Here is a 56,610-nt window from a genome sequence, read left to right as displayed (position 1 = left end):
ACCGCACCTCCAGTCCGTCACGCGTCGTCCCCACCCCACGGAAGCGACAGATCTCGCGGCCCGCGGACCGTCACAACAGCGAAAGCGACAGATCTCCGCGGATGTTCCGCGGAGATCTGTCGCTTTCGCGAGACGGGTGACGCTACGCGTCGGGCAGCAGGTCCGGACGGACGCGCCGCGTCCGCTCCAGCTGCTGCTCGTGCCGCCAGGCACCGACGCGGGCGTGGTGCCCGCTGAGCAGGACGTCGGGGACGTCGAGGCCGCGCCACGACGCGGGCTTGGTGTACGAGGGGTACTCGAGCAGGCCGTCCTCGTGGGACTCCTCGACCAGCGACTCGGGGTTGCCGACGACACCGGGCACGAGCCGACCGACGGCCTCGATCATCGCCATCGCGGCGACCTCGCCGCCGTTCAGCACGTAGTCGCCGAGCGAGAGCTCGACGACGGTGGCGCGCGACGACGCCCACTCGAAGACGCGGGCGTCGATGCCCTCGTACCGCCCGCAGGCGAACACGAGGTGCTCCGACGTCGACGCGAGGGACCGCGCGATCGACTGTGTGAAGGGCGTGCCGGCCGGCGTCGGGACCACCAGGGTCGACGAGCCGTCGGGGCGGAAGAGCGCCTCGAGCGCCTGCGCCCACGGCTCCGGCTTCATCACCATGCCGGCGCCACCGCCGTACGGGGTGTCGTCGACGGTGCGGTGCCGGTCGGTGGTCCACGATCGCAGGTCGTGCACGTGCAGGTCGAGCAGACCGCCGGAGCGGGCCTTGCCGAGCAGGGACACGTCCAGCACGGAGAAGAACTCCGGGAAGATCGTGACGATGTCGATCCGCACGGGGACTAGTCCGTGACCGTCTCGGGGCGCGAGGTGTCCTCGGGATCCTCGAACAGGCCCTGCGGCGGCGTGACCGTGACGGTGCCGGCCGCGATGTCGACCGCGGGCACGATGGCCGAGACGAACGGCACGAGGACCTCGCCGCGGGACGGCGTGTCGATCGCGAGCAGGTCCTGGGCGGGCATGTGGTCCACACGGGCGACGGTGCCGACCTCGACGCCGTCACGCAGGACCTTCAGCCCGACGAGCTGGTGGTCGTACCAGGCGTCGTCCTCGCCGGTCTCGGCGTCGGCGTCCTGCTCGACCCAGAGGATGATGCGGGCCAGGGACTCGGCCGCGGTGCGGTCGTCGATCCCGGCGAAGAACGCGACGGGGTGACCGTTGTACCAGCGGAGTTCGTCGAGCTCGAGGGTCTTGCCCGACCACGGTGAGTCGTCGGGGACCTGGAGCGTGAAGGTGGCGCCCGGGGTGAACCGACGATCCGGGTCGTCGGTGTAGAGCTCGAGCTTGATGCCGCCCTTGAGCCCGTGCGCCTTCGTGATTCGACCCACCCGGAGCTGGGTCGTCTCCCTAGGAATCGGTGTCCACCACGTCGACCCGCACGCGCTTGCCGTCGGCCAGGGCCGTGACGAGCGTGCGGAGCGCCTTGGCGGTGCGCCCGGCGCGACCGATCACGCGGCCGAGGTCCTCGGGGTGCACGCGCACCTCGAGGACCTCGCCGCGTGGGGAGGTGGAGCTGGCGACGCGCACGTCGTCAGGGTGATCGACGATCCCCTTGACGAGGTGCGTCAGCGCGGATTCGAGCAAGGACTACGCCTCGGTCGTCTCGTCGGCGGTCTCGGCGTCGTCGGCCTTGGCGGCGGGAGCCGTCTTCTCCGACTTCGGCTTGAGCACGGCCTTCTTCGAGGAGTCGACCTGGAAGGCCGGCTTCGGCTCGGCGACCTTGACCTTGGACTCGGTGTCCTTCTCGCCCTTGAACTTGGCCCAGTCGCCGGTCAGCTTGAGGAGGGCCGCGACCTGCTCGGTCGGCTGCGCGCCGACGCCGAGCCAGTAGAGCGCACGCTCGGACTCGATCTTGATGACCGAGGGCTCCTCGGTCGGGTGGTACTGACCGATCTCCTCGAGGACACGACCATCGCGCTTGGTGCGCGAGTCGGCGACGACGATGCGGTAGTAGGGCGCACGGATCTTACCGAGACGCTTCAGACGGATCTTGACAGCCACAATTGCTCCTGTTTGCTTTCGTTGTGGTTGAACTGGAACCGCGGGCGTGGGGGCACACACGGCGAAAGCTCGAGAGAGATCGCTCACAGCTGGATAGAGGGTCGAGCTGCGGCGATTCGACCGTTCATTCTTGCAGATTCCCGGCCGTGATGCGAGCCGACTCGCTACGGCGCGAGCCGCCGCACCGCTTCGAGGGCCTCGGACGTCGCCCGGACCGCGTCCACGCTCCGCGCGTCACGCGCGCCGCCGACGACGGCGTACGGCACGCCGGCGGCCTGGAGGCCCGTCGCGAGTCCGTCAGGCGCGTCGCCCTCGGCGTCGGTCGCGCGCTCCTGCCCGGCGCAGACCACGACGGTGTCCGCCGGGACGCCGACCTCGTCCCCGTGCTCGTCGCGGATCCAGAGCACCCCGGGTTCGATGCGCAGGTACTCCTGCACGCCGCCGACCATCCGCACCCCGGCGTCCCGCAGCCGACCGATCGCGACCCAGCGCGAGGTGATGCCGATCCCCTGGCCGAACTTGCCCGAACGCCGGAGCACCGTCACCTGGGACCCCGGTCGGGTGGTGCGCCGTGCCGCGGGGAGGCGCTGCGGCACGTCGCCGACGAGCTCCTCGGACACGTCGAGGTCCCACCGGGCCGCGAACTCGGCGGCCCGGACGACCTCGTCGGGCGACTCGGTCAGGAACGCCGCGGTGTCCACGCCGATGCCGCCGCCGCCGATGATCGCGACGGTGCCCTCGGGTACGCCGTTCCGCAGGGCCTGCTCGTAGGACAGCACGTGCGGCAGGTCGCTGCCGGGGACGTCGATGCTCCGCGGGACGACCCCGGCCGCGAGCACGACGGCGTCGCTGTCGACGAGGTCCCGAGCCGTCGCCGGGCGTCCGAGGTGGATCGTGGCGCCCCGCTCCGCGAGCTCGGCGCGGGCGGACCGCACCGTGGCGGCGTAGTCCTCCTTCCCCGGGACGAGCGCGGCGAGGCCGAACTGGCCGCCGAGGCGGTCGGAGGCCTCCCAGACGGTGACGTCGTGGCCCCGACGTGCGGCGTCCACCGCGGCGGCGAGCCCGGCCGGTCCGCCACCGACGACGTCGACGCGCTTCGGGTCGGTGGTCGGGCGGGCGGGGAAGGCCACCTCGCGGGCGGCACGGGGGTTTACCAGGCAGGACACCGGTGCGCCGATGATCGAACGGTCGAGGCACGCCTGGTTGCAGCCGATGCAGGTGTTCACCAGGGCGAACCCGCCCGCGAGCGAGCGCGACACGATGGCGGGGTCGGCGAGGAACGGCCGGGCGAGGGCGACGGCGTCGATCAGGCCGTCGCTGAGCACGGCCTCGCCGTCGCGCAGGTCCGTCATCCGGTTCGAGGCGATCACGCGGACGTCCGGGTACGGGGACGCGCGCACCACCGCGGCGATCCGTGTCGCGTACGCCAGCCAGGCCCCGTGCGGCACCGAGGCCTGCACGGTCGGGGTGCGGGACTCGTGCCAGCCGATGCCCACCGAGATGCCGTCGAGTCCGAGCGGCAGCAGATCGTGCACGAGCGCGTCGACCTCGTCCTCGGTCGACGAGCCGGGCATCAGGTCCGCGCCGGACAGCCGGATCGTCACGGCGAGCTCGGGCACCGCGGCGCGCACGGCCCGGACGACCTCGATCGCGAAGCGCCGACGCCGTTCCGCGTCACCGCCCCACTCGTCGTCGCGCAGGTTCGTCAGCGGTGACTGGAACTGGTTGATCAGGTACCCCTCGGACGCCATGATCTCGACGCCGTCGAACCCGATCGTGCGGGCGGTGCGGGCCGCGGCGGCGAAGTCCTCGATGGTCCGCTCGACCTCGGCCGACGTCAGCTCGGTCGGCACCACACCGCGGGCGGCCGCCCACGGCAGGGCCGAGGGCGCCACGACGCGCTGCGGGTCGCCGTGCCGGTCGACCATGCCCGACGCGAGCGCGTACCGCCCGGCGTGGAACAGCTGCGCCAGGATGGTCCCGCCCTCGTCGTGCACGGCGTCGACCGCCACCCGGAACCGCTCGTCGGCTCCCCCGACGCCGAACACCGCGAAGTCCGGACCTCCGCGGGCCTCGTCGTTCACCGCGATGCCGCCGGTGATGATGCACGCCGCTCCGCCGGCCGCCCGTTCACGGTAGAAGGCGGCCATGCCGGCTCCACCGTCGTCGTGTACCTCGAGCCCGGTGTGCATCGACCCCATCACCACCCGGTTCGCCAGGTGCAGGGGGCCGAGGGTCCAGGGTGACGCGACCCTCCGGAGGGACTCCGGCACGACGGGGGCGGAAGCGACGCTGCTCATGCGCCTATTCTGCGGCGTCCGCGCCCGGAGCGTCGGCCGGCAGCACCGCGTCGCGGAGGGGCGACGTCGTGTCCGACCAGTACGGCGGGGCGATGACCGTCAGCCCGCCGTCGACCGAGAGCACCTGCCCGGTGATGTACCCGGCCTTGTCCGACAGCAGGAAGTCGACGGCGTCGGCCATGTCATCGGCCGTCCCAGGGCGCTGCAGCGGGAGCTTCTCGAGGACGGTGTCCATCGGCGCCTGCCCGGGGACCTTCGTGTAGAAGTACTCGAGCGAGTCGGTGTCGATGAGGCCGCCGTTCACCGCGTTGACCGTGATCTGACGCGGACCGAACTCCACCGCCATGTACTTCATGTACGCCTCGCTCATGGCCTTGGCGGCACCGAGCGCGGCGTAGGTCGGGAATGCCCGGAGTGATCCGTACGAGGTCACGACGACGATGCGGCCACCCCGGTCCATGAGTTCCGCGGCGCGCTGGGCGCCGAGCACGAACGAGCGGGCGTTCGTGGCGTAGCTGCGGTCGAGGTGGTGCAGCTTGAGGTCGGCGACGGGCTTGAACGCGCTGGCGGCGGCGTTCGCGACGAACATGTCGAGGCGTCCGTAGGTGTCGCGCACCAGGTCGAACAGGGCGTCGATCGACTCCGGCTGCTCGATGTCGACCTGCGCCGTGATGCCGTCGCCGCCTGCCGCCTTGACGTCGGCCAGGGACTCCTCGGCCAGGTCGGCGTTGCCCTTGTACGTCACCACGACGGTGACGCCGCGCTGGCCGAGCTTCTGCGCGAGCAGGCGGCCGATGCCGCGCGAAGCGCCGGTGATCAGTGCGATGGGCGGGCTGAGCGCGATGGGTGCGTTGGTGCTGTCGGTCACTGCGGTCCTTTGCGTGCGTGGGGACGGACGGGAGGCGCGGGGCGGGCCCGCCACGGGCCTCCAGTCCGGTGGTTGGTTGCGGTCTAGAACCCGGCCTTGCCGGTCACGACTGCGCGGCCGACGACCAGCTTCTGGATCTCGTTGGTGCCCTCTTCGAAGCGCTGCGCGCGTGCGTCGCGGTAGACGCGCTCGATGGCGTTGCGCTTCCAGTAGCCCTGCCCGCCGTGCACCTGCAGGGCCTTGTCGGTGACGCGCGCGAGCATGTCGACGGCGACCATCTTCGAGGCACTGGACAGGGTGCCGGCGTCGGGACGGTCTTCCTCGTAGGCGCGAGCGGCCTCGAGCACCAGGGCGCGTGCTGCGGCGATGTCGGCGTAGTTCTCGGCCAGGTAGAACTGGATCGCCTGGCGGCTGGAGAGCTGCTTGCCGAACGTCTCACGCTTGTTCGCGTACTCGACGGCGAGCTCGTTCGCCCGCTCCGCGAGCCCGACGGCGCTCATCGCGACGGACACCCGGCTCGGCAGCAGGAAGCCGCCGAGCGCGACCTCGAGACCCTGGCCCTCGGCGCCGAGCAGTGCACTCGCCGGCACGGGCACGTCGGTGAAGCGCAGGATCGCGTGGTCGGTGCCGCGGATGCCCATGGTGTCGGAGTCGTCGATCACCTCGGCACCCGGCAGCCCGTTGTTCGGCATGAGGAACGCGACCGTGCCGTCCTGGCCGCTCGTCCCCTCGAGGCGGGCGGCGATGAGCCAGTAGTCGGCCTTGACGCCGAAGGTGATGAGGTGCTTCTCGCCGTTCATCACGTAGGTGTCGCCCTCGCGCCGGACGGTCGTGCGGATGTCCGCTCCGGTGCCCGCGGTGGCCTCGGTCAGGGTGAACGCGACGAGCGTGTCACCGGCGACGGACGGCTTGACGACCTGCTCGATCTGCTCCGGCGTCGCGTAGGGGGCCATCGCACGCCAGGTGCCGTTGATGACGTGCACGAGCATGCGGATGGAGGCGTGCGAGCGGGAGATGACCTCCATGATCTCGAGGTACCGAGAGAAGGGGATCGCCCGTCCGCCGAGCTCCGTCGGGGCGGCGAGGCTGAGCCACCCGTTCTCCTTGAGCTCCTGGAACAGCTCGGGGGCGACCCGGCCGGTGCGCTCGATCTCGTCCGCCCACTCCTCGCCGGGGCCCCGGACCCACTCGGTGACCCCGGCCTTGAGCTGCTGGAAGGCGGCTTCGTCGAAGCCCGTGCTCGTCTGCTCGACGATCGTCATCGTGTCTCGTTCTCCTTCGTCGCGACGAGCGCGGCCGCCTGCTCGCGCAGGATGTTCTTCTGGACCTTGCCGACCGCGTTGCGCGGCAGCTCGGTGGTGTACTCGAGTCGCTCCGGCCAGTAGTACTTGCTCACGCCGGCCGTGTCGAGGTACTGCTGCATCCCGGCGAAGTCGAGCGGCTCGTCCGCGCGGGCGTTCACGACCCAGGCGCAGGCACGCTCGCCGAGCCGCTCGTCCGGCATCGCCACGATCGCGACGTCCGTGACCAGCGGGTGCTGGTACAGCAGGTTCTCGATCTCGACGACGGGGATCTTCTCGCCGCCGCGGTTGATGACGTCCTTCACGCGCCCGGTGATCGACAGGAAGCCCTTCTCGTCGACCTTCGCCAGGTCGCCCGTGCGGTACCAGCCGTCCGCGGTGAACACGTCGTCGGTCAGGTCCGGGCGGTCGAGGTAGCCCGCGAACATCGTCGGCGAGTGCAGCTCGAAGTTGCCCTCGGTCCCGGCGGGCAGCTCGATCCCCGCGTCGTCGACGATGCGGATCGCGATGCCCGGCAGCGCCCGGCCGTCGTGGCCGTAGGCGTCGGCGGGGTCGTCGCTCGGGCTGGACAGGGCCCCGAGACACGTCTCGCTCGTCCCGAAGGCGCCGAGGATGGCACTGCCGAGCACCGTGCTCGCTCGCTGGGCCAGTGCGCGGGGCACCGCGGCGCCCGTCGGCACGAAGATCCGGAGCGACTCGGGCTGCGGAGCACCGGCCTCGACCAGGTCGACGAGGTCGGTCAGGAACGGTGTCGCGCACTGCACGAAGGACGCCCGTGCGACGCCGAACGCCTGCTCGAGTGCGACGCGGCCGTCCCACACCGGCTGGATGACCTGCGGGGCACCGAGCCGGAACGCCAGCAGCATGCCGTACAGGAACCCGGTCTGGTGCGCGAGCGGCGACGGGATGTAGATGCGGTCGGCGCTGGTCAGCCCGGACTGCGCCACGTGCATGGCGGTCGCGAGCCCGAGCGTGCGGTGCGGGTGCTGCACGCCCTTCGGCTCCCCCGTGGTGCCGGAAGTGAAGAGCAGCTGGCACACGTCATCCGGGCCGGGAGCGTGCGACGCGATCTCGTCGACGTCGACGTGCACAGCGGCGAGGGCGTTCTCGAAGTAGCGCCAGTGCCAGTCGCTCGCCACGACCCGTTCCAGGGCGTCGGCGGGCAGCGGCGGCTGGTTCGTCGGGGTGTCCCCCTGCCCGCGGGCCTCGGCGCGGAGCACGATGACGTGCTCGAGCGACAGGCGGCGGTCCTGCGCAGCGGCCTCGTCGATGACGTCGAGGAGTTCGAGCGCGGGACGGCGCTTCCGGAACACGTTCGGCAGGAAGACCACACGGGCCTTCGAACGCGCCAGCGTCATCGTGGTCTCGCGGGGACCGAACACCGGCATGATCGGGGTCGCGACGGCGCCGATCTGGACCGCACCGAGGGTGATCGACACGAACTCGCGCCAGTTCGGCAGCTGCATCGCGACGGATTCACCCGTGCGCACGCCGAGTTCGAGCAGCAGGGCGGAGACCCGGTCGGCTTCGTCCTGCAGCTCCTTCCACGTGGTGTTCGCGGGGGTCGCACCGCCGACCTCGATCACGGCGAGGCCGTCGGGGTCGGTCTGCGACAGGGCGCGGACCCGCTCGCTCAGGACGAGCGGGTCCGCGTCGACGCCGGCGAGCTCGGGCACGGCGACGGCGGGCTGCGAGGCGGCGGGCTGCGGGGCGGTGGCCTGCGGGGCGGTGGCCTGCGCGGCGGGCTGCGGGGCGGTGGGCTGCGCGGTGGGCTGCGCGAGCGGCTGCTCTGTTGGCTCGGGCGCCGCAGACGTCTCGAGGGGCGTGCCCAGGTGCGTGCGGACCCCGTCGGCCTCGGCGGCGTCGATCCGGTCGTCCCGCGCCACCTGGGCTGCGAGCCGGTCACCGACGGACATGTCGAGCCCGACGGAGTTCATCGCCTCGAGGAACGTCGGGTAGGAGATCCGGTAGGCACGCGGGTAGGTCAGGCCGGACACCCCGTCGGCACCCGACGCCGCGACCGCGAGCGACATCAGCACGCGGTGGTCGTTGAACGATGACATCGGCGATCCGTGCAGCCCGGCCGCGCCGACACCGGTGACCCGCAGCTCGTCCGCACCCTGCTCGGCACGGCCGCCCATCCGGTTCAGCTGGAGCATCGCCGCCACGCGGTCGGACTCCTTCAGCCGGATGTGCGCCACGTTCCACAGTCGGCTCGTGCCCTCGGCGAAGGTGGCCATCGTCGACAGCACGGGCAGCAGGTCCGGGATCGGACGGCAGTCGACGTCGAGCGGCCGGAGCGGGGACCCGTCGTGCTCGATCCGGACGAAGCCGGTCTCCTCGTCGATCCGCATCGGGACGCCCATCGCGGTCGCGAGGTCCAGGAACTCGCGCTCCGGGTGGTCGGTCTCGGCCGTCGTCGTGGCCGTCATGCCCCGCAGCAGCACGTTCGACTCGCGGGTGCCGGCCGCCGCGATGCCGAACGCTGCGGAGCCGATGTCGGGCGGGATGACGTAGTCGTGCGGGGTGGCCTGCTGGCCCGCCGGGATCCGGTACTCGAGCCAGTCGTCGGAGACCTCCACCGTCAGGCCGAACTGCCGCATCATCCGCACGGTGAGCTCGACGTAGGGCTGCTCGTTGAGCCGCCCGCCGGTGATGTGGATCCGGGTCTCGTGCTCGGCGAACGGTGCCACCAGCAGCAGCCCGGACACCCACTGCGACAGGGTGCCGGCGATCGTCACGTCGCCGCCGCGCGGACGCCTGGGCTGCACGGTGACGGGCGGGCAGTCGTTCGTCGCCTCGAGCTCCACCCCCATCTGCGTCAGCGAGGTGAGCAGCGCCTTGATCGGGCGGCGCTGGAAGTACTTCATGCCGGACAGGGTCATCGGACGGTCGGCCAGCGAGGCGAGCCCGGTCATGAAGTAGAGCGTGGTGCCCGAGGACCCCATGTTGAGCAGTCCGTCGGCACCGCGCGAGCCGTGGTCCACGACGTCCGTCGCCTGGTACCCGCCGCCCAGTCCGGTCACGTGGTACGCGTTCCCACGACGCTTGACGTCGACGCCGAGCGCGCGGAGCGTGCCCACGGTCCACTCCACCTGTCGCGTCGCGCTCAACCCGGAGACGACACTCGTCCCCTTCGCGAGCGACGCGAGCACCAGCGCGCGGTGCGCGTGGTACTTCGAGACCGGGATGTCGAGTTCTCCGACGAGCGGGGCGTTCGTCCCGCGTACCACCAACTGCATGCGTACCTCTTCCCTGTAGGAACATTTCAACGGTACGCCCACAGTGGAACTAGTTGCAGGACGATCCGCACGATCGGGACAACGCTTCGTTGTGCGTGTCCGACAAGGACCCGGGCAGGATGGACGGCATGGACATCCGCTTCACCGAGTCCCGCCCGTCGACCATCGGCGTCGAGTGGGAACTCCCCCTGGTCGACCGGTCGACCGGCGACCTCGCTCCCCGCGCCCCCGCCGTCATCGCCGCCGTGCACGAGCGGCTCGGCGACCACGACCGCGTCACCGAGGAGCTGCTGACCAACACGGTCGAGGTCGTCTCGAGCGTCCACGACCGCGTGGGGGCTGCGACGAGCGAGCTGTCCGGCATCATCGGCGAGGTCATCGACGCCGCCGAACCGCTCGACGCCCAGGTGATGTGCTCGGGCACGCACCCGTTCGCGGTGTGGGACCAGCAGGAGATCACCCCGGACAGCGAGCACTACACGACCCTGATCGACCGCACCCGCTGGTGGGGACGCCAGATGCTCATCTGGGGCGTGCACGTGCACGTCGGCATCGACGACCGCGACAAGGCCGTCCCGATCATGAACGCGATGCTCGCCTACGTCCCGCACCTGCAGGCGTTCACCGCGTCGAGCCCGTTCTGGGGCGGCACCGACACCGGGTACGCCTCGAACCGCGCCCTCATGTTCCAGCAGCTCCCGACCGGCGGGCTCCCGCCGCAGCTCGGCGCCTGGGCGAACTTCGAAGAGGTCGTCGGCGACCTCACGCACACCGGCGTCATCGACGGCGTGAAGGACCTGCGCTGGGACATCCGCCCCTCGCCGGGCTGGGGCACCCTCGAGAACCGGGTGTCCGACGGCATCTCGACCCTGCACGAGGTCGGCGCCGTCACCGCGCTCGTCCAGTGCCTGGTCACCGCCTGCTCGGACCGGCTCGACGCCGGTGAGACCCTGCCCACCATGCAGCCGTGGTTCATCCGCGAGAACAAGTGGCGTGCCGCCCGCTACGGCATGGAGGCCGAGATCATCACGAACGTCGCCGGCGACGAGCGGCTCGTGACCGACGAGGTGCACGACCTGGTGCAGCGGCTCGACCCGATCGCCGAACGGCTCGGCTGCCTCGACGAGCTGCACCACCTCGACACGATGATCGAGCGCGGCGCCTCGTACCAGCGGCAGCTGCAGGTCGCGCAGGAGAACGGCGGCGACCTGCGCGAGGTCGTCCGCCACCTCGTGACGGAGTTCCGCGAAGCGCTCTAGCCGCGACCGAACCGAATCGGGCGTACCTGGTCGAATCGGGCGTACCTGGTCGTTCCTCCCGACCAGGGACGCCCGATTCCACTTTCCATCGCGCGTGCGATGGGAAGGAACGTCGCGGCGCGACCACGAACGGACGGGAGGCCCGGTGCCAGCTGGCACCGGGCCTCCCGTCCTGGGGGCATCGGCAGTCCACGGCGAACGCTACAGTTCCCCTGTGGCGGGGGAGGCAGCACAGCGCGGACCGGCGACGGTGATCCGTGCCGGCGCGCTCGTCGACGCCGGTCGACCGGAACAGGCACTGGCCGAGGTCAGGGCGGTCGAGCACGACGAAGGCGAATCGATCGCCGGACAGCGCGTGCGTGCCCTGGCGCTGCTCGCGCTCGACCAGCCGGACGCGGCGTGCGAAGCTGCTCGACGAGCGGTCGCTCTCGCGCCGGGTGACAGCACCTCCCTCCGCGTGCTGTCGACCGCCCTGCTCCGTTCTGGCGACCAGATCGGAGCCGTCGAGGCCGCCCGTCGTTCGGTCGCCGCGGACCCGGGATCGTGGCAGGCGCACGCTGCGCGAGTCGATGCCCTCTGGCTCGGCGAGCAGAACCGCTTGGAGGCGATGCGGGCGAGCTTCGAGGCCGTTCGCTTGGCTCCCACCGAACCGTTCGTGCACCGCCAGCACGGCGACCTCCTGCTCGCCGTCGGACGGCAACGGGAAGCGCAGGACGCGTACCGCCGGGGGCTCGCGCTCGCTCCGGAGGACCGAGGGGCACGGCACAACCTGGCGGTGGCACGGCTGCGGCACGGCCACGAGAGCGAGTCCGCGCTGGCCTTCGCGGGCATCCTGTCGACGAACCCGACGGACGCCACAGCACTGCGGAACCTCATGGTCGGCGTCGTCAACCCACTCGGCCGGATCCGGGTGACCCTCGGCGGCGGCGCAGTGTTCACCGGCTTGGAGTTCCTGGCGTCGATCGACAGCGGGGATCCGGGGATGGTGCGGTGGGCCACCACCTTCCCGCCGGTGTTCGCCCTCGCCGTGATCGCCTTCATCGCCCTCCGGTTCACCTCCGAGGCACGGCCTCGCCTCGCCTTCCTCGTCTCGGTCGCTCGACGAGCGGTACCGGGTTGGGGACTCGTGGCGCTGGTCCTCGGTGTCGCGACCGCGATCTCCGTGACCGGGCTGTTCCTCCCACCGGTCGTCGCCCTCGTCGCGCAGGGTCTCGTGTTCGTCGGGGTCGTCATCGCGTCCGTCCTGATGAAGCGCATCCTGCGCGCCTTCCCGAGGACCCGCCCAGCGGTGCACGAGGACGACGATGACGACGGGTGACGAGCTCGCCCTCGCGACCGAACTGCGCCTGGCCTGACGCCGCGTCACGCGACACCACCGAACCGACCGCTCCGAGAGGACTCCCGATGAACGACGACCCGGTCCACGACGACCCGGTGATCGGCGCGCTCCGACGCGCGGTCGACAGCGCGCCCCACGACGTCGCACTGCGTGTCCACCTCGGTCGTCTGCTCCTCGAAGCCGGACGTCCGGCTGAGGCGACCGCCGAAGCGGCAGCCGCACTCGCCATCGCGCCGACCGACGCCGCGGCGGGCGCGCTCATGCTGGCGGTGCTGCGCCCGGGTGCCGCCACGGCACTCCCCGCGGACGCACCGACCGACGCTCCCGCCGCAGGTGCGCCGTCCGACTTCGACTGGCACGCCGCGGAACAGCAGGTCGAGCACATCGTCGAACCGTCCTTCGTCGAGGACTCGGCTCCCGACCCGGACCTGCCGTCGGCGTTCTCGGTCGAGCCGACGGAGGTCCGGTTTGCGGACGTGGGCGGGATGGAGGCCGTCAAGCAGCGGCTCACCGTCGCGTTCCTCGCCCCGCTCGCGAACCCCGAGCTCCGGGCGTTGTACGGCAAGAGCCTCCGCGGCGGTCTGCTGCTGTACGGCCCTCCGGGGTGCGGGAAGACGTTCATCGCCCGGGCTGTCGCCGGCGAGCTCGGCGCACGCTTCATGAGCGTCTCCATCACCGATGTCCTCGACCCCTACCTCGGCGCGAGCGAGCAGAACATCAGGGCGGTCTTCGAAGCCGCACGCGCTGCGGCCCCGTGCGTGGTGTTCTTCGACGAGGTCGACGCGCTCGGCCAGCGACGGAGCCAGACCCGCAGCTCGCACGTGCGCGGGATGGTGAACCAGCTGCTCACCGAACTCGACGGCGTCGACGGCGGGAACGAGGGCGTGTTCGTGCTGGCTGCGACGAACCAGCCGTGGGACGTCGACCCCGCGCTCCGTCGTCCGGGCCGGCTGGACCGGACGGTGCTCGTCCTGCCGCCGGACGCCCCGGCACGCGACGCGATCTTCCGCGGGCACCTCCGCGACCGACCGGTCGAGGGCATCGACCCCGCAGCGCTCGCCAAGCGGACCGAGGGCTTCTCCGGTGCGGACATCGCCTACGTGTGCGAGGTCGCCGCCGAGCACGCACTCATGGACAGCATCACGACGGGCACTGCACGGCTCATCGGGATGCCGGATCTGCTCGCCGCCCTGGGTGAGGTCCGGCCCTCCACGAGCGCCTGGCTCGAGACGGCGCGGAGCGTCGTCCTGTTCGGCGAGGACGACGGGACGTACGCCGACCTGCGGGCGTACCTCAAGAAGTCCAAGCGCTGAGTGACGGACGGGAGGCCCGGTGCCAGCTGGCACCGGGCCTCCCGTCCTGGGGTCGCGACTAGCGACCCAGGAACTTCTGCAGCGACGCGAGCTCTTCCTCGGTCGGTGCCTTGCCGCCCTTGGCGCCCCCGAGGCCGAGGCCGGACCCCTGCGGGGCCTGCTGCGGCGCAGCCGAAGCGCCGGCAGCCAAAGCCGCGCGCTTGGCGGGGTTGCCCACCTTCGACTTCTTCTTGCCGCCCTGCTGCTGCTTCTTGCCGCCGTGCATGCCCGGGATCGGACCCATGCCCGGCATCTGCGGCACGCCACCGCGGGCGACGGTCTTCATCATCTTGGCGGCCTGCTCGAAGCGGTTGACCAGCGCGTTGACCTCGGTGACCGTCGAGCCGGCACCGCGCGCGATGCGCAGACGGCGCGAACCGTTCAGGAGCTTCGGGAGCTCGCGCTCCTGGGGCGTCATCGACTGGATGATCGCCTCGGTGCGGACGATCTCGCGCTCGTCGAAGTTGTCGAGCGCCTCGCGCATGCCCTTCGCTCCCGGGAGCATCCCGAGCATGCCCTTGATCGAGCCGGCCTTGCGGAGCTGCTGCATCTGCTGCAGGAAGTCGTTCAGCGTGAAGTTGTCGGTCGCGATCTTGTCCGCGACCTTGCGCGCCTCTTCCTCGTCGAAGGCGCCCTGCGCCTGCTCGATGAGGGACAGGATGTCGCCGAGGTCGAGGATGCGGCTCGCCATGCGGTCCGGGTGGAACGGCTCGAAGTCGTCGAGCGACTCACCCGTCGACGCGAACATGATCGGGCGGCCGGTCACGCTGGCCACCGACAGGGCAGCACCACCACGGGCGTCACCGTCGAGCTTGGAGAGCACGACACCGGTGAAGTCGACGCCTTCCTGGAAGGCACGGGCCGTGTTGACGGCGTCCTGACCGATCATCGCGTCGATGACGAACAGGACCTCGTCCGGGTCGACGGCCTTGCGGATGTTCGCGGCCTGCTTCATCAGCTCGGCATCGACACCGAGTCGACCGGCGGTGTCGACGATGACGGTGTCGTACTGCTGGTCGATCGCGGCCTTGATGGCGTTCTTGGCGACCTTGACCGGGTCGCCGACACCGTTGCCGGGCTCGGGCGCGAACACGTGCACGCCGGCCTGCTCGCCGACGACCTGCAGCTGCTGCACAGCGTTCGGACGCTGGAGGTCCGCCGCGACGAGCATCGGGGTGTGGCCGTCCTTCTTGAGCCACTTGCCGAGCTTGCCCGCGAGGGTGGTCTTACCGGCACCCTGCAGACCCGCGAGCATGATGACCGTCGGCGGCTTCTTCGCGAACTCGAGACGTCGCTGCTGCCCGCCCAGGATGCCGACGAGTTCCTCGTTGACGATCTGGACGACCTGCTGCGCCGGGTTGAGCGCGCGGTTGACCTCGTCGGAGAGGGCACGCTCGCGCACCGATGCGGTAAACGCCTTGACGACCTCGAGCGCGACGTCGGCGTCGAGGAGCGCCCGCCGGATCTCGCGGACGGTGCCGTCGACGTCGGACGGAGTCAGCCGACCCTTGCTCCGCAGATTGCGGAAGGTCTCGGTCAGCCGATCGGAGAGTGAACCGAATTGCGCCATGATCCGTCGATTCTACAAGGCTCCCGCCGACGACACCGGCCCATTCACCGCAGGAGGACACCCTCGGTCAGCTCGAGCGGCGCCCGGAGCCCCACGTCGATGACCACCGGCGCGCTCGACGGGCTCCGGTCACCGGTCGGGAACCAGCGTCGGTCGGGCGACACCAGGATCACGAGACCGTCCACGTCGCCCACCGCCGCGAACGACTCCCCCGGCGGGTTGGCGTACGGCTCGAGACCGGCGCGTCGCAGGGCCTCGACGGCGCCGAGGACGTCGGGGACGGGGATGCCGACCTCGCTGACCGAGACGAGCGGGACGTCGGTGCCGGTGCCGGTGCCGGAACCGTCGCCGGCGCGCCGGGCGCCCGACTCGAGGTCCCGCCGCTCGATGAGCTCGAGGAGCTGCTGGTCGGGCCCCTCGAAGTAGACCGACCGCGAGTTCCAGTTCGGCGGCCCCTCGAACTCGTCCTGGTCATCCGTACCGAGCACCGTCGTCAGCCCGGCGATCCAGGCCTTGGCCGCGTCGAAGGCCCCCGTGGGGATCGTGATCGCCAGGTGCAGGGCTCCGGTCATCTCCGGCAGTTCGCGGAACACGAGGAGCGTCGACCCCACCACGATGCGCACCGTGGCGTCGACGATCTCGACCGAGCACCCCAGTCGTTCGTAGAACCGGGCGGTGTCGGCGAGCGATCGGGTGGCGAGCTGTACCTGTCGGATGTCCATGTCCTCATCGGACCATCTCAACCATTGTTGAGGTCAAGCACCCGGTTGTTGGACGCCGTCCAGAAACTGTCGTACGCTCGCCGCATGCCGGAACTCGAGATCGTCCGCCACCACGGCTTGCTCGACTACGCGGACGGCCTCGCCCTGCAGCGGGACCTGCACGCCGACGTCGTCGCCGGCCGCTCCCCCGGGGCCCTCGTCCTCTGCGAGCACCCGTCCGTGTACACCGCCGGACGCCGCACCGAACCGTCCGACCTGCCGACGAACGGCGCCCCGGTCGTCGACACCGACCGTGGCGGACGCATCACCTGGCACGGGCCGGGGCAACTGGTCGCCTACCCGATCGTCCGGCTCGCCGAACCCCTCGACGTCGTCGCCTGGGTGCGCGACCTGGAGCAGGTCGTCATCGACGCCGCGGCTGCCGTCGGAGTGCGCGCCGAACGGGTCGCGGGTCGCAGCGGCGCCTGGGTGCCGGGCACGGACGGGTCCCCCGCCGCCAAGGTCGGCGCGATCGGCCTGCACGTCGCCGAGGGCGTGGCGAGCCACGGCATCGCGATCAACTGCGACAACGCCCTCGACGCCTACGCCGCGATCGTCCCGTGCGGCATCGCGGACGCCGGGGTCACGACGCTGAGCGCCGCGGCGGCGCACGTAGGGCGAGGCCACGTGACCGTCGAGGACCTCTCGCCCCTCGTCGCAGAGCGCGTCCAACAGGCCGTCGACGGGATGCACAACGGCAGCCGGATCAGCACGACGGCCCCCAGCACCAGCACCAGCACCAGCACGAGCACCAGCACCGCGCCCGCCCGACAGGAGACCCTCGTATGACCCTCGCCCCCGATGGCCGCCGCATGCTCCGGGTCGAGGCCCGGAACGCCGAGACCCCGATCGAGACGAAGCCCGCGTGGATCAAGACCCGTGCCACGCAGGGTCCGGAGTTCCGCGAGCTGTCGAGCCTGGTGCGCGACAAGCAGCTGCACACCGTCTGCCAGGAGGCCGGCTGCCCGAACATCTTCGAGTGCTGGGAAGACCGCGAGGCCACCTTCCTGATCGGCGGCTCGCAGTGCACCCGTCGCTGCGACTTCTGCCAGATCGACACCGGCAAGCCGGAACCGCTCGACCGCGACGAGCCCCGCCGGGTCGCGGACTCCGTCGCGGAGATGGGCCTGCGGTACGCGACCGTGACCGGCGTCGCACGCGACGACCTGCCCGACGGCGGCTCCTGGCTCTACGCCGAGACCATCCGGGCGATCCACGAGCACTCCCCCGGCACCGGCGTCGAGATCCTGGTGCCGGACTTCAACGGGCGACCGGACCAGCTCGGCCCGGTGTTCGACGCCCGCCCCGAGGTCTTCGCCCACAACGTCGAGACCGTCCCGCGGATCTTCAAGCGGATCCGGCCGGCGTTCACGTTCGAACGGTCCCTGGACGTCATCACCCAGGGCCGCGACGCCGGACTGGTCACGAAGTCGAACCTGATCCTCGGCATGGGCGAAGAGCGCATCGAGATCGAGGACGCCCTGCAGCGCCTGTACGACGCGGGCACGGACATCATCACGCTGACGCAGTACCTCCGCCCGTCGCCCCGACACCTGCCGGTCGCCCGCTGGGTCAGCCCTGCGGAGTTCGTCGAGCTCCGTCAGGTCGCCGAGCAGATGGGCTTCGCCGGGGTGCTCGCCGGACCGCTGGTCCGGTCGTCGTACCGGGCGGGTCGGCTGTGGGCACGGGCGACGGTGGCCCGCGGCGGCTCGGTTCCCGAGCACCTGGCCCACCTGCTCGACGCGACCCCTGGTCGCCAGGCCGTCTGACGCTCCGGACGACGCCCGGACAGACGGGAGGCGCGGTGCCAGCTGGCACCGCGCCTCCCGGCCGTCAGGTGGTGACGGCTACTTCGCGTCGGCCTCGACCGACTCCTTCGGCTGGCCGGTCGGGGTGAGCCCGCGCTCCTGGCGGCGCTTCGAGACCACCAGCGACGCGGTCGTGGCGACCGCGATCGTCAGCGCGATGAAGCCCAGCGAGAACCAGATCGGGATCTCCGGCGCCCATTCGATGTGCTCGCCACCGTTGATGAAGGGCAGCTCGTTGACGTGCATGGCGTGGAAGACGAGCTTCACACCGATGAACGCCAGGATGACGGCCAGGCCCTGGCCCAGGTAGATGAGGCGCTCCAGCAGGCCGGCGATCAGGAAGTACAGCTGCCGGAGGCCGAGCAGCGAGAACGCGTTCGCCGTGAACACGATGAAGGCGTCCTGCGTCAGCCCGAAGATCGCGGGGATCGAGTCGAGCGCGAACAGCACGTCGGTCAGGCCGATGGCGACCATGACGAGCAGCATCGGGGTGAACAGCCGCTTGCCGTCGACACGGGTGGTCAGACGGTCGCCGTCGTAGTGGTCCGAGGTCGGGATGATGCGCTTGAGGATCCGGATGAGCCGGGATTCGCCCTCGCTGCCGTGGTCGTTGCCGCTGCGGGCCTGCGACCAGGCGAGCCAGAACAGCAGCGCACCGAACAGGTAGAAGACCCACGAGAAGTTCTCGATGATCGTGACGCCGAGGGCGATGAAGACGCCACGGGCGACGAGCGCGATCGCGACGCCGACCAGCAGGACCTTCTGCTGGAACTCCTTCGGCACGGCGAAGCTCGACATGATGATGAGGAAGACGAAGAGGTTGTCGACCGACAACGCCTTCTCGGTCAGCCAGCCGGCGAAGTACTCACCACCAGCCTGCCCGCCGCCGAACACCAGGATGCCGATGCCGAACAGGATCGCCAGCCCGATGTAGAAGGCCGACCAGAACGCGGATTCGCGGATGTGGGGCACGTGCGGCGTGCGGACGTGCGAGTAGAAGTCGAACACCAGCAGCGCGAGGATGCCGGCGATCGTGATGAGCCAGACGAAGAGTGGGACGTCCACGGTTTCCTTCAGGTAGGGCGTGCCGCTGCTGTGCGGGTACGCCGAGGCCTGAAGGTCTCTTCCGTCGCTCGGCACCGGAACCGGTGTCGCACGACCGGCGCCCCGGGGCCGGATCGTTCCGGACCGTACTGACGGGGTCACCGAGAGGGAATACTCCCCTTCGTGATCCCGAGCATACCGGGCACAGCGGACATGTGCCGCGCTCTAAGCTGGGAGCATGGCGAGTTCTTGGTCACTGTCCACACGGCTGCGCGGCCTCTTCCAGCGCAAGACGATCGACGAGACCACGTGGGAGGACCTCGAGACCGCCCTCATCGGCGCCGACTTCGGGCCCGACATCTCCGAGGAGATCATCGAGGACCTGCACGCCCGCGTCGACCGGTACGGCACGACCGACCCCGCCGACCTGCAGCGCATGCTCCGCGAAGTCCTCGAGGAACGGCTCTCCAAGCTCGACACCACCCTGAAGCTCAGCGCGCGGCCCGCCGTGGTGCTCGTCGTCGGGGTGAACGGCGTCGGCAAGACCACGACGATCGGCAAGTTCGCCAAGTTCCTGAAGACGTACGACCGCACGGTGCTCGTCGGGGCGGCGGACACGTTCCGCGCCGCGGCGGTCGAGCAGGTCGCCACCTGGGCCCAGCGCGCCGGCGTCGACGTCGTCCGTCCGTCGCAGCCCGGGCAGGACCCGGCGTCGGTGGCGTACCAGACCGTCGAGAAGGCGATCCGCGACCAGACCGAGATCGTCGTCATCGACACCGCCGGGCGGCTGCACACCAAGGCCGGCCTGATGGACGAGCTCACGAAGATCAAGCGCGTGGTCGAGAAGCAGACCGAGATCAGCGAGGTCCTGCTCGTCCTCGACGCGACGACCGGCCAGAACGGACTCGCCCAGGCCCAGGCCTTCATCGAGGGCGCCGGTGTGACCGGCCTCGTCATCACGAAGCTCGACGGCTCGGCCAAGGCCGGGTTCGTGCTGAGCGTGCAGGAGAAGACCGGCATCCCGATCAAGCTCATCGGGCAGGGCGAGGGCATCAACGACCTGACGGGCTTCACGCCGCACGTGTTCGTGCAGAACCTCGTCGGCTGAGCGAACGCGATCTCGTCGGCTGAGCGAACGCGTCGGCGCGCCGAGGAGTAGCGTCCCGTTCTGGTCCGGGCATCTGCTCGGTCTCGTTCCAGGGATAGGAGACCCTCATGCCCGCACTGCTGATCATCGCGATCATCGTCGGCCTCGTCCTGCTCTTCAGCGGCATCTTCGTCGGTGCGCTGAAGCTCCTGCTCTGGGTGGGCATCGTGCTCATCCTGCTCGGGATCATCGGCTGGCTGCTCCGGACGATCCGCGGTCGCGCGTAGCGACCCGAACGTCCTGTCCGGACGCACCTGACAGAACGGGAGGCGCGGTGCCAGCTGGCACCGCGCCTCCCGTCTGTCCGGGGCCGCGTGGACTGCACTGCGAAAGCGACAGATCCCGTCGCCGACCCACTGCGAACCCCGGGAAAGCGACAGATCGCCGCGAACAGTTGGCGGAGATCTGTCGCTTTCGCGGAACGGGCCTGCGACCAGACGGCTACGCGACCGCGACCGCGACCGCGTCCGCCGGCTCGCGCTTCTGCACCCGCTGGCCGACGACGGCCGAGACGCCGTCTTGCCGCATCGACACCCCGTACAGGGCGTCCGCGATCTCCATCGTCCGCTTCTGGTGCGTGATGACGATGAGCTGGGACGACTCGCGGAGCCGCTCGAACACGGTCAGCAGGCGGCCGAGGTTGGCGTCGTCGAGCGCCGCCTCGACCTCGTCCATGATGTAGAACGGCGACGGCCGCGCGGTGAAGATCGCGACGAGGAGCGCCACCGCCGCCAGGGACCGCTCGCCGCCGGACAGCAGGGTCAGGCGGTCGATCTTCTTGCCGGCGGGCTTCACCTGCACGTCGATCCCGGTGCCGAGCAGGTCGGTCGGGTCGGTCAGGTTGATCGACCCCGAGCCGCCCGGGAACAGGATCGGGAAGATGACGTCGAACGCTTCCTTCGTGTCGTTGAACGCGGACTCGAAGATCGTCTGCATCTTCGTGTCGAGCTCGTCGATGATCGTCAGCAGGTCTGTCCGGGTCTTCTGCAGGTCCTCGAGCTGCTCGGCGAGGAACGCGTGCCGCTGCTCGAGCGCCTGGAACTCCTCGAGCGCGAGCGGGTTCACCTTGCCGAGCTGCCCGAGGTCGCGCTCGGCGGCCTTGAGTCGGCGCTCCTGCTCGGCACGGACGTAGGGCACCGTCTCGACGTCGGCGGGGTCGACCTCGTCGGTGGTGTCGAACTCGGGCAGCGCGGGGCCGCCGGGCAGCGTGGACTCGGCGTCGACGAGGGCCACGTCGTCGGTTTCGGGGCCCGCGTCTGCCGCAGCTTCCTCCGGCTCGGTCACGCCCGAGGCCTCGGCGGCTGCAGCCGCCGCCGCGCGCTCCGCCTCGCGGTGCTTCCGCGCGCGCACCCGCGGGTCCACGAGCACGTCGACGGGCACCGGCACGTGCGGCCCGTACTCGGCCACCAGCACGGCCTCGGTCAGCCCGAGCTCGCTCTGCGCCCGGTCGAGGACGCCGGACACGTGCAGCTTCTTCTCGTAGATCTCCATCTCGAGCGAGTGCACGCCGTCGGTGATGGTCTGCAGGCGGTCCCGGAGTTCGCGCTCCTCGTTGCGGATGGTCTGCAGCTCGGTGTTGCGCTTCGACCGCTCGGCTTCCTCGGTCGCCAGCTGCACCCGGGCCTCGGCCAGCGAACGGTCGACCGCACCGAGCACCCCGGGCAGGTCGGCGAGCACGGCTTCCGCGGTCCGGACCTGGCCGCGTCGGATGACGGCGAGCCGGGCGGCCTCCTCGGCGGCGGCGCGCTCCGCCTCGAGCTGGCGTTCGAGCTGGTCGGCGCGGTTCCGTTCGGCGCGCACCCGCTCGCGCACGGTCTCGACCTGGATCCGCTGCTCGACCTCGGCCGCACGTGCGGCTTCGAGCGAGTCCTGCAGCGCGGGACGCTCGGAGGCGTCGACGACGGGTCGCTCCTGCTCGGTGAAGGCCCGGTGCGCCGACTCGGCCTCGGCCAGCACCGCCTCGGCGGTCTCGACGGCGCCGTCGGTCTCGGCCAGCGCGGCACGCAGCCGTTCGACCTCGGCCGCGGCGTTCTCCGCCTTCGCCCGCGTCGACGCACTCGTGCGGTCGTACTCGGCCTTCGCCCGCGTGTACGCGCGGGATGTTGCGTCGGCCTCGTCCGCACGGCGGCGTGCGTGCTCGACGGCACTGCGTGCGGCCTGGAGGCCCGTGGCCGCGTCCTCGGCGTCGGTCGCGATCGCGTCGCGGCGCGTCACGGCGTCGTCGCGCTCCGCGACGAGCTCGATGCGCGAGGTCACGCGCTCGCCGCCGCCGGTCACGCGGACCGCGCGGACGAGGTCGCCGGACCGCGTGACCACCGTGGCGTGCGGGGCGGCCGTGAGCACCACCTCCAGGTCGAGGTCGTCGGTCTCCGCGACCAGCGTGTCCCGCAGGATCGACGCGAGCGCCGGCGGTCCCTGCACCAGGTCTGTGGCACGGCGGACGCCGGCCGGCAGGGTCTCGGGCAGGGCGGTGGTGACGGACGCGGCGTCCGCGACGACGACGTCGATCCGGCCGAGGTCAGCAGCGCGGGCGTGGTCGACGGCGTCGAGCGCTGCACCGCGGTCGTCCGCGAGGACGGCGTCGGCGAGTCCCTCGAGCGCGGTGGCGATCGCGGCCTCGAACCCGGGCGAGACCGCCAGGCTGTCGGCCAGGCGACCGACGATGCCCGCGCGACCGGCGTCGATCAGGGCCTGCGAACCGTCGCGGACCTCGATCGACATGCCGAGCGCGGTGACCCGGGCGTCAAGGGCGTCCCGCTCGCGTTCGAGGGAGTGGAGGCGGTCGCGCTGCTCGTCGCGCGTGGTCTGGGCCCGTTCGAGCTCGGCGCGCGCCTGCTCCAGGGTCTGCGCGAGCGCGGACTCGTCGACGCCCTCGGACGGGTCGACACCGAGTTCGGCGAGGGCCGCCGCGGCACGCTCGGCACGTTCCCCGGCCTCGGCCAGTGCCCGCTCCCGCCGCTCGCGGTCGGCGACGGCGGAACCGCGCTTCGACCGGGCGACGTCGACGGCGCTGGCGAGCCGCTGCGCCTCGAGGTCGTGCTGCGAGACCCGGGCTGCCTGGGCGGCGATGCGTTCGTCCAGGGCGTCCAGCGCGGCGCGTGCGTCCTGCACCGCGCGGGCGGTCGTCGCCGAGCCGCCCACCATCTCGTCGGCGCGTGCGGCGAGGCGGTCGGCCTCGGCACGGACCCCGGCGACCTGCTCCTGGGTGACGGTCGGGCCCTGCTGTGGCGCGTCGGCCTGCTGCGCGAGGAACATCAGGCGCTGGTTCGCCAGGCTCGACAGGCCACGGAGACGCTCCTGCACGCTCTCGAGCCGGTGCACGACGGTGCGGGCGCGGTCGACGTCGTCGCCGACCATGCTCTGCTCGACGTGCTGCTGGCGCACCCGGGTCTGGTCGAGCCGCTCGGTCAGGACGATGCGCTCGGACTTGCGGCCCGCCTCGACCTCCTGGTGGTCGTGCAGCTCGCGGCGCAGGCGCACCACGTCGTCGGCCAGGATTCGGGCCTTGGCGTCGCGGAAGACCGCGGCCACCGACTGGGCCTTCCGTGCCACCTCGGCCTGCCGCCCGAGGGGCTTCAGCTGCCGCCGGATCTCACCGGCCAGGTCGGACAGGCGGGTCAGGTTCGTCTGCATCGCGTCGAGCTTGCGGAGGGTCTTCTCCTTGCGGCGACGGTGCTTCAGGATCCCGGCGGCCTCCTCGATGAAGCCGCGGCGGTCCTCGGGGGTGGCGTGCAGCACCTTGTCGAGCTGCCCCTGCCCGACGATGACGTGCATCTCACGGCCGAGGCCGGTGTCGCTCAGCAGCTCCTGCACGTCGAGCAGCCGGCAGTTCTCGCCGTTGATGGCGTACTCGCTGCCACCGTTGCGGAACAGCGTGCGCGCGATCGTCACCTCGGAGTACTCGATCGGCAGCAGGCCGTCGCTGTTGTCGATGGTCAGCAGCACCTGGGCGCGACCGAGCGGACCGCGGGTCGAGGTGCCGGCGAAGATGACGTCCTCCATCTTGCCGCCGCGCAGGGTCTTCGCGCCCTGCTCCCCCATCACCCAGGCCAGGGCGTCCACCACGTTCGACTTGCCGGAGCCGTTCGGGCCGACGATGCACGTCACGCCCGGCTCGAACGCGAACGTCGTCGGCTGCGCGAAGGACTTGAACCCCTTGATGGTCAGGCTCTTCAAGTACATGCGGTCTCCGGATGCTCTGGTTGGCGTCAGGCTAACGCGTGCGGGCGCGGGGACGGGGTTGGCACACGGGGCAGATGTGGCTCGAGCGGTTCATGAAGGCCTCGCGCACGATCGTCGTGCCGCAGCGTGGACACGGCTTCCCCTGCTGCCCGTAAACGTTCAGGCGCTGCGAGAAGTACCCGGACTGCCCGTTGACGTTGACGTACTGGGCGTCGAAGCTCGTGCCGCCGTCCTCGAGCGCCCGGCGCAGGATGGCACGGACCTCGTCGAGCAGCCGACGCAGGTCGGCACGGGTGAGGCGGTCGGCGGCGCGGTCGTAGTGCAGCTTCGCGGCCCAGAGCGACTCATCGGCGTAGATGTTGCCGATGCCGCTCACGACGCCCTGGTCGAGCAGCACCCGCTTGATGCCGCTCGAACGCTTCCGGGCCATCGCGGTGAACCGGTCGTCGTCGAAGGCGGGGTCGAGCGGGTCACGGGCGATGTGCGACACCTGCCCGGGCACCCACCGACGCCACACGGCATCGGGGTCGATCGCGTCGACCTGCCCGCCGAACCCGGCGGGAGCACCGTCGATCGTCGGCACCATCGCGTCGATCGCCATCGAGCCGAACGTGCGCTGGTCGACGAACTCGAGTTCCACCGGGGGCTCCGCCGCACCCGAGCGGTCGGTGCCCGCGGGTTGCACGTCGATGAGGATGCGCCGGTGCTTGGCCGCCGGTCGACCACGGCCGAGCAGGATCTGCCCGCTCATGCCGAGGTGGGCGACGAGTGCCTCGGGGCGGGCCCCGTCGTGCTCGGGCTGCAGCGGCATCCAGAGGAACTTGCCCCGGCGCACCGCAGCGGCGATCGTGCGACCGGTCAGTCGGTCGGCGAAGTCCTCGGCGGGGCCGTCGTGCCGGGTGAGGGCACGGTCGTCGACCACGTCGACGTGCAGGACCCGCGCGCCGCTGACGGCGGGTTCGAGGCCGGCGCGGACGACCTCGACCTCGGGGAGTTCGGGCACGCGGTCAGGCCGCTCGGCCGGACAGCCGGGTCCAGGCGTCGAGCGCGGCGGCCATCTCGGCGGCCTTCTTGCTCGAGCCGGTGCCGGTGGCGATGTCCTCGCCCTGCAGGACGACCGTCGCCATGAAGGTCTTGTCGTGGTCCGGGCCGGTCTCGGTGACGCGGTACGCCGGGTTGCCGAGGGAACGACTCGAGGCGAGCTCCTGCAGGCTCGTCTTCGGGTCCATCGCGGCGCCGAAGCGGTCCGGGTCGATCATGAGCGGTTCGACCAGGCGGAGCACGAGCTCGGTGGCCGGGTCGGGACCGGCCGACAGGTACGTCGCGCCGATGACGGCTTCGACGGTGTCGGCCAGGATCGACGACTTGTCGCGCCCGCCGGTCTGTTCCTCGCCCTTGCCGAGGCGCAGGTAGCGGCCGAGCCCGATCATCCGGGCGATCTCTGCCAGCGCCACGGTCGACACCAGGCTCGCTCGACGCTTGGCGAGGTCACCCTCGTCGAGGTCGGGGAACGACCGGTAGAGCTTCACGGTCACGGCCTGGCCGAGGATCGAGTCCCCGAGGAACTCGAGGCGCTCGTTGTGCTTGATGCCCCCGTGCTCGTAGGCGTAGGAGCGGTGCGTCAGGGCGAGCTGGAGCAGCTCGAGGTCGATGTCGGCCCCGAGGATGCCCTGCAGACGAACGACGTCCGGCCCCGCGGGGCGAGACCCCGCAGCGCCGGACGTTGTCGTCATGCGTTCGGTCCGATCAGACGTCGGCGACCTTGCGGCCCTTGTACTCCATGTACAGGGGCGTGCCGGCCGAGTCCTCGACGACCTTCGCGCGGTGCGGGAGGCTGTAGGTGACCTGACCGTTCTCGATCGTCTTCACGAGCTGGATCGGCGTGGCCTTCCACTGCGAACGACGGGCGTGCGTGTTCGCACGGGACTGCTTGCGCTTGGGAACGGCCATGGTGAATCTCTTTCGGTTGGTCGGTGGTCGGTACGGGGGCTGGCGGTGTCGGGACCTACTCGGTCTCGGCCCGCTCCTCGCCCTCGGTGGTCTTCGGTGCGGTGGTGTCACCGTCGGTGCTGTCGTCGAGCTCGATCGCGCTGAGCGCTGCCCAGCGGGGATCCAGCACCTGACGAGCGGGCTGCTCGCCGAGGTCGGCCAGACGCTCGCCCGTCACCGGGTCGAGTCCTGGGCAGTCCGGTCGGCAGACCGGCTGGAACGGCAGCGACAGCACCACCGCATCTCGAACGACCTGTTCGGTGTCCACGTGGTCATCGCGAACGAAGAAGTCGAAATCCTCCGAGGCATCATACGCGAACAGCTCGGCGAAATCGACCTCGATCGGTTCGCTGATGTCGATGAGGCAGCGCGAGCACTCCCCCGTGGCGTCGGCCGAAGCGTGTCCGGACACGAGGACGCCCTCGTGCAGGCCTTCGAGTTTGACGTCGATGTGCAGTTCGGCACCCTGTCGGACGCCGATCAGACCGGCCCCCATCGCGTCGGGCACCTCGATGTCGAGCGAGTGCTCGCGCATCTCACCCGGCCGGTGCGCGAGGTCGCGCACGCGCAGGGCGTAGGGGCTGTTCACGGGGGAAGACACGATCGACAAGCCTAGCGCGATCGGGGCCGAGAGTCGAGGTGGCGACAGGCGTGTCCGGACGCGGTGGGCGCGGTGCGCGTGCGGGGCGGCCTGGGCGGGCGGGCTCAGCGGGCGTGCTCAGCGGGCCGCGAGCGCGTCGGCGACCGTCTTCGGCACGTAGGGCGTGACGTCGCCCCCGAGGGACGACACCTGGCGGATCAGCGAGCTCGACACGTGCGCCCGCGACGCCTCGGGCAGCAGGAACACCGTCTCGACGTCGGCCAGGTGGCGGTTCATGATGGCCATCGGCGTCTCGTACGCGACGTCCTCGCCGGACCGCACGCCCTTCACCAAGACCTTCGCCCCGACCTGCCGGCAGTAGTCCACCAGCAGCCCGGACGTCCACTCGCCCACCGTGACCGTCTCCGGCGCGCCGACCTCGACCAGCGAGTCCTTGATGAGCCGGACCCGGTCGACCGCCTCGAACATCGCCGGCTTCTTGTCGGGGTTGTGCACCACGAGGACGTGCACCTCGTCGAAGAGCCCGGCCGCGCGGCCGATGACGTCGAGGTGCCCGAGGGTGACGGGGTCGAAGGAACCGGGGACCACCGCGATCTGCGCCATGGCAGCGACGATACCGCGCGGGCCGTCGGGCTCCGGGTCAGTTCTTGCCGAGGAACGCCGCGTCGGACTCGTCGAGACGCCGGGCGAGGGCGTCGCGGAGGGCCGGGGACCCCTCGAGCTCGGGATCGGGTTCGAGCACGCGCTCCGCTTCTTCGCGCGCGTCGACGATGAGGTCGGCGTGCTCGACCACCCGGAGCAGGTTGAGCGAGGACCGCCCACCGGACTGCCGTTCGCCCAGGACGTCGCCTTCACGTCGGAGCTCGAGGTCGACCCGGGCGAGCTCGAACCCGTCGTCCGAGGCGGCCACGGCGTCGACGCGCTCGCGCGAGGTGGTCTCGAGCTCGGCCGAGGTGACCAGCAAGCAGACGCCGGCCCACTGCCCACGACCGATGCGGCCGCGGAGCTGGTGGAGCTGCGAGACCCCGAACCGGTCGGCGTCGAGGACGGCCATCATCGCCGCGTTCGGGACGTCGACGCCGACCTCGATCACGGTCGTCGCCACGACCACGTCGAGGTCGCCGGCGGCGAAGGACGTCATCACGCGGTCCTTCTCGTCGGCGGTCATCCGGCCGTGCAGGACCGCGATCGAGCGCCCTTCGAGCACGGGCATGGTGCGCATCCGCTCGGCGGTGGCGAGCACGGTCGCCGGGGCACGCTTCGGGATGTCGTCCTCGCCGTCGGCCGGCTCCGGCTCGCCGTCGTCCTCGGTGTGGGCGTCGTCGATGGCCGGGCAGACGACGAACGCCTGGCGGCCCTTGGCGAGTTCCTCGGCCATGCGGGACCAGATCCGGGGTTCCCATCCGGGGTGCTCCGCCAGCGGGACCGTGAAGGTCTCGACGCCGGCGCGCCCCGACGGCATGCCCGTGATGGTCGAGACGTCGAGGTCGCCGAACACCGTCATCGCGACGGTGCGCGGGATCGGCGTCGCGGTGAGCACGAGCACGTGCGGCGGGGTCCTGCCCTTGGTGCGGAGGGCCTCGCGCTGCTCGACACCGAAGCGGTGCTGCTCGTCGACCACCACGAGCCCCAGCTCGGCGAAGTCCACCCGGTCGCCCAGGAGCGCGTGGGTGCCGACGACCAGCCGTGAGCTGCCCGACACCGCCGCGAGCAGGGCCCTTCGACGTTCGTCGGTGGACTGCGAACCGGTCAGGATCACCGGTCGGAGCTCGGCGGCGAGGTCCGGCCCGAGGAACTTCACGATGGAGCGCAGGTGCTGGGCCGCCAGCACCTCGGTCGGGGCGATGAGCGCGGACTGGCCACCGGACTCGGCCACCGTGAGCATCGCCCGGATCGCCACGAGCGTCTTGCCCGAACCGACCTCGCCCTGGATCAGCCGGTGCATGGGCCAGGTGCGGGCGAGATCGTGGTCGATGTCGGCCCCGACGGCGCGCTGGTCGTCCGTCAACGTGAAGGGCAGGGTGGCGTCGAAGCGCTCGAGGATGCCACCGGGGGCGGCCACGCGCGGGGTGGCCGCGGTGCGACGGGCCGCGATCCGGCGCTGCACCAGGGCGGTCTGCAGCACGAACGCCTCGCGGTAGCGCAGGGCGTCCTGCGCGCGCTTGAAGTCCGCGACCTTCTCGGGGCGGTGCAGCAGCTCGAGGGCACGGCGGAACGGCACGAGGTCGAGCCGGGACCGCGCGGACGCCGGCACCGGGTCGGGCAGGACCGGCAGGGTGTCGAGGACGATCCCGATGGACTTCGCGATCTGCCACGACGTGAGCGAGGCCGTCGCCGGGTAGATCGGGATCGGCTGGCGCGACCACCGGATCGCTTCGTCGGAACCGGGCTCGGCCGTGGCGCGGGGGTCGTCGGGGTCGAACAGCTCGTAGTCCGGGTGGGCGAGCTGCCGGGCACCCCGGTAGTCGCTGACCTTGCCGGAGAAGATGCCCCGGGCGCCGGGGACGAGGTCCTTCGTGCGCCACCCCTGGTTGAAGAACGTGAGGGTGAGCAGGCCCTTGCCGTCGCCGATCTTCGCTTCGAGGATCGAGCCGCGGCGCGCGCGCATGGTGCGTTCACGGACGTCGACCACCTCGGCCACGATGGTGACCGGTTCGCCGATCGCGAGCGAGTCGAGGGCGGTCAGTGCACCACGCTCGGCGTAGCGGCGGGGCGCGTGCTCGAGGAACTCCCCCACCGTGCGGTAGCCGAAGGCCTTCTCGATCGCGGTCGCCGTCCGACCGCCGAGCACGTTCGCGAGCCGCGCGTCGAGCGGCGCCGGACCGAGGTCGGGCGCGGCCGGCGCAGCGGGGGTTCCGGAGGTGACCATGCTCCAACGGTACCGGGCACGACCGACCCCACCCGTGCCTCCCGAGCGGCCTGTGGAGAACGCCGGACCGGACCCGCCGGGCCGATACGGTGGCTGCATGACCCGCATCATCGCCGGCGCCGCCGGCTCCCTGACGCTCCGGGTGCCGAAGTCCGGCACCCGCCCGACGAGCGACCGCGTGCGCGAGGCGCTGTTCTCGTCGCTCGAGGCACGGGGGCTCGTCGAGGCCACGTCGGTGGCCGACCTGTACGCGGGGACGGGCGCGCTCGGGCTCGAGGCGGCCTCGCGCGGTGCGGCCGAGGTCGTTCTGGTCGACCGGGCGTCCGCCGCCGCGCAGGCCTGCCGGGCGAACGCGAAGGCCGTGCAGCAGCGGGTGCCGGGCGTCCGGATCGACGTGCAGCCGCAGCCGGTGCTCGGGTACCTGCGCGGGACCGTCCGCACCTTCGACCTGGTGTTCATCGACCCGCCCTACGACGTCACCGAGCACGAGCTCGCCGAGGTGCTCGAAGCACTGTCGCCGAAGCTGACGCCGGATGCCGTCGTCGTGGTCGAGCGGAGCAAGCGCTCCCCCGAGCCCACCTGGCCGGCGGGGCTCGCGCCGTTCAGCAAGCGCAGCTACGGCGAGACCGTCGCGTGGGAGGCCGTCGCCGCCGGCTGAGGCGCTCTGCGCGTGTGCACGCGCCCTGCGACAGTGCACCTGTCGAACGACGCGTGTTCTGTCGCCACACGGTCGTGCACCGACCGGGCCGGGTCAGCCGGCGGCGCCGTCCCAGTCGGCGTAGGGGTCCCAGCCGGTCGTCGGCACCGCGGCACCGGCGCGCAGCAGGTCCGCGTCGCCGCGCTCCCGCACGACACCGATGCGCCGGAAGCCCCCGGGCAGGACCGCGTCGGCCGGGAACGTGGCGAGCAGTCCGTGGTCCTCGCCACCGTGCAGCGCGACCTCGTCCAGGTCGGTGGCGGCATCGAGTTCGAGCGTCACCCGGCTGGCACGGGCGAGCCGACCGGCGTCGATCGCCAGGCCGTCGGACAGGTCGAGCATCGCGGTGGCCCCGGCCCCGGCCGCGAGCGGCCCGTCGGCGATCGGGGGCACCGGGCGGCGCTGGCGTCCGACGTCGGGGTCGCCGTCCGCGCCGCTCGCGACCGTTGCGGCACGGTCCGGCTCGCCCCGGCCGTCGACGCCCTCGCGGAACAGCCGGGACAGCCCACGGGCGGCACGTCCGAGCTCGCCGGACACCGCGAGCACGTCGCCGACGGTCGCACCCGACCGGAGCACGGGCGCGCGGCCCAGCAGGTCGCCGAAGGCGGTGACGGCCACCGTGAACGTCGCCGAGGTGGAGAGGTCTCCCCCGACGACCCCGCATCCCGGCGCGAGTGCGTCGACGGCGAGCCGGAAGCCGTCGGCGATGCCCTCGAGGACGGCCACGGGAGTGTCCTGCGGTGCGGCGAGGGCGATCACGAGGCCGCTCGGTACGGCGCCCATCGCGGCGACGTCGGAGAGGTTCGTGGCGGCCGCCTTCCAGCCGATGTCCGTCGGCGACGACCACGCCCACCGGAAGTCCGGACCGTGCACCATCATGTCCGTCGTGACGACGAAGCGGCCGTCCGGAGCGGCGACGACGGCGCAGTCGTCACCGGGGCCGAGGATCGGCGTGCCCACGGGCAGACGGCTCGTGATCCGGTCGAGGACGACGAGTTCGCCGAGCTCCCCCACTGTCGGTCCGGCCCAGGCGTCGTCCGTCGCATCCACACGAGAACGGTAGCCTGGACGGCGATGGACACCGCGCGCCGCACCCCTCGGACCCTCGCGATCGTGGGGGCCGTGATCACCCTCGCCGCCGGGCTGACCGGGTGCACGAACGCCGTGTCGATGTCCGCCGCCCCGTCGGCGAACGCAGCGGCGTGCGCGGCCGTGCAGGTCCGACTGCCCGCGACCGTGGACTCGAAGTTCGACCTGCGGAACACGAACGCGCAGGCCACGGCGGCCTGGGGCGACCCCGAGGTGGCGATCTACCACTGCGGTGTCGCCGTCCCCACCGTGTCCGACCTGCCGTGCTTCTCGCAGGGCGGCGTCGACTGGATCCGCGACGACCGCGGCGACCAGGTCGTCTACACGACGTTCGGTCGGTCACCGGCGGTGCAGGTCGTGGTCGACTCGACGAAGACCACGTCGGTGGTGCAGGAGCTGTCCGACGCCGTGTCGTCACTGCCGAAGGACGGACACGAGTGCCTCGACCCCGCCGACGTGCAGGGCTGACACCCGTCAGCGGACGGCGGCGCGACCCAGCTCGATGAGCTCCGTGATCAGCTCACCGTAGGACACCCCCGACGCCGCCCAGCAGCGCGGGTACATCGACAGCGGCGTGAAGCCCGGCATCGTGTTGACCTCGTTCACGACGAAGCCGTCGTCGGTCAGGAAGCAATCGACACGAGCGAGCCCCGAACCACCGATGGCCTCGAACGCGCGGGCGCCGATGGAGCGGATCTCGTCGGTCTCGTCGCCGGTCAGCGGTGCCGGGCAGAGCAGCGACTCGTCGCCGCCCAGGTACTTCGAGGCGAAGTCGTAGAAGCCGTCCTCGGCCACGACGATCTCGCCCGGCAGGCTCGTGCGCGGCACACCGTCACGGCCCTCGAGCACGGCGACCTCGACCTCGCGGCCGATCACACGGGGCTCGACGATCACCTTGGAATCGTGCTCGAACGCCAGGTCCATGGCGGCACCCAGCTGCGAGGGCTCGTCGACGCGCGAGACGCCCATGCTCGACCCGGCGCGGGCCGGCTTGACGAACAGCGGCCAGCCGTGGGCGGCGATCGTCTCGGCGACGTCCACGGGGTCGGCCGCCCACTGCCGGCGGAGCACCGTGGTCCACGGTGCGACCCGGAGCCCAGCGTGCTCGAGCACGGCCTTCGCAACGTGCTTGTCCATCGCCAGTGCGCTCGCGAGCACGCCGTCGCCGACGTACGGCAGCCCGGCGATCTCGAGCAGGCCCTGGATCGTGCCGTCCTCGCCGAAGGGACCGTGCAGGATCGGGAACACCACGTCGACCGGGATCGCGGTGACGGTGCCGTCGGGGTGGGACACGACGAGTTCGTTGGTGGCCGGCGAGGTCGGGAACGCGATCCGCGTGCCGTTGTCGGGCACGGTCGGCAGCGCACCGTCGCGGAGGGTCCACTGCGCCGGGTCGTCCGACTGCAGCGTGAAGGCACCGTCCTGGGTGATCCCGATCGGCACGAGGTCGTACTCGGCCCGGTCGACGACGTCCATGATGCCGCCGGCGGTCACGCAGCTGATCTCGTGCTCGCTCGAGCGACCGCCGAAGAGCACGGCGACGGTGGTCCTGGGCATGGGGGTTCCCTCGGGGATCGTGGGCACGGGAGTCCCTTCGTGACTCGGTACGGGACCGGTCACTCGCCCTGCGGCTCGTCGGTCTCGGTGAGGTGCGGCGCGATGTTGCGCGGATCGAGCCTACCGGCGAGGACCTCGCCGACCTGGCTGACGATGGGCATGTCGACGCCGTTCGCCGCGGCCAGCTCGAGGATCGGGGCGACCGAGGCCAGCCCCTCCGCCGTCTGGTTCATCTGGCGGACGACCTCGTCGAACCGGTAGCCCTGGCCGAGCAACCGCCCGGCGGTGTTGTTCCGCGACAGCGGCGACTGGCACGTGGCGATGAGGTCGCCGAGGCCCGCGAGCCCGGACAGCGTGGACGACTGCGCGCCGAGCGACACCGCGAAGTCGGTCATCTCGGCGAGGCCGCGCGTGATGATCGAGGCCTTGGTGTTCTCGCCGTAGCCGACCCCGTCGACGATGCCGATCGCGACGGCGATGAGGTTCTTCAGCACGCCGCCGAACTCGGTGCCGATGACGTCGGTGTTGATGAACGACCGGAAGTACGGGTTCGTCGCGACGGCGGCGACGTCGGTGGCGGTCTCCAGCGACGACGACGACACCACGGCGGCGGTCGGCTGCCGACGGGCGATCTCGAGCGCCAGGTTCGGGCCGCTGGCCACGGCGATGCGGTCCTGGTCGATGCCGAGGCCCTGCAGCAGGACCTCGCTCATCCGCAGTCCCGTGCTCTTCTCGACGCCCTTCATCAGGCTGACGACCGGCACGTCCGCGGGCAGCAGCTCGCGGATCGCGGCGAGGTTGGAGCGCAGGGTCTGCGAGGGCACCGAGACGTACACCTGCGAGGCGCCCTCGAGCACGCGCTCGAGCGACGTCGAGGCGGTCAGGGTGCGGGGCAGGTTGATGCCGGGCAGGTAGTCCGAGTTGCGCTTGGTCTCGGTGATCTCGCGGGCGACCTCGGGGCGTCGGGCCCACACCACGGTGGAGGCACCGCCCTCGGCCAGCACCTTCGCGAACGTGGTCCCCCAGCTGCCGGCACCTATCACGGCCACCCGGGGCTTGTCGGTCGACTGCATGACCACCCGGATCGCGGCGGTGTCGAAGGCCCCCGGAGCCGCGGCGGCGGGGTCGGGTCGGTCGTCGTGGGGTCTCAGGTCACTCAAACCGGCCGGTCTCCTTCTGGTTGTTCGCCGCCGGGTCCCAGCGGGTCGCGGGTGCCCGTTCGCCACGGAGCACCTCGAGCAGCGCGGTGATCTCGCGCATGACGAGTTCGGTGGCCTCGCCGAGCATCTGCTGGTCGATCTGCCGACCGCGGTACGCCGACAGGTCGACCGGGTCACCGATGATCACGTCGACCCGGGACGGCGGGAACAGCCGGAGCTTCTTGCCGTACCTGGCCATGATGTTCTGCGTGCCCCAGTGGGCCATCGGGATGATCGGCACGTCGTTCTCGAGCGCGATCCGCACCGCCCCCGTCTTGCCACGCATCGGCCAGAGGTCGGGGTCGCGGGTGAGCGTGCCCTCGGGGTAGACGATGATCGCCCCACCCTGCTCGACCAGGGACCGTCCGCCTCCGAGCGGGTCGCTCAGGCGCGTCCGGCCGGAGCGTTCGACCGGGATCTGTCCCATGCCGGACATGAGCTTGCCGACCACCGGCACCTTGAACAGCGACGCCTTCGCGAGGAACCGCGGCGCCCGCTTCGAGATGTACACGGCGGTGCCGACGACCAGGGGGTCGATGTTCGTGAAGTGGTTCGGTGCGAGCACGAATGCGCCCTCCGCCGGCAGGCGGTTCGGGCCGTGCCAGTGGTAGCGCGCCGAGAACCGGAACGTCGGGATGACGATCGAGGCGACGATGCGGAACGCGGTGTTCAGCTCACCGCGGCGCCACCGGCGCCCACGCACGGGGAGGCCGGTCGCGACCTGCGCGTCGGAGCCGCCACGGGCCTCCAGACCGTCGCCTTTTCCTTCTGCCGGCACTGTGCCTACCCAGCGAAGTCGAAGTCGGCGCCGAGCTTGCGCAGCTTCGGGATGAAGTGCTCGTAGCCGCGGCTGATGATGCCGACGTTGGTGATGTGCGATTCGCCGTCGGCGGTCAGCGCCGCGATGAGGTGGCTGAACCCGCCGCGCAGGTCGGGGACGCGCACGTTGGCGGCGTGCAGCTTCGTCGGACCGGTGATGACGGCGGCCTGCTCGAACGGGCGGCGGGCGACACGGCGGTCGTGGCCGGGCAGCCCCTCCTTGTGCACGACGATGTCGGCACCCATCTCGTTCAGGGCGTCGGTGAAGCCGAAGCGGTTCTCGTAGACGGTCTCGTGCACGATGCTCTGGCCGTCGGCCTGGGTCAGCGCGACGACGAGCGGCTGCTGCCAGTCCGTCATGAAGCCGGGGTGCACGTCGGTCTCGATGACGACGGGCTTCAGGGTGTCCAGCTCGCGGTAGAACCGGATGCCGTCCTCCTGGATGTCGAACCCGCCGCCGACCTTGCGGAAGACGTTGAGGAACGTCATGAGCTCCTGCTGGTTCGCGCCCTCGACGAAGATGTCGCCGTTGGTGGCGAGCGCGGCGGAGGCCCAGCTCGCGGCCTCGTTGCGGTCGTTGATCGCGCGGTGCGTGTAGCCGCGGAGCGACTCGACGCCCTCGATGAAGATGACGCGGTTCGGCTCGACCGAGACGATGGCGCCCATCTTCTGCAGGATCGCGATGAGGTCCATGATCTCGGGCTCGATCGCGGCGTTCCGCAGCTCCGTGACGCCCTTGGCGAGGGTCGCGGAGAGCAGGACCTGCTCGGTGGCGCCGACGCTCGGGTACGGCAGCTCGATCGAGGCGCCCTTCAGGCCGTCCGGGGCCGTCAGGTGGATGCCGTTGACCTGCTTGTCGACGACCGCGCCCATGGCGCGGAGGGCGTCGAGGTGGAAGTCGATCGGGCGGTCGCCGATGCGGCAGCCGCCGAGGTCGGGTATGAACGCCTCGCCGAGCTTGTGCAGCAGCGGACCGCAGAACAGGATCGGGATGCGGCTCGAACCGGCGTGCGCGTCGATCTCGGCGAAGTGCGCCGACTCGACCCGCGACGGGTCGAGGATGAGTTCGCCTCGTGCAGGATCGGTGATGCGCACGCCGTGCACCTCGAGCAGCCCGCGGACCACCTTGACGTCGGAGATGTCCGGCACGTCACGGAGGATCGACGGGGTGTCACCGAGCAGCGACGCCACCATGGCCTTGGTCGCGAGGTTCTTCGCCCCACGGACCTCGATGCGCCCCACGAGCGGCTTGCCCCCGCGGATGACGATCTCGTCCGACTTGAGGCCCACGCGCGCCCCTGCGGCCGCTGCGTCCTGTACGAGAGAGTTCACTACTTCACCGGCAATGTCTTCGGCCGCCAACTGGAGCGGCGGGATTCGAACTCCGTGATCGAGGTCTCGTCACGGAGGGTGAGCCCGATGTCGTCGAGCCCTTCCATCAACCGCCAACGAGTGTAAGCGTCGATCTCGAAGGGGACGTCCACATCCCCCAGCGACACGCGCTGCGTCTCGAGGTCGACCGTCGCCTCGATGCCCGGGTTCGCCTCGATGGCGGCCCACAGGCGCTCGACCTCCGGTTCGGTCACGATCGCGGTGACCAGGCCCTGCTTGCCGGCGTTGCCCCGGAAGATGTCCGCGAACCGGGGCGAGATCACGACCGAGAAGCCGAAGTCACGGAGCGCCCAGACGGCGTGCTCGCGGGACGACCCGGTGCCGAAGTCGGGGCCGGCGATCAGGACGCGGGCGCCCTGGTAGCGCTCCTGGTTCAGGACGAAGTCGGGGTCCTGACGCCACCCGGAGAACAGGGCGTCCTCGAAGCCGGTCTTCGTCACGCGCTTCAGGTAGACCGCGGGGATGATCTGGTCGGTGTCGACGTTGGACCGCTTGAGCGGGGCCGCGATGCCGGTGACGGTGGTGATCTTGTCCATCAGAAGGTCCCCTCGGTGGTGGCGGTCTCGTGGTTCGTCACCGACGCCAGCGCGTCGTCGGTCTGCAGGTCCCACGGGCTGGACAGCGTGCCTCGGATCGCGGTGGCCGCGGCGACCAGCGGCGACACCAGGTGCGTGCGCCCGCCCTTGCCCTGCCGACCCTCGAAGTTGCGGTTCGAGGTGCTCGCGCAGCGCTCCCCCGGTGCCAACTGGTCGGGGTTCATGCCGAGGCACATCGAGCAGCCGGCGAACCGCCACTCGGCACCGAACTCGGTGATGATCTTGTCCAGTCCCTCGGCCTCGGCCTCGAGCCGGACGCGGGCGGAACCCGGGACGACCATCACCCGCACGCCGGGCGCCTTCTGCCGGCCCTGGATGATCGAGGCGAACGCCCGCAGGTCCTCGATGCGCGAGTTCGTGCAGGACCCCATGAAGACCGCGTCGACGGCGATGTCCTTCATCGGGGTGCCGGCGGTGATGTCCATGTACTCCAGGGCGCGGCGGGCAGCGGCCTGGTCGTTGGGGTCGCTGTAGGCGGCCGGGTCCGGCACGCTCTCGGACAGCGAGACGCCCTGGCCGGGGTTCGTGCCCCAGGTGACGAAGGGCTCGAGCTCGTCGGCGTCGATGAACACCTCGGCGTCGAACACGGCGTCGTCGTCGGTGGCGAGGGTCTCCCAGTACGCGACGGCGTCGTCCCAGTCCTGACCGGTGGGCGCGTGGTCGCGACCCTGCACGTAGTCGTAGGTGGTCTGGTCGGGGGCGACCATGCCGGCGCGGGCACCGGCCTCGATCGACATGTTGCAGATCGTCATGCGGCCCTCCATCGAGAGCGCACGGATGGCGGAGCCGCGGTACTCGAGCACGTAGCCCTGACCGCCGCCGGTGCCGATCTTCGCGATGACGGCCAGGATGATGTCCTTCGCCGTCACCCCCGGACGCAGCGTGCCCTCGACCGTGATCGCCATCGTCTTGAACGGCTTGAGCGGCAGGGTCTGCGTGGCGAGGACGTGCTCGACCTCGGACGTGCCGATGCCGAACGCCATCGCGCCGAAGGCCCCGTGGGTGCTGGTGTGCGAGTCGCCGCAGACCACGGTGATGCCGGGCATGGTCAGGCCGAGCTGCGGGCCGACCACGTGGACGATGCCCTGCTCCTTGTCGCCCAGGGAGTGCAGCCGGACGCCGAACTCCTCGCAGTTGCGACGGAGGGTCTCGATCTGGATCCGGCTCGTCGGGTCCGCGATGGGGCGGTCGATGGCCAGCGTCGGGGTGTTGTGGTCCTCGGTCGCGATCGTCAGGTCGAGGCGACGCACCGGTCGCCCGGCCTGCCGCAGGCCGTCGAACGCCTGCGGACTCGTCACCTCGTGCACGAGGTGGAGGTCGATGTAGAGGAGGTCGGGGTTGCCGTCCTCGCCCTTGACCACGACGTGGTCGTCCCACACCTTCTCGGCGAGCGTCTTTCCCATGAGCTCAGCCCTCCTCGTCCTCGTCGTTGCGCCGCGACCGCGGCGCGATCAGGCGACTCTACCATTGGTATACCAACGCGCGGCACCCCGCCCGCCGCGGGTCCGTCACCCCGCCGTCGCACGCCCGTCACCCCGCCGTCGCACGCCCGTCACCCCGTGACGGCACGGCCTGGAGGCCCGTGGCGACTCCCCGACACCCGTCGCGGTGGGAAGATGGTGACGACATGACGACACCTGCGCACTCGACCCGGACCATCAACCTCGAGGGCGCGGCACGCGCCGCGATCGCCGGTGGCGCACCGCTCGCGCTGCTCATCGCCCTCGGCATGCCGGGGTACGCCGCCTTCGCCATGTTCGCCGGGTTCACCGCCATCTTCGGCGCGACCGAGCCCTACCGGCAGCGTGCCGTCACCACCGGCGTCGCGGGTGCGCTGCAGGCGCTCTGCATGTTCGCCGGCATCGGGGTCGGGCTCGTCGGGTCGCCGCTCTGGCTGCAGGCCGTGGGTCTCGTCGTCGTCCTGGTGGTCGCGATCTGCACCCTCTCCACGCTCCGGGCGATCCCCGCGCAGCCGATCTTCCCGGTGTTCGCGTTCGTCGTGTCCGCACTCGTGCCGATGCGCCCGGCCGACGTCCCGCTCGTCACGACGATCATCGTCTGCTCGGTGGTCTGGGCCTGGCTCGTCGCGATGTCCGGAGCGGTGCTCCGCCGCGTGTTCCACCCGCACGCCCCGCACCGGTTCCGCCCGCTGGCCGACCGCAAGCACCGGTCGCTCGCGGTCCTCCGCACGCCGGCGCTGTGGGAGACCGTCGGGCTCAACGTCGTCGGGTCACTCGTCGCCGGGGCCGTCGCGGAGTCGATCCCCGGGCTCGGGCACCCGTACTGGGCGGTCATCGCGGTGGTGTCGACCCTGCCGGCGATCCGCCAGCGGCACACCGTCGTCCGCGCCGGGCAGCGTGTGGTCGGCACGATCGGCGGCACCGTGATCGCGGTCGGCATCCTGCTGCTCGAGCCATCGGCGTGGTGGATCGTCGTGCTGGCCGTCCTCGGGCAGTTCTTCGCCGAGATCTTCGTCGCCCGGAACTACGCCGTGTGCCTGCTGTTCCTCACCCCGCTCGCCCTGGCGGTGTCGTGGCTGAGCCTCCCCGAGGCACCCCAGCTGCTGGCGCTCGACCGCATCGCGCAGACCGTGCTCGGTGCCGTGGTCAGCGTGGGGCTGCTGCTCGTCGGGCGTGCGATCGAGCGCCGGCGTGGCCGTGCCCTCGGTGCGACGAGCGCGATCCGGACCGTCTGACGCGCCTGGTCGTTCCGGGCGTCCCTGGTCGAACCGGGCGTACCTGGTCGAACCGGGCGTACCTGGTCGAACCGGGCGTACCTCGTCGAACCGGGCGTACCTCGTCGAACCGGGCGTACCTGGTCGAACCGGGCGTACCTGGTCGAACCGGGCGTACCTGGTCGAACCGGGCGTGCCTGGTCGAACCGGGCGTGCCTGGTCGTTCCTTTCGACCAGGTACGCCCGATTCCGCCTGCCATCGCGCGTGACAGGGGAAGCAACGTGCGCGGACGGCGGACGGGAGGCCCGCGGCGGCGCCGCCACGGGCCTCCCGTCCGCCGATGGTCGCGACCACTGCGTCCTGCGAAAGCGACAGATCGCTGCGGGACAACCGCGGGGATCTGTCGCTTTCGCGGACGGGACGGCACCGCGTGCCGCGGGTCTGTCGCTTTCGCGAGCCCGTCCACCCCACCAGCGCGTCAGTCGCGCGGCTGGATGTTCCAGGCGTCGATGACGGGGCGGCCGTGTTCGTAGCCGAGGATGCTGACCGAGGCGGTGCCGAGCTTCAGCACGGCGCCGTCCTGCGGCGCGAGCCGGATCCACGCGGCACCGAGCGCGCGCAGCACGTGGCCGTGGGCGATGAACACCGCATCGTGGCCCTCGGCGAGCACCGGGCGGGCACGGTTCAGGATGCGCTCGACGCGGACCCGGACCTCGGCGGCGTTCTCCCCGGGGGTGTCGCCGGCGGGGACGCCGTCGGTCCAGAGGTCCCACGGCCCGTGGCGCAGCACCTTGATCTGCGGGGTGGTGAGGCCCTCGTACGCGCCGTAGTCCCACTCGTACAGGTCCTCGTCGAGCTCCGGCTCGACGCCGATCAGGTGCGCGGTGTCGCGGGCGCGCTGCAGCGGGCTCGACAGCGCCAGCGCGAACGACCGGTCCCCGAGGTACCGGCCCGCGCGCTTCGCCTGCTCGACACCGTTGTCGGTGAGCGGGATGTCGGTGCGGCCGGTGTGCTGCCCGCTCTTCGACCACTCCGTCTCTCCGTGACGGACGAGGACGAGTTCGCCGGGGCGTTCCGAGGTCATGAGTTCCTTCCGATCCAGAGGCCGAGCGCAGCTGCGCCGACCGAGACGACGAGCATCCCGAGGCCGTTCAGGACGGCGAGCCGGGTCTTGCCGGATCGGAGGAGCTGTACGGTCTCGACGCTCGCCGTCGAGAACGTCGTGTACCCACCCATCATGCCCGTCCCGAGCACAGCGACCGTCGAGGCGGGGATGGTGCCGGCCTGCCCGAGGCCCGTCAGGACCCCGAGCACGAGCGATCCGGACACGTTGATGAGCAGGGTCCCGACCGGGAACCCGGCGAACCGGGAACCGGCGATGCGGCCCTTGACGACGCCGTCGAGCACGAAGCGGAGGGCGGCACCGGCTCCTCCGCCAACGGCGACCAGGACCAGTTCGAGCGGGCTCATCGGGCGTCCGGCAGCGGCTCGGGGCGGGTGCGGGGCCGGGTGGCCGCGGCGACCCACAGACCGAGGACGACCGCGACGAGTCCGAGCACGACCGACAGCAGCGCGTACCCGGTGCCCGCCGTCCAGCGCCCGAGGTCGAGCAGCTGCGCGGTGTCGTCCGCGAGCGTGCTGTAGGTCGTGAAACCGCCGAGGACGCCGGTGCCGACGAACAGCCGGACCGCGCGACGACGACCGACGTCCGGGCCGCGGCGTGCGAGCGCGTCGAGCAGGAACCCGAGGCAGAACGCCCCGACGACGTTGATCCCCAGGATGGTCCAGCTGATGCCGTCGTGTGCGGGGAACGCCGCGGCGAGCAGAGCTCGGACGGCCGTCCCGATCGCGCCGCCGAGAGCGACGAGGGCGACGAGCCTCCAGCGCAGGTGCGGTGGGCGTTCGGCGTGCATCGTGCTCCCGTCGCGAGGCGATCGTTCCCCGGGTGACGGGGACGATCCAGGCTAGCCGAGACGACGAAACCCCCGCCGAGCCGGAGCTGGACGGGGGTTTGCGTGCTGGTGACCCCAGCGGGATTCGAACCCGCGTTACCGCCGTGAGAGGGCAGCGTACTAGGCCGCTATACGATGGGGCCGTTCCGACAACTCGACAAGTATTGCACAAGGCTCGCATCCGCACCAAAACGGGGCGTGTCGCCCGGGTGTGCCGCCATGTCGGAGCAGGCATACGGTGGATCGATGACGGCCGACCACGACGCGATCGCCCGGGCCAGACACGTGAGCGGCTGCCCGTCGGCCACGGTGCGGATCGGCCTGTCCGGGTGGCAGTACGACGGCTGGCGCGGGGACTTCTACCCCGAGGGACTCGCGAAGCGGCGGTGGCTCGAGCAAGTGGCGTCGCGATTCCCGACGGTGGAGCTGAACGGATCCTTCTACTCGCTGCAGCGCCCGGCGCGCTACCGGGCGTGGCGTGCGGCCTCGGGCGGGCAGCCGTTCCGGTTCGCGGTCAAGGGCGGCCGGTACGTCACGCACATGCTGCGGCTGCGGAACGTCGACACCGCGCTGGCGAACTTCTTCGCCTCGGGTCCGCTGGAGCTCGGGGACACCCTCGGGCCCGTGCTCTGGCAGCTGCCCGAGCGCCTGCTGCCGACGCCGGAGGTGCTCGACGCGTTCCTCGGGCTGCTCCCCCGGACGCACGGTGCCGCCGCTGAGCTCGCACGCCACCACGACGACAAGGTCCCCGCCGAACCGAACGGACTCGCGGTGCCCGAGGAACCGGCGTGGTCGATCCACCACGCGCTCGAGGTCCGGGCAGCCGGCTTCGGCGACGAGCACCTCGACGTGCTCGGCCGGCACCGCGTCGCCCTCGTCGACTCGCACGCCGGCGACTTCCCCCGCTTCCGGGCGGACACCGGGGCGCCGCTCGCGTACCTCCGGTTGCACGGCGCGCCCCGGACCTACCACGACGGGTACTCGCCCCAGGCGCTCGGCGGGTGGGCGACGACGGTCCTCGAGCACGCCGAGGCCGGCCGGGACGTCTACGTGTACTTCGACAACGACGCCGAGCGGCACGCTCCGTGGGACGCCCTGACGCTCGACCGCCTGGTCGCGGCGCGACTGCGCCGCGCTTCGTGAGCAGGAACGGTCGCCTCGGGCGCACGGACCCGACCGTTCCTGCACACGATGCGGACAGGAGGCGCGTGGCGGCGCCGCCACCGGCCTCCAGGCCGCGCAGCGCAGCGCCGCGCAGCGAAGCGCAGCCCTAGAGCGTCAGCGACTCCCCCGGAAGCAACACGACGAGCGACCCGGCGGGCTCGACGGCCTCGCGGAGCCGCCCCGTGTGCATTCCGAGGCCGACCTCGGACAGGGTGGCCTCGTGGATCGGGTACGCCCGGGACGGCGCGATCGCGGCGACGTAGTCCATCATCTCGGCGACCTTGAGCCACGGCGCCCCGACGGGTGCAGCGAGGACCTCGACCGGGACGCCCGGGTCCGTGTAGGAGTCGCCCGGGTGGAACAGCCGGCCGTTCACGAGCACGCCGGTGTTGTCGACGATCGGCACCGAGGCGTGGATCAGCTGGTGCCGCGTGCCGTGGAAGGTGAGCGTGAAGGGGCCGACCGTCCGGTGGTCGCCGTCCGTGACGACGTCCACCGTGACACCCGCCTCGGCGAGCGCCGCGCGCACGCCCTCCGGTCCGATGACGACCGCACGGGGGTTGGCGTCGAGGATGCGCCGGACCTGCTCGGGGGTGACGTGGTCCGGGTGCTCGTGCGTGACGACGACGGCGACGACCCCGGTCACGTCGACCGGTCGGGTGAGGTTCCCCGGGTCGAGGACCAGGCGGGCGTCCCCCTCGGTGATGACCTGGCAGGCGTGTTCGAGTTTGGTGACCTCCATGCGGGCGACCCTACGCGGGACCGTGCGGGCCGGGACCCGTGGTCGCGCGGACGACCAGGTGCGCTGGTGCCGCCGCGATCGGGCCGGCGACACCGCCGTCGACCTCGGCGAGCACGGCCCGTGCGGCGGTGCGTCCCTGCGCCACCGGGTCCTGCGCGACGGTGGTGAGTCCGACGGTCGAGCCGTACTCGTGGCCGTCGATCCCCATCACCGACACGTCCTCGGGGACCGCGAGGCCGGCTCGGCGTGCGGCCAGCAGGACACCGAGGGCCATCTCGTCCGACGCGCAGAGCACCGCCGTCGGTCGCTCCGACGCGGGCTCGGCGAACAGCACGGCCCCGGCAGCGGTCCCGCCGGCGAACGAGAACCGGCCGTCGAGGGACCACCGTTCCGGCACCGCGTGTCCCGACGACCGCACGGCGTCGAGGAACCCGTCTCGTCGCAGGTGCGGCACGGCGACGTTCATGCCGGCCTCGTCCTGCCCGCCGACGTAGGCGATGCGTCGGTGGCCGAGGCCGTGCAGGTGTTCGACCGCTATCCGGGTGACCTCGCGGTCGTCGACGCCCACGTTCCGCAGGCCCGGTGCCGGGCCGCCGATGACGACCATGGGGTGCCGGCTGAGTTCGAGCTCGGCCCGTTCGGTGGCGTCGAGCACCAGGGAGAGCAGGACGAGGCCGTCGACGCGGTGGCGCAGCATCGAGCGCCGGAACGCCCGGTCACGGTCGCCGCCCGGGCCGCCGAGGTTGTAGAGGACCAGGTCGTACCCGGCCTGGCGGAGCTCCGCGTCGACACCGCCGAGCGCCTTGACGTAGAACCAGCGGTCGATGACGGGCACGACCACCCCGACGGCGCGCTGACGCCCGGTGGCGAGGCCGGCCGCCGCCGAGCTCGGGACGTACCCGAGTTCGTCGGCGACCCGCTGCACCTGCTCGATCGTGGTGTCGGCCACGTTCGACATGCCGCGGAGCGCCCGCGAGACGGTGGACTTCGACAGCCCCGTGACGGTCGCGATCTCCTGGATCCCCATCGGTGCGACCCGGGAGGCCCGTCAGCCGTCCGTGCCGTGCGTCACGTCCGCCGGTGCGTCGGGTCCACCCCGTCGGGCCGCCACCGCGGGCACACCGCGGTCCGCCCGGCGTTGCGGCACCCGTGGGGGGCGCGCCGGCCGTCGTGCAGCCGGTGCGACCTCGTCCCAGCCGGCGTGCTGGTGCACCCGTCCGTCCGCGCCGGGTCGGGGTCGGCGACCGGTGGGGTCGGTGACCGACGTGTGCACCGGGGCGACCGCGGGCGCAGCACCGACGCCCCGGGGCACGGACGCACCCGTGCCGTCCTGCGGTGCGGTCCGGCGGAGGACGGCGACCCGCCACCGGTCCAGGGCGACGACGCCGAGCACGCACACGAGCAGGGTGAGCGCCCAGCCGAGCGCCGGTCGCCCGGTGAGCTCGCAGAACACCGTGACGCCGAGGAACAGGACGCCGAACATCCCGACGAAGCCGATCGACTCCTCGATGTGGGCGGTGGGACGGGTGGGTCCGCGCTGGGCCATGGTCGTCAGCCCTTCACGCCGCCGGCGGTGAGCCCCGCCACGATGCGCCGCTGGAAGATCAGCACGAGGATGACGAGCGGGATCGTGACGATCGTGCCGGCGGCCATCACCGCCGTGTAGGGCTCCTGGTGCGGCTGCGACCCGGCGAACGAGGCGATCGCCACGGTCACCGGCTGGGTCGCGTCACTCGACAGCTGCGACGAGATGAGGTACTCGTTCCAGCTCGAGATGAACGCCAGGATCGCCGTGGTGAACACCGCCGGCGCCGCGAGCGGCAGGATGATCCGCCGGAACGCCTGCACCCGGGTGCACCCGTCGATGCGGGCTGCCTCTTCGAGGTCCCACGGCATCTCGCGGAAGAACGACGCGAGCGTGTACACGGTCAGCGGCAGCACGAACGAGATGCTCGGCAGGATGAGCGCCTGGTACGACCCCATCCACCCGATGTCGGTGAACAGCTGGAACAGCGGCGAGATGAGGGCGACGCCGGGGAACATCGACGCGGCCAGGATCGCGCCGGCGATGAGCGACTTGCCGCGGAACTCGAGCCGGGCGAGGGCGTACGCCGCCGTGGTGCCGACGAGCAGGGCGATGACGGTCACCGCGACCCCGATGAACACGCTGTTCAGGAGCGCTCGGCCGAGGTGGTTGCCCAGCGCGGTCGAGAACGCGGTCGCGTAGTTGTCGAGGGTCACGTGGGTGAACCACGGGGTGGCGTCGAACGTGTACCCGACCTCGCGGAAGCTCGTGACGACCATCCAGTAGAACGGCAGGAGGCACCACACGGCGATGACGACGGCCTGCACGGCGGTCCGGAGCTTCGGGCCCGTCTCGCGCCGGACCCGCACGTCGGGACGGTCCGTCGCCCGGTCGCGGGTCGCGGCGGTGCGGCGGGGACGATCTGCTGCGAGGGTCACTTGAGTTCACCCTTCTGCTGGGCTGTCTGCGTCTGCACGACGTTCGCGCCGAGGAACCGGACGAAGACGAACGCGACGATGAAGACGATGAGGAACGTGATGGTGGACAGGGCTGATGCGGCGTTGAACCCCTGCCGGATCTGGTCGACGACCAGCACCGACAGCGACACGGTCGCGTTCCCGGAACCACCACCACCGCCGGTCATGATCGCGATGAGGTCGTAGATGCGCAGGGCATCGAGGACACGGAACAGGATGGCGACCATCAGCGCCGGCCGGACGAGCGGGAGCGTGATGAGGAAGAAGCGCTGGAGGGTCGAGGCGCCGTCCATCTTCCCCGCCTCGTAGACGTCCTCGGGGATGAGCTGCAGACCGGCCAGGATGAGCAGCGCCATGAACGGCGTGGTCTTCCAGGTGTCGGCGATGACGATCGCGAACCGTGACGCCCATTCGTCGGAGAACCAGAGGACCTGGTGCCCGATCACGTGGTTGAGCACACCGTTCGCGTCGAAGATGAAGTACCAGAGCTTCGCGGTGACGGCGGTCGGGATCGCCCACGGCACCAGGATCGCGGCACGGACGAGGGCGCGGCCCTTGAAGTTGCGGTTCATGATGATGGCCATCCACAGACCGATGACGGTCTCGAGGATCACGGTCACGAACGTGAAGAAGAACGTGTTCCCGAAGGCGACCCAGAACTGGGAACCGAGGTTGCCGGGCGGGCACGCGACGTCCCCGCACCGCTGGCCGAGCCAGTGCACGTAGTTCGTGACGCCGGCGAAGCCGCCCTCGACGAACAGACCGGTCGCCTTGTCGAGGCCCTGGTCGAGCTGGAACGACTGGATGACCGCGCTGACCACGGGGTACCCGATGACGACCGCCAGGAGCACGATCGTCGGGCCGATGAGGTACACGGCCCACCGGCCGTGCTCGGCGTTGAGTCCGCCCTTGCGCCGCTGGCGCTTCGGTTCCATGCCCGTCGGGTTGGGGATGGCTGCGGGGATCTCGGTTGCTGCTGACACGTGTCGGCCTCCTTGCCGGGGGTGTCGGAACGCAAGTAGGGGGCGGACGGGAGGCCCGTGGCGGACCCGCCACGGGCCTCCCGTCCATCAAGCGGCGTGCGCCGCTAGCTGCTGGTCGCCGACTTGAGGGCGTCCTGCATGTCCTTCATGGCTTCGTCGACCGACTTCGATCCCTTGAGCGCCGCGTAGGTGTTGTCCTGGATCGCCTTCGTGACCGCCGGGTAGAACGGCGTGACCGGGCGCGGCTCCGCCGACTCGATCGACTTGAGCAGCGTCGGCAGGTAGGGCAGCTGCTTCGTCAGCTCGGGGTCGGTGTACAGGTCACCGACGACCGGGGCGAGCGAGCCCTGGGTCGCGAAGAACTTCTGCGTCTCGTCCGAGGTCAGGAACTCGAGGAAGTCGTGCGCCGTGGCCTTGTGCTTCGAGTACACGCTGATGGCCGCGTTGTGTCCGCCGAGCGTGGAGGCACCGACGCCGTCGGCACCGGGGATCGGCGCGATGCCGAAGGTGTCCTTGACCTTCGACGAGCCGTCGGTCTTGGCGAGGCTGTAGACGTACGGCCAGTTGCGCAGGAACAGCAGCTTGCCGGCTTCGAACGCGGTGCGGCCCTGCTCCTCCTGGTAGGTGATCGCCTCGGCCGGGATGTTCCCGTCCTCGAACGCGTCCACCAGGTTCTGCAGGCCGGCCTTCGCCTTGTCGGTGTCGACGTCGGGCGCACCGTCGCTGCCGAGCACCGAACCGCCGGAGCCGTTGATCGCCTCGGAGGCGTTCACCGTCAGGCCCTCGTACTTCGCGAACTGCCCCGCGTAGCAACCGATGCCGGCGTCCTTCGCGATCTTGCAGTCGTCCATCATCTCCTTCCACGTGGTGGGAGGCGTCTTGACGAGGTCCTTGCGGTAGTAGAGCAGTGCGCCGTCCGAGGTCTGCGGAGCGGCGTAGAGGGTGTCGTTGTAGGTGGCGGTCTTCACCGTCGACGGCAGGAGCTTCGAGGTGTCGAGCTTCATGTCGCCGGTCAGCGGCGTCAGCCAGCTCTTGGCGGCGAACTCGGCGGTCCAGACGACGTCCACGTCGACGACGTCGTAGTTCTCGTCCTTCGCCTGGAAGTGCTGCACGAGGTCGTCGTGCTGCTGGTCGGCCTGGTCGGACTGTTCCTTGAAGGTGACCTTCTCGTCCGGGTGGGCCTTGTTCCACTTCGCGATGAGCGGGCGGACGACGTTCGAGTTGTCCTTGCCCTGCACGTAGGTGATGGGGCCGCGGCTGTCCTGGCCGCTCTTGGCGTCGTCCGATCCGGCGCCGGAGCTCCCGCTCGAGCAGCCGGCGAGCACGAGGCCGATGACGGCGACCCCGGCAACGGATGCGAACCGCACCCTGGAGCGTGTTGTCTTCACAGCGTTGTCTCCTCATTGAGATCACCAGGGGGCATCGACCGGGTTCGACGACACTGCCCTGGAGCAGGCGCCGCTGCCTGCTGGTGGAGGAAGCTACGCCCGGTCCGGCGGGAGCGCAACCGGTTGCATCGGTTCCGTGACCTGAGCGTGACCCATGAGGTTCCCGTGGCTTCCTGGGTGAGCGCTCACCCCCGTCGGGGGCACACGCACCGCGCTGCGGAACCCCGCACGAACCCCGCCACTGCTGGTCCGGTCCGTTGTCCGGACACCGCGGGCGGTCGTAGCGTCCCGACCATGACCCTGCACTCCTCCGTCACCGTGCCCGGCCCCCGTCGGGTCGTCAGCGTCGACCTCGACGCTCCGCTGCCGCGCCTGGTCGCCGACGAGTCGGGTTCCTCCGCGCTCGTCGTCGGCTACCGCGACGGCTTCCCCGTCACCACCCTCGACGTGCTGCTCACCGCGGACCCGGCCGACGCCGCACGCGCGATGGCGCCCCTGGTCGACGGCCTCGCACGGACCGCCGGTGCGACGGAGACCCCGATCCCCGACCTCGAGCTCCCGCTCATCTCGATCGTCGTGTCGACCATCGTCACCCGGGTCGAGGACATCCGGAAGCTGCTCGACTTCCTCGAACACCTCGACTACCCGCGGTACGAGGTCATCCTCGTCGACAACCGCGTGAAGCTGCCCGAGGTCGACGCCCTGCCCGGGCTGCTCGAGGGCCGCGACGTCCGGCTGGTCACCGAACGCCGTCCGGGCTGCTCCGCCGGTCGGAACGCCGGGGTCGCGGCGGCGCACGGCGAGATCATCGCGTTCACCGACGACGACGTCCGGGTCGACGCGCAGTGGCTCCGGTCCATCGGCACGCGGTTCGTCCGCGAGCCCGAGGTCGCCGCGGTCACCGGGATGATCCTGCCCGTCGAGCTCGAGACCCCCGCGCAGATCTGGTACGAGGCGTACTACGGCGGCTTCAGCGGCGAGCGCACCTTCCAGCCGGTGACGATCGTGCCGGACGACGTCCCCGGGGTCATGCGGCACGCGCAGGCCCGGGCCGTCCGACCCGACGGCTCGGTGCAGAAGCACTTCGCCGTGTACGGCATCGGCGGCTACGGCGCCGGCGCGAACTGGGCGGTCCGACGGTCGGCGTTCGACGCCGTCGGCGGGTTCGACCCCGTGCTCGGTGCCGGTGTGCCGGCCCGCGGCGGCGAGGACCTGGCGATCTTCATCGACATCCTGTGGAGCGGTGGCCGGATCGGCTTCGAACCCCGTGCGGTCGTCCACCACCGGCACCGGCAGGACCTCGCCGGGCTGCACGGGCAGCTCCACTCGAACGGCGTCGGGTTCACGGCGCTGATGTGCGAGCTCATCGCGAAGGACCGCCGGCACGCGCTCGTGCTCGCGCGGCTGATGCCCCGCGCCGGCAAGATCAAGCTGAAGCAGCTGGTGTCACGGCTGGCCGGCCGGCGTGACGCCGCGGCCGAGAGCATCACCGAGGCCTCCACGACCCGGATCCCGCGCTCGCTGGCGTACCACGAGTTCCGCGGCTTCCCGGCGGGTCCGGCGGCGTACTTCCGCAGCCGTCGGTTCTGGCGCGAGGTCGAGGAGGGCCGCTTCCGCCCGTAGGCGGCGTGCAGGAGACGTCCGCACCGGACGGACGGGAGGCCCGTGGCAGCGTCGCCACGGGCCTCCCGTCCGTCCGGTGCGTGCGTGCGGTGCACGCGGTGCCTGCCGTGCGCACCGCGCACGCGGAGCGCGGTCGCCCGCGCCGCGGTCACCCGCGCCGCGACCGCCCGACGACGTACCGCCACGGGCCACCGAGCGCCGCAACGAGCTCGACGCGCTTGAGGCCGGCCGTCGCCTCGCGGAACGCGTCGTCAACGGGCCACCCGCCCACGGCGTCCACCGCGGCGGACACTTGGTCGGTGTCGGCACCGGTGCCCTGTCCGAGCGCGCCGAGCTGCCGCAGCGCCCCGACCGCCCGACGCAGCACGGCCAGTGCGGTGCGCGGTCGCAGCATGAGCTTCGCGACCCACGCGCCGAGGCCGGTGCCGTAGCCGAGCGCCTGCGAGCGCAGCGCCGCACGGTCCGGCCGGTGCTTGTGCCAGACGACGGCCGTGGGCTCCACGGCGAGCGCGCCGCCGGAGAACAGCACCCGGGTGAACAGGTCAGGGTCCTCGCCGGCGCGGGCCAGGGTGCCCGGGCCGAGTGCGACGTCGAACCCGCCCAGGGCGAGCGCGGCCGAGCGGCGGAGCGACATGTTGGCCCCGGTGCCGAACGCGCCGACGGAGAACGGGAACAGCGGCAGGTCGGCCGGCGGCGCCGACGTGCGGAACACCCGACGGTCGGTGTTGCGCGCCCAGGTGACGCGCTCGTCGAAGTACCGCTGCGTGGGGGTCCGGAGTTCGCCGCTGGGCACGAGGCCGGTCACGCAGACGACGTCCGCGTCGCGGGCGTACGCGTCGGCGAGCGCTGCGAGCCAGTGCCGGTCGACGACCACGTCGTCGTCGACGAAGGCGACCACGGCCCCGGACGCGAGGGCGAGTCCGGCGTTCCGTGCGCGCGAGACGCCGGGTCGGGCCTCCAGGACGTACCGCAGGCGCGGGTCCGCGAGCGACGTGACCACGTCGCGGGTCGCGGTGGTGGTGGGCGCGTTGTCGACGACCAGGACCTCGAAGTCGTCGTGCTCGGACGCGAGCACCGAGCGAACGCAGCGGCGCAGGTCGTCCGGCCGGTCGCGGGTGCCGATGACGACGGAGATGCGCCCGACCGGCGTCCCCGCGGGGGCGTCCGGGAGGCCCGTGGTGCGCAGCGCGCGCAGGGCCGGTCCCAGCTCGGCCGGGTCCACGCCGCCGTCCGCGTCGACGCTGACGTCGACGAACCCGGCGATCTCGCGTCCGTCACGGACGAGCAGGCGGGCGCGGCGGAAGCCGGTGGCACCGGCGAGTTCGACGGCGGACGCGGCGAGCGCCTCCTGTCGGTCGACGGCGCCGACCCAGGCCGCGCCGGCCCAGGCGGGCACGTCCGGGGACGGCATCGCGGGCGTGAGCGTGAGCACGCGGGTGGTGGTGGCCTGCTGGTCGGTCATGGTCCGATGCTCCGGTGGGGCTGCTGCGGGGTCAACGGCGGCCGCCCGCGGTTGCGGCGACGGTCGTCCGACTTGCGGTTTGCCGCCAGTGCACACCCCCGGACGGTAGGATCGTGAGGACGACTCGGCGGCAGCACGCCGGGCACGAGGAGGACGCATGTCGATGGGCCCCACCGACGAGCTCGGCGCCGTGCTCCCCTCGGAACAGAGCGTCTTCGTGGTCGACGCCGTGACCTGCGTCTGCGGCCACGTGCAGGACGCCCACGAGCACTACCGTCCGGGCATGGACTGCGCCCTCTGCGACTGCCAGAAGTTCCGCAAGAAGCGCTGATCCGGCGCGCCGAGCGCTGACCGATCGGGGGCGGTGCGGGAAACCGCCGCTTCCCCGCAGACGGGCACGGGTCGCCTTGTCGGCCCCGGAACGGCGCGGTTAGCGTCGCGTCCATGGCCATCTCCCCCGCGGTTCCCGCGTGCATCGTCCTCGCCCACGAGGACCCGGCACACGTGCGCCGACTCGTCGAGGCGCTCGACCCGTTCCCGGTGTTCCTGCACTGCGACGCGCGCACGCCCGAGACGGTGTTCCGCGCCATGACCGACGGGCTGCCGGACCGCGTCCGGCTGCTCCCCCGCATCCGGACGGGCTGGGCCCGCTGGGAGAACGTCGCCGCCGAGGTGTCCGGCTACCGGGCCGCCCTGGCCGAGACCGACGCCTCGCACGTGGCCGTGCTGACCGGCAGCGACTACCCGCTCGCGAACCCCACCGAGATCACGGCCCTGCTCGAGGCCCACCGGGAGGAGTCGTTCATCTCGGTCAACCCGCTGCCGTTCGCGCCGTGGGGCCGCGACGGCGGCATCTCCCGCATCCGGTTCCGGCACTGGGCGTGGCGGAAGCACATGCTCCGGCTGCCGGTCCCCCGCCGCGTGCCGGCGAACGTCTCCTTCGCCGGGGGCTCGCAGCTCAAGGTCCTCGCCCGCCGGCACGCCGCCGCCGTCGTGGACACCGTGGACCAGCGCCCCGACCTGGTCCGGTTCTGGCAGCGCACCTGGGTCGCCGACGAGACCTTCGTGCCGTCGGTGCTCAACTCGCCGTCGCTGACGCCGGGATTCGCCGACGAGCACGTCTCCCAGCCGCTCTGGTGGATCGGGTGGGACGGCACCGCGCGGAAGAGCCCGCCGTGGTTGACCGTCACCGACGCGGGGCAGCTGCTCGAGCGTCGGACGGACGCGGACGTCGAGGTGCAGCACCTGTTCGCGCGGAAGTTCTCGACCGACCGGAGCGGAGATCTGCTCGACGTCGTGGACGCGGCCTTCGGGCTGCGCCAGAACGCGGGCGCGGCGACGGCGTCGGCGACGGCGTCGGCGCGTCAGGACGCGGCAGCGGTGGTCGCGCCGTGAGCTTCCCCCCGCAGACCCGCCGTGAGGCCCGCGCAGCGCGCGAGGCACCCGTCCCCGTCGCCGCCGTGCCCGAGTCGCTCGACACCGGGTCGGTCGCGGTGCGGAAGGGCGCCTCCGTCCTGTTCGGCCGCGGCCTGCTGTACGTCGTCGTCTGGTCGATGCAGCTCGTCGTCTCGTCGCTGATCTCCCCGGTGCTCGCGCACCTGATGCCGCCAGCCGAGTTCGGCGTCCTCGCCTCGGCCATCGCGCTGTACCAGGCGCTCGTCGTCCTGGCCGTCCTCGGCATCGACCAGGCGTCGGTGCTGCAGCGCGCCGAGGACGGCGACGACCGCCGGGCGCGTGGCCTGCTCGCCGTCGGCATGGTCACCGCGGTCGTCGTCACCGTCGCCGCGCTCACCACGATCCCGGTCTGGGCCGACGCCGCCGGCTTCGTCGGCAACCACCCGCTGCTCCTCGTCGCGGTGCTCTGGACCGGCCCGGCCGCCATCGTGCAGATCTCCCTCGCGCTGCTCGTCGCCCAGGACCGCATCCGGGTCTTCGCGGTCACGAGCCTGCTGTCCTCGATCGGCGGCTCGGTCATCGGCCTCGGGCTCCTCACCTGGGTGCAGGCCGACGCGACCACCTACGCGTGGGGCGGTGTCGTCGCCCAGGGCGTGGCGATGGTCATCGGCATCGCGGCGACCCGCCCGCGTCTCGCCGGCCTGTTCGACCGCAAGACCACCGCCCGGGCGTTCCGCCTCGGCGTGCCGATCGCCCTCGGCAACCTGTCGTACTTCGTGCTGAACGCCGGCGACCGGATCGTCGTCCAGCGGCTGCTCGGCCCGGACGAGGTGGCCCGCTACCAGATCGCCTACGTCGTCGGCTCGGCCGTCATCCTGCTCCTGACCTTCACGAACCAGGCCTGGGCGCCGCACTTCGCCGCCCTCCGCGACCCGGTCGCCCGCCGGCAGCTCGCGATGCACTCCCGCGACGAGCTGTACAAGATGCTCGGACCGGTCCTGCTCGCCGTGACCCTGGTGTCACCGGTCGCGCTGCCGATCCTCGCCCCGGCGTCGTACCGCGTGCAGGAGCTCTCCGTCGTCGTCTTCGTCGTCGCGATCACCGCGTTCCCCGTGGTCGCCAGCGGTGCGACCGGACGCCTGCTCCTGGTGGAACGCCGCGGTGTCGCCGTCGGCGTCATCGCCGCGATCGCCGGCGCCGTGAACATCGGCGCGAACCTCGTGCTCGTGCCCGTGCTCGGCATCGCCGGCGCGGGCCTCGCCACCGTCGTCGCCTACGCGATCCTGGCCGCCATGCAGCTGCTGGCCCTGCCCGACCGCCGCGAGTGGCGCGGACCGGGAGCCCGGATCGTCCTGACGACCCTCGCCGCGCTCGTCGTGGCCGCCGCGTCCCTGCTCCTGCCGCAGGACGTGCTCTGGAACTGGGTCCGCATCGCCGGGGTGGTCGCCTGCCTCCCCTGGTTCCTCCGCCGACTGAAGACCGCAAGGGGTGGTGTCTCGTGAGACCGCGACAGACTGCAACCGACGGCACCCGCCGACTCCGCGTCGGCGTGCTGGTGACCGGACTCGCCATCACCGGCGGACTCGAACGCTGCGTGCTCGAGGACACCCGCGAGCTCGTCGCCGCCGGCCACGAGGTCGAGGTCTGGCACCGGAACGCACAGTCCCCGCGCGCCGCCGAGGGCCCGCCGCCCTACGAGGCGATGGGCGTGCGCCTGGTGGAGGCCACCGACTACCGGTTCGGCATCACCACGGCACTCCGCGACGCCTGGCGCTTCGCCCGCGAGGGACTGCGGATCCGACGATCACACCTCGACGTCCTCTGGTTGAACCGCCCCGAGTACCTGCCGTTCGGCCGGGTCGCGTCGCTCGTCTCCGGAGTCCCGCTCGCGGTGCACCTGCACCACGCGCCGAACTACCGGCGGCTCGGACCGATAGCCGGCGGCCGCACCCGCTACTTCGCCGTCTCGCACGCGATGGCGCGCGCCTGGGCGGCGTCCGGCGTGCCGACGGACCGCATCACGATCGTGCCGAACGGCGTCGACACCGACGCATTCCCGGCCGCGACCCCGGCGTCGGTGCACGACGCCCGCGCGGCACTCGGCATCGCCGAGGACACCCCGACGGTGCTCTACTACGGTCGGCTCACCCGGTCGAAGGGCGTGCTCGCCCTCCTGGAGGCGTGGGGTCGCGTCCGCACGACCGCCGCGGCACGCGTGCCGGTCACCACTCCCCCCGTGGCTGGTCACGCGGCGCCCGCGCCGCTCCTCGTGCTGGCCGGTGCCCTGTACCCGGAGGAAGCCGACGCCGTGCACGCCGCGATCGACGCGCTCCCCGCCGGTTCCGTGCTCGTGCTCCCCGAGCGGGACGACGTCGTCCCGCTCCTGCACGCCGCCGACGTCGTGGTGGCGCCGTCCATCGAGCCCGAGGGCTTCGGCCGGGTCGTGGTCGAGGCGATGTCCACCGGCCGTCCCGTCGTCGCGGCCGCATCGGGCGGCACCGGGGAGATCCTGTCGGGTGACTGGGCGCGGTACACCGTCGACCCGGCCGACCCCGACGCACTGGCGGAGCAGCTGCTCGACACCCTCGACGACGCCGAGCTCGACCCGTCCCTCGCCGCACGGTGCCGCGCGTGGGTGCGTGACCGCTACGGGCGCGAGCCGCACGTGCGCGCGCTGCTGCAGGCGCTGCTGGCACACGCCCGGCGCTGACCGGGCCGGGCCCGGCGTCGTCTGCGTGCACCGGGCGGCGGCGTCGGTCTGCGCCGGGCTCGGCGCTGTCAGCCGGCGGTGGGTTCCGTGGACGGCAGCGTGGCCCGGGGGCTCTCGCCGTCCGCGGGCACGTCGATCGTCATCCAGTCGACCAGCAACGACCCGGCGGCGTCCCGGGGCGGCAGGCCCTCGAGCGATCCCGTCTGCACGACCAGGTGCATGCGTTCGACGGGGATGTCCTGTGTGGTGCTCCCGACGACCTCGTCGTCGACCAGGAACGACATCCGCGACGGCGTCCACTCGATCGTGTACGTGTGCCAGTCGGCCAGCGACGCGTCGGTCTCGTGGTGGACGCACTTCTCGGCCGGGTCGACCAGGCAGTGCACGTTGAGCCAGGCGGGCGCTCCGAGCGCACCCTCGGGGAAGTCGATCTCGCCGTGCGCCCAGACGTTCTCGTCGCTCCAGAGCAGCACCGCCACCCCGTAGCCGTCGACCTCGTCGCTCTTCATCCGGACGCTGTACCGGCCGGAGGTCTGTCCGCCCCATCGTCCGTCGACGAGCGGCACGACCCCGCCGGCGAGCGGGGTGCCCGCCTTCGTCGTGCGGAGGTGCATGTCGAGCATCCCGTCGTGGGCGCTCAGCGTTGACGCCTGGTACCGACCGGTCCCCGCGGTGTCCGCGAAGCCGTGGTAGACGGTGAACCGGTCGTCGTAGGCCGCCTCGAACCCGCCGGACGGGGCGGACTCGTCGAAGTCCTCGGAGAACACCCGCTTCCAGCCGTCCCCCTCCCCGTCGCCGGTCGGCATCGCGACCCCGCTGGGTCCGGGGCCGACGGAGGTCGTGCCGGTGGTCGCCGCGGCGACGGCACCGACCGCGACCACCAGGGCGGCGGCCACGATCGCGACCCGTCGTCCCCGTGTCCGGAGCGGGGTGCGGTGACGGGAGGTGCCGAGGCCTGTCTCTTATACACATCT

The 56,610-nt window shown here is 71.6% G+C and carries 52 protein-coding genes and 1 tRNA gene; 16 read left to right on the top strand and 37 right to left on the bottom strand.

All coding sequences use genetic code 11. The features are described from left to right. Positions 1-142: 142 nt before the first annotated feature. From trmD to aroA, 8 genes are all read right to left on the bottom strand, one after another. Positions 143-835 (bottom strand): tRNA (guanosine(37)-N1)-methyltransferase TrmD, encoded by a 693-nt coding sequence (gene trmD, locus DEJ03_RS06510; protein ID WP_110863975.1) that lies wholly within the window; start codon positions 833-835, stop codon positions 143-145. A gap of 5 nt (positions 836-840) precedes the next feature. Beyond that, positions 841-1,386, bottom strand: a complete 546-nt coding sequence (gene rimM, locus DEJ03_RS06505) for a ribosome maturation factor RimM (protein WP_171907871.1) — start codon at positions 1,384-1,386, stop codon at positions 841-843. 19 nt (positions 1,387-1,405) lie between these two features. Next, positions 1,406-1,642, bottom strand: coding sequence for an RNA-binding protein (locus DEJ03_RS06500; protein WP_017888258.1), 237 nt, complete (start codon positions 1,640-1,642; stop codon positions 1,406-1,408). 3 nt (positions 1,643-1,645) lie between these two features. Further along, positions 1,646-2,059 carry a 30S ribosomal protein S16 gene (gene rpsP, locus DEJ03_RS06495; protein ID WP_027465884.1) on the bottom strand — a complete coding sequence of 138 codons (414 nt, stop codon included), beginning with the start codon at positions 2,057-2,059 and terminating at the stop codon, positions 1,646-1,648. 164 nt (positions 2,060-2,223) lie between these two features. Continuing rightward, positions 2,224-4,359: an FAD-dependent oxidoreductase gene (locus tag DEJ03_RS06490; RefSeq protein ID WP_110863974.1), complete on the bottom strand. Its 2,136-nt coding sequence runs from the start codon at positions 4,357-4,359 to the stop codon at positions 2,224-2,226. A 4-nt stretch (positions 4,360-4,363) separates the two neighbouring features. After that, positions 4,364-5,227: an SDR family oxidoreductase gene (locus tag DEJ03_RS06485; RefSeq protein ID WP_110863973.1), complete on the bottom strand. Its 864-nt coding sequence runs from the start codon at positions 5,225-5,227 to the stop codon at positions 4,364-4,366. An 83-nt stretch (positions 5,228-5,310) separates the two neighbouring features. Then, positions 5,311-6,489 carry an acyl-CoA dehydrogenase family protein gene (locus DEJ03_RS06480; protein WP_110863972.1) on the bottom strand — a complete coding sequence of 393 codons (1,179 nt, stop codon included), beginning with the start codon at positions 6,487-6,489 and terminating at the stop codon, positions 5,311-5,313. After that, complete coding sequence (gene aroA, locus DEJ03_RS06475) at positions 6,486-9,770, bottom strand: 3-phosphoshikimate 1-carboxyvinyltransferase (RefSeq protein ID WP_110863971.1); 3,285 nt, start codon at positions 9,768-9,770, stop codon at positions 6,486-6,488. Before aroA ends, DEJ03_RS06480 begins: the two co-directional genes overlap by 4 nt. 119 nt (positions 9,771-9,889) lie before the next feature. Here aroA and DEJ03_RS06470 point away from each other — a divergent pair, with 119 nt between their 5' ends. The 3 genes from DEJ03_RS06470 to DEJ03_RS06460 all read left to right on the top strand — a co-directional run bounded on the left by DEJ03_RS06470 (position 9,890) and on the right by DEJ03_RS06460 (position 13,681). Continuing rightward, the gene (locus DEJ03_RS06470) at positions 9,890-11,029 is read left to right on the top strand and encodes a glutamate--cysteine ligase (RefSeq protein ID WP_171907874.1); all 1,140 of its coding nucleotides are present in this window, start codon (positions 9,890-9,892) and stop codon (positions 11,027-11,029) included. A 214-nt stretch (positions 11,030-11,243) separates the two neighbouring features. After that, entirely contained in the window at positions 11,244-12,347 is a 1,104-nt protein-coding gene (locus DEJ03_RS06465; protein WP_146237662.1) for a hypothetical protein, read from the top strand. A gap of 86 nt (positions 12,348-12,433) precedes the next feature. Then, a complete protein-coding gene (locus tag DEJ03_RS06460; RefSeq protein WP_110863969.1) occupies positions 12,434-13,681 on the top strand; it encodes a 26S protease regulatory subunit in 1,248 nt (415 codons plus the stop codon). 58 nt (positions 13,682-13,739) lie between these two features. On the opposite strand, the gene ffh is transcribed toward DEJ03_RS06460, so the two are convergent. Both ffh and DEJ03_RS06450 read right to left on the bottom strand, forming a co-directional pair. Next, on the bottom strand, positions 13,740-15,290 hold the full coding sequence (gene ffh / locus DEJ03_RS06455; RefSeq protein ID WP_110863968.1) for a signal recognition particle protein: 1,551 nt from the start codon (positions 15,288-15,290) through the stop codon (positions 13,740-13,742). A gap of 44 nt (positions 15,291-15,334) precedes the next feature. Beyond that, entirely contained in the window at positions 15,335-16,012 is a 678-nt protein-coding gene (locus DEJ03_RS06450; protein WP_110863967.1) for a VOC family protein, read from the bottom strand. A gap of 84 nt (positions 16,013-16,096) precedes the next feature. Here DEJ03_RS06450 and lipB point away from each other — a divergent pair, with 84 nt between their 5' ends. Together lipB and lipA are read left to right on the top strand one after the other, a co-directional pair. Then, positions 16,097-16,840, top strand: a complete 744-nt coding sequence (gene lipB, locus DEJ03_RS06445) for a lipoyl(octanoyl) transferase LipB (protein WP_110864056.1) — start codon at positions 16,097-16,099, stop codon at positions 16,838-16,840. Continuing rightward, on the top strand, positions 16,837-17,820 hold the full coding sequence (lipA, locus tag DEJ03_RS06440) for a lipoyl synthase (protein ID WP_110863966.1): 984 nt from the start codon (positions 16,837-16,839) through the stop codon (positions 17,818-17,820). The genes lipB and lipA overlap by 4 nt, the downstream gene beginning before the upstream one ends. A 78-nt stretch (positions 17,821-17,898) precedes the next feature. Here the strand turns inward: lipA and DEJ03_RS06435 are convergent, their stop codons facing one another. Next, entirely contained in the window at positions 17,899-18,924 is a 1,026-nt protein-coding gene (locus tag DEJ03_RS06435) for a TerC family protein (RefSeq protein ID WP_110859106.1), read from the bottom strand. A 217-nt stretch (positions 18,925-19,141) separates the two neighbouring features. Here DEJ03_RS06435 and ftsY point away from each other — a divergent pair, with 217 nt between their 5' ends. After that, on the top strand, positions 19,142-20,011 hold the full coding sequence (gene ftsY / locus DEJ03_RS06430; RefSeq protein ID WP_017888268.1) for a signal recognition particle-docking protein FtsY: 870 nt from the start codon (positions 19,142-19,144) through the stop codon (positions 20,009-20,011). A 107-nt stretch (positions 20,012-20,118) separates the two neighbouring features. After that, a complete protein-coding gene (locus DEJ03_RS17885; protein ID WP_017888269.1) occupies positions 20,119-20,277 on the top strand; it encodes a hypothetical protein in 159 nt (52 codons plus the stop codon). A gap of 214 nt (positions 20,278-20,491) precedes the next feature. Here DEJ03_RS17885 and DEJ03_RS06425 read toward each other — a convergent pair whose 3' ends face one another. The 7 genes from DEJ03_RS06425 to DEJ03_RS06395 form a co-directional block, all read right to left on the bottom strand. Next, on the bottom strand, positions 20,492-24,232 hold the full coding sequence (locus DEJ03_RS06425; protein ID WP_110863965.1) for an AAA family ATPase: 3,741 nt from the start codon (positions 24,230-24,232) through the stop codon (positions 20,492-20,494). Positions 24,233-24,263: 31 nt separating this feature from the next. Then, positions 24,264-25,235: a bifunctional DNA-formamidopyrimidine glycosylase/DNA-(apurinic or apyrimidinic site) lyase gene (gene mutM, locus DEJ03_RS06420; protein ID WP_110863964.1), complete on the bottom strand. Its 972-nt coding sequence runs from the start codon at positions 25,233-25,235 to the stop codon at positions 24,264-24,266. Positions 25,236-25,239: 4 nt separating this feature from the next. Continuing rightward, positions 25,240-25,965, bottom strand: coding sequence for a ribonuclease III (gene rnc / locus DEJ03_RS06415; RefSeq protein ID WP_173034235.1), 726 nt, complete (start codon positions 25,963-25,965; stop codon positions 25,240-25,242). Positions 25,966-25,978: 13 nt separating this feature from the next. Then, on the bottom strand, positions 25,979-26,182 hold the full coding sequence (rpmF, locus tag DEJ03_RS06410; RefSeq protein WP_017888273.1) for a 50S ribosomal protein L32: 204 nt from the start codon (positions 26,180-26,182) through the stop codon (positions 25,979-25,981). Between the two features lie 55 nt (positions 26,183-26,237). Continuing rightward, complete coding sequence (locus tag DEJ03_RS06405) at positions 26,238-26,810, bottom strand: DUF177 domain-containing protein (protein WP_071405664.1); 573 nt, start codon at positions 26,808-26,810, stop codon at positions 26,238-26,240. A gap of 129 nt (positions 26,811-26,939) precedes the next feature. Next, on the bottom strand, positions 26,940-27,425 hold the full coding sequence (gene coaD / locus DEJ03_RS06400; RefSeq protein WP_110863963.1) for a pantetheine-phosphate adenylyltransferase: 486 nt from the start codon (positions 27,423-27,425) through the stop codon (positions 26,940-26,942). Between the two features lie 37 nt (positions 27,426-27,462). Then, entirely contained in the window at positions 27,463-29,691 is a 2,229-nt protein-coding gene (locus tag DEJ03_RS06395; RefSeq protein ID WP_110863962.1) for an ATP-dependent DNA helicase RecG, read from the bottom strand. 97 nt (positions 29,692-29,788) lie between these two features. On the opposite strand from DEJ03_RS06395, the gene DEJ03_RS06390 reads away from it, so the two are divergent. Then, positions 29,789-30,349 carry an RsmD family RNA methyltransferase gene (locus tag DEJ03_RS06390; RefSeq protein WP_110863961.1) on the top strand — a complete coding sequence of 187 codons (561 nt, stop codon included), beginning with the start codon at positions 29,789-29,791 and terminating at the stop codon, positions 30,347-30,349. A 93-nt stretch (positions 30,350-30,442) separates the two neighbouring features. Here DEJ03_RS06390 and thiL read toward each other — a convergent pair whose 3' ends face one another. Then, a complete protein-coding gene (gene thiL / locus DEJ03_RS06385) occupies positions 30,443-31,438 on the bottom strand; it encodes a thiamine-phosphate kinase (RefSeq protein ID WP_110863960.1) in 996 nt (331 codons plus the stop codon). A 24-nt stretch (positions 31,439-31,462) separates the two neighbouring features. On the opposite strand from thiL, the gene DEJ03_RS06380 reads away from it, so the two are divergent. Next, complete coding sequence (locus tag DEJ03_RS06380) at positions 31,463-31,945, top strand: DUF3515 family protein (protein WP_110863959.1); 483 nt, start codon at positions 31,463-31,465, stop codon at positions 31,943-31,945. A 6-nt stretch (positions 31,946-31,951) separates the two neighbouring features. On the opposite strand, the gene DEJ03_RS06375 is transcribed toward DEJ03_RS06380, so the two are convergent. The 6 genes from DEJ03_RS06375 to leuC form a co-directional block, all read right to left on the bottom strand. Then, positions 31,952-33,034 carry a D-alanine--D-alanine ligase family protein gene (locus DEJ03_RS06375; RefSeq protein WP_110863958.1) on the bottom strand — a complete coding sequence of 361 codons (1,083 nt, stop codon included), beginning with the start codon at positions 33,032-33,034 and terminating at the stop codon, positions 31,952-31,954. A gap of 59 nt (positions 33,035-33,093) precedes the next feature. Next, complete coding sequence (locus DEJ03_RS06370; RefSeq protein WP_110864055.1) at positions 33,094-34,107, bottom strand: NAD(P)H-dependent glycerol-3-phosphate dehydrogenase; 1,014 nt, start codon at positions 34,105-34,107, stop codon at positions 33,094-33,096. 79 nt (positions 34,108-34,186) lie between these two features. After that, positions 34,187-35,011, bottom strand: a complete 825-nt coding sequence (locus tag DEJ03_RS06365) for a 1-acyl-sn-glycerol-3-phosphate acyltransferase (protein ID WP_110863957.1) — start codon at positions 35,009-35,011, stop codon at positions 34,187-34,189. Positions 35,012-35,016: 5 nt separating this feature from the next. After that, positions 35,017-36,384 (bottom strand): UDP-N-acetylglucosamine 1-carboxyvinyltransferase, encoded by a 1,368-nt coding sequence (murA, locus tag DEJ03_RS06360; protein WP_071405672.1) that lies wholly within the window; start codon positions 36,382-36,384, stop codon positions 35,017-35,019. Further along, positions 36,384-36,980 (bottom strand): 3-isopropylmalate dehydratase small subunit, encoded by a 597-nt coding sequence (leuD, locus tag DEJ03_RS06355; protein WP_071405673.1) that lies wholly within the window; start codon positions 36,978-36,980, stop codon positions 36,384-36,386. Before leuD ends, murA begins: the two co-directional genes overlap by 1 nt. Beyond that, a complete protein-coding gene (leuC, locus tag DEJ03_RS06350; RefSeq protein ID WP_110863956.1) occupies positions 36,980-38,443 on the bottom strand; it encodes a 3-isopropylmalate dehydratase large subunit in 1,464 nt (487 codons plus the stop codon). The genes leuD and leuC overlap by 1 nt, the downstream gene beginning before the upstream one ends. A gap of 224 nt (positions 38,444-38,667) precedes the next feature. On the opposite strand from leuC, the gene DEJ03_RS06345 reads away from it, so the two are divergent. After that, positions 38,668-39,735: an FUSC family protein gene (locus DEJ03_RS06345; RefSeq protein ID WP_110863955.1), complete on the top strand. Its 1,068-nt coding sequence runs from the start codon at positions 38,668-38,670 to the stop codon at positions 39,733-39,735. A gap of 458 nt (positions 39,736-40,193) precedes the next feature. On the opposite strand, the gene DEJ03_RS06340 is transcribed toward DEJ03_RS06345, so the two are convergent. The 4 genes from DEJ03_RS06340 to DEJ03_RS06325 all read right to left on the bottom strand — a co-directional run bounded on the left by DEJ03_RS06340 (position 40,194) and on the right by DEJ03_RS06325 (position 41,810). Beyond that, a complete protein-coding gene (locus tag DEJ03_RS06340) occupies positions 40,194-40,799 on the bottom strand; it encodes a histidine phosphatase family protein (protein WP_027465908.1) in 606 nt (201 codons plus the stop codon). Beyond that, positions 40,796-41,185 carry a fluoride efflux transporter CrcB gene (gene crcB / locus DEJ03_RS06335; protein ID WP_110863954.1) on the bottom strand — a complete coding sequence of 130 codons (390 nt, stop codon included), beginning with the start codon at positions 41,183-41,185 and terminating at the stop codon, positions 40,796-40,798. The genes DEJ03_RS06340 and crcB overlap by 4 nt, the downstream gene beginning before the upstream one ends. Then, entirely contained in the window at positions 41,182-41,628 is a 447-nt protein-coding gene (locus DEJ03_RS06330) for a CrcB family protein (RefSeq protein ID WP_110863953.1), read from the bottom strand. Before DEJ03_RS06330 ends, crcB begins: the two co-directional genes overlap by 4 nt. A 106-nt stretch (positions 41,629-41,734) precedes the next feature. Further along, positions 41,735-41,810 (bottom strand) — tRNA-Glu (locus DEJ03_RS06325). Positions 41,811-41,913: 103 nt separating this feature from the next. Between DEJ03_RS06325 and DEJ03_RS06320 the strand changes: the two genes are divergently transcribed. Then, on the top strand, positions 41,914-42,810 hold the full coding sequence (locus DEJ03_RS06320; RefSeq protein ID WP_110863952.1) for a DUF72 domain-containing protein: 897 nt from the start codon (positions 41,914-41,916) through the stop codon (positions 42,808-42,810). A 127-nt stretch (positions 42,811-42,937) separates the two neighbouring features. On the opposite strand, the gene DEJ03_RS06315 is transcribed toward DEJ03_RS06320, so the two are convergent. The 6 genes from DEJ03_RS06315 to DEJ03_RS06290 all read right to left on the bottom strand — a co-directional run bounded on the left by DEJ03_RS06315 (position 42,938) and on the right by DEJ03_RS06290 (position 48,446). Continuing rightward, on the bottom strand, positions 42,938-43,573 hold the full coding sequence (locus tag DEJ03_RS06315) for an MBL fold metallo-hydrolase (protein WP_110863951.1): 636 nt from the start codon (positions 43,571-43,573) through the stop codon (positions 42,938-42,940). A 10-nt stretch (positions 43,574-43,583) separates the two neighbouring features. Next, positions 43,584-44,600 carry a LacI family DNA-binding transcriptional regulator gene (locus DEJ03_RS06310; RefSeq protein WP_110863950.1) on the bottom strand — a complete coding sequence of 339 codons (1,017 nt, stop codon included), beginning with the start codon at positions 44,598-44,600 and terminating at the stop codon, positions 43,584-43,586. Between the two features lie 21 nt (positions 44,601-44,621). Continuing rightward, positions 44,622-45,119, bottom strand: a complete 498-nt coding sequence (locus DEJ03_RS06305; protein ID WP_110863949.1) for a hypothetical protein — start codon at positions 45,117-45,119, stop codon at positions 44,622-44,624. A 5-nt stretch (positions 45,120-45,124) separates the two neighbouring features. After that, positions 45,125-45,967, bottom strand: a complete 843-nt coding sequence (locus tag DEJ03_RS06300; RefSeq protein WP_071405697.1) for a carbohydrate ABC transporter permease — start codon at positions 45,965-45,967, stop codon at positions 45,125-45,127. Positions 45,968-46,032: 65 nt separating this feature from the next. Further along, positions 46,033-47,010, bottom strand: coding sequence for a carbohydrate ABC transporter permease (locus DEJ03_RS06295; RefSeq protein ID WP_110863947.1), 978 nt, complete (start codon positions 47,008-47,010; stop codon positions 46,033-46,035). Between the two features lie 152 nt (positions 47,011-47,162). Beyond that, positions 47,163-48,446, bottom strand: a complete 1,284-nt coding sequence (locus tag DEJ03_RS06290; RefSeq protein ID WP_110863946.1) for an ABC transporter substrate-binding protein — start codon at positions 48,444-48,446, stop codon at positions 47,163-47,165. A gap of 294 nt (positions 48,447-48,740) precedes the next feature. On the opposite strand from DEJ03_RS06290, the gene DEJ03_RS06285 reads away from it, so the two are divergent. Continuing rightward, positions 48,741-50,069 carry a glycosyltransferase gene (locus DEJ03_RS06285; RefSeq protein WP_110863945.1) on the top strand — a complete coding sequence of 443 codons (1,329 nt, stop codon included), beginning with the start codon at positions 48,741-48,743 and terminating at the stop codon, positions 50,067-50,069. Between the two features lie 148 nt (positions 50,070-50,217). On the opposite strand, the gene DEJ03_RS06280 is transcribed toward DEJ03_RS06285, so the two are convergent. Continuing rightward, positions 50,218-51,531, bottom strand: a complete 1,314-nt coding sequence (locus DEJ03_RS06280; protein ID WP_110863944.1) for a glycosyltransferase family 2 protein — start codon at positions 51,529-51,531, stop codon at positions 50,218-50,220. A gap of 157 nt (positions 51,532-51,688) precedes the next feature. On the opposite strand from DEJ03_RS06280, the gene DEJ03_RS17880 reads away from it, so the two are divergent. The 4 genes from DEJ03_RS17880 to DEJ03_RS06265 all read left to right on the top strand — a co-directional run bounded on the left by DEJ03_RS17880 (position 51,689) and on the right by DEJ03_RS06265 (position 55,636). Continuing rightward, positions 51,689-51,862: a hypothetical protein gene (locus DEJ03_RS17880; RefSeq protein ID WP_181422625.1), complete on the top strand. Its 174-nt coding sequence runs from the start codon at positions 51,689-51,691 to the stop codon at positions 51,860-51,862. Positions 51,863-51,975: 113 nt separating this feature from the next. Next, entirely contained in the window at positions 51,976-52,926 is a 951-nt protein-coding gene (locus tag DEJ03_RS06275) for a beta-1,6-N-acetylglucosaminyltransferase (protein WP_110863943.1), read from the top strand. Beyond that, positions 52,923-54,428, top strand: coding sequence for a lipopolysaccharide biosynthesis protein (locus DEJ03_RS06270; RefSeq protein ID WP_110863942.1), 1,506 nt, complete (start codon positions 52,923-52,925; stop codon positions 54,426-54,428). The genes DEJ03_RS06275 and DEJ03_RS06270 overlap by 4 nt, the downstream gene beginning before the upstream one ends. Then, positions 54,425-55,636, top strand: coding sequence for a glycosyltransferase family 4 protein (locus DEJ03_RS06265; RefSeq protein WP_181422624.1), 1,212 nt, complete (start codon positions 54,425-54,427; stop codon positions 55,634-55,636). The genes DEJ03_RS06270 and DEJ03_RS06265 overlap by 4 nt, the downstream gene beginning before the upstream one ends. A gap of 68 nt (positions 55,637-55,704) precedes the next feature. Here DEJ03_RS06265 and DEJ03_RS06260 read toward each other — a convergent pair whose 3' ends face one another. Beyond that, the gene (locus tag DEJ03_RS06260; RefSeq protein ID WP_110863940.1) at positions 55,705-56,532 is read right to left on the bottom strand and encodes a glycoside hydrolase family 16 protein; all 828 of its coding nucleotides are present in this window, start codon (positions 56,530-56,532) and stop codon (positions 55,705-55,707) included. Between the last annotated feature and the right edge of the window lie 78 nt (positions 56,533-56,610).

This window comes from Curtobacterium sp. MCLR17_043, from assembly GCF_003224215.1.
GTDB classification, from domain to species: domain Bacteria; phylum Actinomycetota; class Actinomycetes; order Actinomycetales; family Microbacteriaceae; genus Curtobacterium; species Curtobacterium flaccumfaciens.
This window is presented reverse-complemented; position numbering and strand designations above follow the sequence as displayed.

Bases quoted from the DNA above. Each gene is read 5' to 3' on its own strand.
- DEJ03_RS06305 (WP_110863949.1), bottom strand. From the start codon at position 45,119: ATGGCCCAGCGCGGACCCACCCGTCCCACCGCCCACATCGAGGAGTCG.
- DEJ03_RS17880 (WP_181422625.1), top strand. From the start codon at position 51,689: ATGTCGATGGGCCCCACCGACGAGCTCGGCGCCGTGCTCCCCTCGGAA.
- DEJ03_RS06345 (WP_110863955.1), top strand. From the start codon at position 38,668: ATGACGACACCTGCGCACTCGACCCGGACCATCAACCTCGAGGGCGCG.
- DEJ03_RS06315 (WP_110863951.1), bottom strand. From the start codon at position 43,573: ATGGAGGTCACCAAACTCGAACACGCCTGCCAGGTCATCACCGAGGGG.
- DEJ03_RS06320 (WP_110863952.1), top strand. From the start codon at position 41,914: ATGACGGCCGACCACGACGCGATCGCCCGGGCCAGACACGTGAGCGGC.
- rpmF (WP_017888273.1), bottom strand. From the start codon at position 26,182: ATGGCCGTTCCCAAGCGCAAGCAGTCCCGTGCGAACACGCACGCCCGT.
- leuD (WP_071405673.1), bottom strand. From the start codon at position 36,980: ATGGACAAGATCACCACCGTCACCGGCATCGCGGCCCCGCTCAAGCGG.
- aroA (WP_110863971.1), bottom strand. From the start codon at position 9,770: ATGCAGTTGGTGGTACGCGGGACGAACGCCCCGCTCGTCGGAGAACTC.
- DEJ03_RS06470 (WP_171907874.1), top strand. From the start codon at position 9,890: ATGGACGGCATGGACATCCGCTTCACCGAGTCCCGCCCGTCGACCATC.
- DEJ03_RS06340 (WP_027465908.1), bottom strand. From the start codon at position 40,799: ATGACCTCGGAACGCCCCGGCGAACTCGTCCTCGTCCGTCACGGAGAG.
- lipB (WP_110864056.1), top strand. From the start codon at position 16,097: ATGCCGGAACTCGAGATCGTCCGCCACCACGGCTTGCTCGACTACGCG.
- DEJ03_RS06425 (WP_110863965.1), bottom strand. From the start codon at position 24,232: ATGTACTTGAAGAGCCTGACCATCAAGGGGTTCAAGTCCTTCGCGCAG.
- leuC (WP_110863956.1), bottom strand. From the start codon at position 38,443: ATGGGAAAGACGCTCGCCGAGAAGGTGTGGGACGACCACGTCGTGGTC.
- DEJ03_RS06380 (WP_110863959.1), top strand. From the start codon at position 31,463: ATGGACACCGCGCGCCGCACCCCTCGGACCCTCGCGATCGTGGGGGCC.
- DEJ03_RS06370 (WP_110864055.1), bottom strand. From the start codon at position 34,107: ATGCAGTCGACCGACAAGCCCCGGGTGGCCGTGATAGGTGCCGGCAGC.
- ffh (WP_110863968.1), bottom strand. From the start codon at position 15,290: ATGGCGCAATTCGGTTCACTCTCCGATCGGCTGACCGAGACCTTCCGC.
- lipA (WP_110863966.1), top strand. From the start codon at position 16,837: ATGACCCTCGCCCCCGATGGCCGCCGCATGCTCCGGGTCGAGGCCCGG.
- DEJ03_RS06450 (WP_110863967.1), bottom strand. From the start codon at position 16,012: ATGGACATCCGACAGGTACAGCTCGCCACCCGATCGCTCGCCGACACC.
- DEJ03_RS06275 (WP_110863943.1), top strand. From the start codon at position 51,976: ATGGCCATCTCCCCCGCGGTTCCCGCGTGCATCGTCCTCGCCCACGAG.
- DEJ03_RS06330 (WP_110863953.1), bottom strand. From the start codon at position 41,628: ATGCACGCCGAACGCCCACCGCACCTGCGCTGGAGGCTCGTCGCCCTC.
- crcB (WP_110863954.1), bottom strand. From the start codon at position 41,185: ATGAGCCCGCTCGAACTGGTCCTGGTCGCCGTTGGCGGAGGAGCCGGT.
- DEJ03_RS06285 (WP_110863945.1), top strand. From the start codon at position 48,741: ATGACCCTGCACTCCTCCGTCACCGTGCCCGGCCCCCGTCGGGTCGTC.
- rnc (WP_173034235.1), bottom strand. From the start codon at position 25,965: ATGACGACAACGTCCGGCGCTGCGGGGTCTCGCCCCGCGGGGCCGGAC.
- DEJ03_RS06280 (WP_110863944.1), bottom strand. From the start codon at position 51,531: ATGACCGACCAGCAGGCCACCACCACCCGCGTGCTCACGCTCACGCCC.
- DEJ03_RS17885 (WP_017888269.1), top strand. From the start codon at position 20,119: ATGCCCGCACTGCTGATCATCGCGATCATCGTCGGCCTCGTCCTGCTC.
- DEJ03_RS06460 (WP_110863969.1), top strand. From the start codon at position 12,434: ATGAACGACGACCCGGTCCACGACGACCCGGTGATCGGCGCGCTCCGA.
- ftsY (WP_017888268.1), top strand. From the start codon at position 19,142: ATGGCGAGTTCTTGGTCACTGTCCACACGGCTGCGCGGCCTCTTCCAG.
- DEJ03_RS06490 (WP_110863974.1), bottom strand. From the start codon at position 4,359: ATGAGCAGCGTCGCTTCCGCCCCCGTCGTGCCGGAGTCCCTCCGGAGG.
- DEJ03_RS06295 (WP_110863947.1), bottom strand. From the start codon at position 47,010: ATGGAACCGAAGCGCCAGCGGCGCAAGGGCGGACTCAACGCCGAGCAC.
- DEJ03_RS06395 (WP_110863962.1), bottom strand. From the start codon at position 29,691: ATGGTCACCTCCGGAACCCCCGCTGCGCCGGCCGCGCCCGACCTCGGT.
- DEJ03_RS06390 (WP_110863961.1), top strand. From the start codon at position 29,789: ATGACCCGCATCATCGCCGGCGCCGCCGGCTCCCTGACGCTCCGGGTG.
- coaD (WP_110863963.1), bottom strand. From the start codon at position 27,425: ATGGCGCAGATCGCGGTGGTCCCCGGTTCCTTCGACCCCGTCACCCTC.
- DEJ03_RS06375 (WP_110863958.1), bottom strand. From the start codon at position 33,034: ATGCCCAGGACCACCGTCGCCGTGCTCTTCGGCGGTCGCTCGAGCGAG.
- DEJ03_RS06310 (WP_110863950.1), bottom strand. From the start codon at position 44,600: ATGGGGATCCAGGAGATCGCGACCGTCACGGGGCTGTCGAAGTCCACC.
- DEJ03_RS06480 (WP_110863972.1), bottom strand. From the start codon at position 6,489: ATGACGATCGTCGAGCAGACGAGCACGGGCTTCGACGAAGCCGCCTTC.